Source organism: Affinirhizobium helianthi, from assembly GCF_042680945.1.
Taxonomy (GTDB): domain Bacteria; phylum Pseudomonadota; class Alphaproteobacteria; order Rhizobiales; family Rhizobiaceae; genus Neorhizobium; species Neorhizobium helianthi.
The window spans coordinates 1-41,548 of record NZ_JBHUEQ010000006.1 but is presented as its reverse complement, the minus strand read 5'-3'; the positions used below and the strand labels follow the sequence as shown (position 1 = coordinate 41,548).

Sequence of the window (41,548 nt, the reverse complement as noted above, 5' to 3'; positions counted from 1 at the left end):
TTCCCGTTGCGGGCCTTTTCCGTAAACGAAAGCCAGAAGCTCCTATTCGGGAACCGCAGGCAGAACAGCATCGCGTTTCTTCAATTGCTGCTCGCGGAAGAAGATGAAGAGGCCCGATCCAACAATCAGGGCCGCGCCCAGCACCATGCTCAGGCGTGGGACCTCCCCGAAAAACCACCAGCCAAAGACGAGTGCCCACAAAAGCAGGGTATATTGAAGCGGCGCAACTGTTGCCGCATCGGAAATTTTAAGTGCGCGGTTGACCAGCATATGTGCGCTCATGGCGACGACGCCGAGGAGAGCCAGCAGAAATAGCTCGGTCGCTGAATTAAGCGGTGTCCAATCGAATGGCGCGAATACCAAACCTGCCACTGCAGCGCCGCCGGTCTGGAAGAGCACCAGGGTCTTATCGGGTGTCGAGCGCAAGCTGCGACCGGACAGCATCATGAACGCGAATGCAGCCGTTCCGGCAATTGAGATAACCGCAGGCGCGGTGAACATTGCACTCGATGGTTCAAGCGTGATGATGACACCAACAAAGCCGACCGCAATCGCTGTCCAGCGGCGCCAGCCGACCTTTTCCCCCAGCAGGAAGGGCGCGCATGCAGCGACATAGATGGGTGCGGCCAGCCAGTAGGTCATCACATCTGCCAGCGGCAGATACATGACCGCATAGTAGAAGCAGAAGACCTCCATGGTTGAAAAGATGACGCGCGCCAGCTGCAAGCCGGGGCGTTGCACTTCGACAATGGGTTTTTTACCTGCCATCCAGAGAAATGGAGCAAGGATAAGAAGCGCGGCAAGGCTGCGGATCAGGACAACCTGACCAAGCCCATAGCTGGCAACCAGCCATTTGCCCAAGGCATCGTTAAGGGCAAACATAAGCATGCCGAGCAACATGACGGCAGGGCCGGCAAATGCCGCTGTGTTTCTGATGGATAGGCCGGCGGATGCTTGCGTTGACATTTCTGCTCCGGAATTTCAGGATGCACTGCTCAGATCGATGAGATATTTGACGTGTGAGGCGAGGCTTTGATGCCTATCCAGTCCGGTATCGAGTTCCGTTCCAGGCCTCGTACCTGATGGCGCCGCGCATCCGGTTTTTGGGCGCGTGCACGCTCTTCTGAACCAGTAACTTTGGAGCGTTCAAGGAAAGCAGCTCGGCAATGCGAACGCTCTCTACGTGTGTGATTTGCAATCTTCCCTCCCCGGAAGTTCGCGACATCTGCAATGACCTCCCAGACGTTGCAGTCAGCGCATAGCCAGCCCTCTGCAAGCTGGCACGGTTCAATCGTGCGGTCGATCCGAGTGTAGCACCAGACCGTTATCTAAGAAGTTTGTCATGTTGTCGGACAATGAGCAATATTCAAATAGTACTATTTTACCTCGCGCGCTGTGCTGCACCGCGTGCTCGCATCAACCCGACAGCGAACTCGATCTTCGCAATTGTATAACAATCTAAAATTGAAATTGCCGCTTGCCAGTTTTGATATAACGTTACATAACGCAGCAACTTTCGTAGCAGTTCTTCAGCGCTTTCATTCGATCAGGAACTATTCATATGTTCTTCAATTCGCATACTATTGCCCTTTTGACAGCTTTTTCCCTGACGGGCCTTCTCACATCCGGCACGGCGGCGTTTGCAACCAGCGACACAGGAAGTACAGATACGGTCGTTATTATCGACGGCGACATTCTGGGGCGCTACAATCCGATCCTGGGCCACGGTCGCAATGGCGACTCCCACATTTATCAGGGTCTTTATCGGGTCGAGACAGGCGTTTTCGACCGGCAACCTGCCTTGCTGCCCAAGCTGGCGGCAGGCCCGGCGGTGGCAACAGAGCAGAATCGTGTCTGGACGGTTCCCTTGCGCCAGGGCGTAACCTTCTCGGATGGTACAACCTTTGGACCGGAAGATGTTGTTGCAACCTTCAAGGCGCTTCTGGATCCCCGCTCGGCATCTTCTGAAATCGCAGGTTGGGACAATATCGAAAAGGTGGAAGCAGCTGGAGATTCCGTCCGCTTCACCTTGAAGACACCACTGGCTGAATTCGACCGCCGCTTGCTCAATGTCATCGCTCCGTCGGAAGCGTTCGATTTCGACAAGCTTGGTCCTGCTGAAGATTCTCCGCTGAACAGCAAGCCCGTGGGGACAGGCCCCTATGTCCTTTCCGAACTGCGCTCGGACGAAGCCATTCTTGTTGCACGCGAGGATTATTGGGGACCCCAGCCAGAGGTGCGCAAAATCGTCATACGCCACACAGCCGATGAAAACGCGCGTGCCCAACAGCTCCGCGCCGGTGAAGGGGATGGAACGCTGCTGGTCGCGGAATTGGCTCAAACCTTCAAGGAACCGGAGTTTGCCGTCGTATCGGTTCGGTCTGCGGATTGGCGCGGAATTACGCTTCCCGCCGGCAATCCGGTTACCGCCGACGATGCGGTGCGCCTCGCCGTCAATCTCGCGGTCAATCGCGAGAATATGGTGAAGTATGTGATGAAGGGTCATGCCGTTGCGAACTCCACCTTCCTCGCACCATTTTACGGCGATGCCTATGACCCTTCCCTGGAGTTTCCCTTCGATCCCGGCGCTGCAATCAAAATTCTCGAGGAGGCAGGCTGGAAGCCGGGACCAGATGGGATCCGGACGAAAAACGGGCAGCGTGCATCCTTTCAGGTCATCTATTTCCCGAACCGCGACCGCGCGCGGCGTGATCTCACACTTGCTGCGGCCAGCGATCTCAAGAAAATCGGCGTAGAATTGATCCCCGTCGCCCGGGATTCCAAGGCCGTTACAGCAGATATGTATTCGCACACCCCTGTGATGCTGGGCGGCGGCGGAATTCCCTATTCCCTCGACGGGCAGATATTCCGCATTCTGCACTCCAGCTATGCCGCTCCAGGTGCAGGCGCGAAGTGGGATAACGGCTCGGACTATCGCAACCCGCAGATTGACACGCTTCTGGAGACTGCCCGGCGCACAGCAGATCAAGGCCAGCAGAACGAGCTCTATCGCGCTGTCCAAAGAGAATACCGCACCCGGCCAGCCATGCTGCAACTGGTTTACGTGAACCACGTCTATGTCAAACGCGCTCAAGGCTTCAAAGGCGCCGACGGCATACTGGAACCTCATACGCATGGCGTCAATTTCGGCCCTTGGTATGCGATTGAGGATTGGCGTCGGTAATCGTCATGAACAGTCTGGTTTTACGGATAAAACTGAGACGCCGTGACCTCGCCATCGTGGCGGGAAGGCGTCTGGCATTCCTGCTTCCCTTGCTTGTTCTCGTAACGCTTGGTGTTTTCGGACTCGCGGCGATCAGTCCATTCGATCCGCTCGATGCTTATACGGGAGGTCGCGCTGGAGAACTATCCGTCACGCAGCAGGCGCAGCTCACGGCACAGTTGCGGCTGGATCTACCCTGGTACGAAGCTTGGTTCGAATGGATCCGTGACATTGCCCGCGGCGACCTCGGCATATCCCGGGCTTATCATCAACCTGTCGTGCAGGTGCTGGAAGACCGGTTGCCCTGGACATTGCTTCTCGGCTCGGCTGGCTTTGCGTTGAGTGTCGCCCTGTCGCTTGGCCTTGGTGTCTGGGCAGGGCTTCGTCCACGGGGTGCCGTTGACACTCTGATCAGCACCCTGTCCGTGACAATGCAGGCGACTCCTCCTTTTGTGGTGGCTCTCGCGGCTCTGGCTATTTTTGCACTGACGTTGAACTGGGTTCCAACCGGCGGCTTGACCTATCCCGGGCAGCCGATCACCTTTGCTTCAACCGTCATCCACCTCCTCATGCCCGGTTTCGTGCTGGCGCTAACGCAGATGCCGTGGCTTGTCCTCAGCCTGCGCGAATCTATTGCGGAAGCGATAACCTCTGATGCCGTGCGCGGCGCAAGGCTCAGGGGAATTCCCCCACGGCGGATTGTCTGGCGCCATGTACTCCCGATCGCCTTGCCGCCGTTTGTTGCACTCGTCGGCGCGCGCTTGTCTGAACTGATCGCGGGCTCTGTCCTAATCGAAACCATCTTTGCTTGGCCAGGTCTGGGTACCGCGCTGGTGCGCAGCGCCCAATCGCTCGATTTTCCGCTGCTGACTTTTCTAACCGTTGCCGCAACCGCCCTTGTTCTGATCGGCAATCTCCTTGCGGACCTGGTGTTCGTGATCCTTGATCCGCGGGTGGATGCCGATGCCTGATCTGCGTTCATTCATGCCCTCCAGTTGGGGCATCGCTGTAACGGCGGGCTGGACTGTTTTCCTTGTCATTGTCGGCTATGCGATTTTCATCCCGTTGGTTGCAGATGTGGATCTCTCCTCTGTAGACTTCTCCCGCGCGGGTCTGCCGCCTGGAGAAGGCGGTCCATTCGGCACGGACGCCGCCGGACACGATCTCTTCATCCGCGTTGCCGAGGGTATCCGCATATCCTTGGTGATTTCCCTCGTCACAGCCATCAGCTCCACTCTCCTGGGCATGTCTCTGGGGCTTACGGCAGGCATGCTTGGAGGATGGGTTGATCGAAGCATCATGCGCTTTGTCGACGCTCTCAATGCATTGCCGCACCTGCTTGTGGGGGTGCTGATCGTATCTTTGTTCCGGGGATCGGTGACGGCGATCATCCTGTCGCTGGTGTTGACCCATTGGACATCCATCGCACGGACTGTCAGGGCTCAAGTGCTGGGGTTGAGGCATGCGGAATTTGTTCAGGCCGCCTGGCTTGGAGGCATGTCACACTGGCAGATCATCCGCCATCACATGGCCCCTGCCGCGCTGGGACAGGCCATGGTCGGTCTTATCCTCCTTGTTCCCCATACCATCTGGCATGAATCGACTTTGTCTTTCCTGGGGCTTGGCCTTCCTGCCCATCAGGCTTCTCTCGGCACCCTGTTGGCCGACGCGCAAGGAGCATTGCTCCTGGGCCAGTGGTGGATGCTTCTGTTTCCCAGCCTGTTGCTGATCCTTGTCACACTCGCGGTGGCCATGATCGGCGCTGACCTCAAAGACCGTTTGCTCGGCGCACAGGGGAGCCTGCGATGATCGTGGATCTGGATAGACTGACTGTTCGCATTCCGCTGAAGGGCGGTCATGTGGTGCATGCTGCAACAGATGTTTCACTGTCGCTGGAAAAGGGACGGCTTCATGCCGTTGTCGGTGAGTCCGGTTGCGGTAAGTCCACCATTGCCCAGGCCATGACAGGCTTGCTGCCTCGTACAGCAAACGTAACCGGGAGCGTGCGCTATCGCGGTGAGAGCATCTTTGGCAGAGAACACGTCCTACATGGGAGACATGTCGCGCTCATACCCCAATCCGCCTCAACGTTTTTGACACCGGTCAGAACACTTGGTTCTCAATTGAGGGAAACAGTCGAGGCACTTGGTGGCAGGGTAAAACCTGAAGAGCTTCTAAGTCGGGTAGAACTCGATCCATCCGCCCTCATGCTCTATCCGCATCAGCTTTCAGGGGGCATGGCACAGCGCGCAGCGGTAGCGTTTGCACTTGCCGGTAGCCCCGATGTCATTATCGCAGATGAACCAACCGCCGCCCTTGACCCCCTGCTGACGATCGCTCTGTTGCAATTGCTGCGACACTTGGCCAGTTCGGGTGCAGCAGTCATGCTGATCACACATGACATAGCCGCCTTGATCGATACCGAGGTGGCTGATGACCTCAGTGTCATCTATGCATCGCGCCTTGTCGAACAGGGAAAAGCCGCCAAGCTCCTCGCCGGAGGAGCGCAGCATCTTTACACTAGGGATCTGATCGCGGCTTTGCCTAGAAATGGGCTGAAAAGGATGCCGGGAGCACCTCCCACTTTGACCAACCTGCCGGAAGATTACGGATACACCAAACGGCTGAAACAGGTAGGGGGGCGCTGATGTCTGGCTTGATCGCAAAAGAGGTCACGGTTGATTGTCGCCTACCCGGCGGCAGATCGGTCAGGGTGCTTGATGCGATCGATCTACACGTGCAGCCCGGCAGCATATTTGGCCTTGTTGGACCGTCCGGCAGAGGAAAAACGACACTTGGCCGCGTGCTTGCAGGGTTGGCAAAGCCAACATCGGGTAGCGTCACCTGCGACGGCGTGCCGATCGCGCCAAAACTGAGTCGGATCGGTCGAGGACGGATCGGTATGGTTTTCCAATCGCCACGCCGCTCATGCGATCCGCGTCTCACACTTGGTCGAACAATTGCGCTGACTGCCAAGCGGGACATCAGGCTCGATGATGTTCTTGCAGCCGTTGCGCTCACTCCGGACCTTCTGGGACGATACCCGGTACAGGTTTCCGATGGGCAGCTACAACGCGCAGCCATGGCCCGTGTTCTGGCCACCAAACCGTCCTACCTGATATTGGACGAGCCCACCGCCATGCTGGATCCTGCGACCACGGCAACTCTGATGGACGCGGTGAGGCAATTTGTTGGAGCAGGCGGTGGTGCCCTGTTGATCAGCCACGACCATGAACTGGTCAACGCCATTTCAGACCAAATTCTTAGCCTTTGAGACCATTGCGCAGTTTGCACCCCGGATAGCGTCGGTCGCCGCCGCACAATGGAACGACTCTAAACATGATAAAATTTGTCATGTTATATTGACGGGGGACTCATTTTCCGTATTATCGCGGCCATAATAAAAATATTGAGGGGACGCACTCGTTAAGCCAAAACGTCTAGGAGGCGTCATGTATACGAGAAGTCCAAATTATTTTCTTATTGATCCTATTAAGCTTACACCGACCGAGGAGGTAGACTTAAAACACGTCCAATTTCTAGAACGCGAAATATTGCGCTCTGGCTACTGGACGACACCAGTGAGCATACATCAAAATGCACTTTTCGTCATGGATGGCCATCATCGGCTCGAGGTTGCCAAACGCTTGAACCTTGCGCTCATGCCGGTGGTTCTTCTGGATTACGACCGGGTTGATGTCACGGCATGGCGACCCGGCGAAACGATCACGCCGCATTGCATATTCACCATGGCGCGGAGTGGCAAGAAATTCCCGCATAAAACAACAAGGCATATTTTTCAGGAGCCATTGCCGCGCTGTGCAGTGTCTTTAAGCGAGTTGATGCATCCCAGCATAACCGGATACGCAACTTGCGAGACTGCAGCGCCACGCGTCGAGTTTGCGGTGGGCTAAGGCTTCCACATCAAAGCACACATCAGATGAACAGCGCATCGCCCCAAGTTGTGCGGGTGCTGAGGCTGCTTCTGCATGCCCGTTTAACGACTATTGGAAAGCATAAAACTATGACTTCGTTTCTTCATACACCTGCCATGCACGTATTAAGCAGGACGGACCTTTGCGACATTGAACTGCCGCCGGCCGAGGTTATTCGCCTTGTTGAGGATGCCTATCTCTCTTTCGCCAAGGGCGCATCGCGTTGCCCGACGAAATTGATGATGCCCCTTCCGAAAGAGGAGCGCGATTCAATTTCTTACTCAATGCTGGGTTATGACGGAGCGCTGGAGCAACTTGGCTTCAAGACCTCCTATCGTCAGGGCAATGACAGCGCGGAAAAATACTACACTACCATCAGCCTTTACGATGACACGACGGGCTTCCCGTTTGCCTTCATGGATTGCCACCGGGTCGGCGGCTCACGCACCCCGGCAACGACTGCAATTATCGCCAAGTATTGCGCCAAGGAAAATCCGCAGTCGGCGCTCATGGTTGGCACTGGCGCACAGGGCGTCAACACGCTTCCCTATCTGCTCACGGCGCTGCCTTCTCTAAAGAAGCTACGCCTCTTCGGAACGCATCCGGATGGCATTGCGCTCAGCCTTTCCACGTTCGCGAAATATTTTCCAGACCGTGAAATCGAGCTGGTCAAGGATGTTCCGGAAGCCGTCTCCCAATCCGATATTGTCGTTGCCGCTTCCGGTCGTGCCGCCCACCCGAAGATCCAGACACAATGGCTGCCTGCCGGGGGCTTGCTGATTTCAGTTGCCAGTAAGGGCGTGGAAGCCGGTTCTCTGCGCGAAGCTGATTATGCCATTGCCACCAATGAGGGACAGATGGGCGTCACCGGAAAGCGGCTGGCCGGGGATGGACGCGATGCAAGCATCGACGCCGAATTGCCGGACATCGTTGCAGGTTTGAAACCCGGCCGCCGGTCGCAGCAGGATCGCGTGTTCGCGTTCAGCAGCGGCATGATCATCACCGACATTCCCGTTGCCCACGCGCTTGCCACGCGGGCCATTGCGGCAGGTCGCGGCGCGAGGGTTGAGCTGTGGAAATAACAATTAACGCAATTCGTGCAATCGAGCGAGATTGGGCGCTTGCCGCCCGCGCAAACAGCACCTTGCTGGAGCAGATCGCTCGGGTCGTGAATGGACCTTTCCATCTCATTCATCCACCGACCTTTGCAGACAACCTCTCCAACTTCCAGAACGTTCTGCGACAGCGGGGCGTGCCCGGCAATGTCTACTTTGGCAAGAAGGCCAACAAGGCTGGCGCCTGGTTGCGTGAAGTTTCGCGCCTCGAAGGCGCGGTTGATGTGGCGAGTATCCCCGAATTTGTCCATGCACTCGCAAATGGCGTGCGCGGCGACAATATCGGCGTAACGGGCGCGGCGAAAAGTGATGATCTTCTGTGGCTTTCGGTGAGACACGGCGCGCTGGTTGCAATCGATGCACTCGATGAGCTGGAGCGCTCCCTTGCCATTGCCAGGGAAAATGGGCCGCTGCGTATTCTTCTGCGCATTCTGCCACCCAATGCGCCAAACAGCAGGTTTGGATTAAGTCCGCAGGACCTCGCGGCCGCTTTGACACTCTGCGGAGACAACCGCGACCTGATCGTGATGGATGGATTTTCTTTCCATCTCGATGGTTACGCAGTTCTTCCCCGTGCCGAGCTTGCCGCGCTGCTGATCGACAAATGCACCGAGGCAAAAGCCGCGGGCTTTCCCTGCCGCGGCATTTCGATCGGCGGCGGCTTTGCCTGCGCCTACATTGAAGAAGCCGATTGGCTAGCGTTCAAGGAGGCCCTGTCTCCAGACCAGTTCCATGCGGCCAAGAGCTTCAGCCATTTCTATCCCTATTATCAGTCTCCAACCGGCGCCAGCATGCTGGACGCCATCCTGCAAACGACTTTGGGCAATGCCACACTCGCAGAAAAGCTCATCGCGGCTGGCGTCGAGCTTTATCTGGAGCCAGGACGCGCACTTCTCGATGGTGCAGGCATGACTGTTTTTCCCGTTCAGGGCTTCAAGCAGAATGACGAGCACGGCATTGTCACCGTCGCTGGTTTGAGCATGAGCCTCTCCGAACAATGGAAGAACAGCGAGTTCCTGCCAACGCCTCACCTCGTGCAATGCGGGCCCGAGCGTCCACAGACACCTGTCCACGCGGTCATCGGCGGGTCCAGCTGCATGGAATATGACGTGCTGACCTGGCGGAAGATCGCGTTTCCGGCACGGCCCCGCCACGGTGATTTGCTCGTCTACCCCAATACCGCTGGCTACCAGATGGATAAGAACGAGAGCGAGTTTCACCAGCTTCCTCTGCCCCCAAAAATCATCCTTTCGCGTCATGGTGGGGAAACCACCTGGAGGATCGACGAATGAACATTCTCAACAGCAAGGCCTTCGAAAAGGTCGTCGCCTTCGGCTCAGACCTCATAGGCAACACGCCCATGATCGAATTTGCCCGTACAGGCAGCGGAAGCAGGCTGATCCTCAAACTGGAACAGTTCAATCCCACCGGCTCCTGCAAGGTGCGCATGGCCAGGGAGATGATACTGGCCGCTGAACGAGACGGCAGATTGAAACCCGGCGGCCATATTGTTGAGCCGACATCCGGCAACACGGGCACCGGTTTGGCGCTCGTTGCGCTGGAGCGGGGTTACAGGTTCACGGCAATCGTGGATGGGCACGCCTCCCGGGACAAGCTTCGTGCGATGAAAGCACTGGGCGCTGAACTGGTTTTCGTGGATAGCAAGACAGACGGCCCGAGCACTGTGGCGCGCCGCAAGATGGCAGAGGAAATCGTGGCGCAAACAGGCGCCTTCTGGCCTGATCAACACTATAATCCCAACAATAACCGCGGCTACGCCGGTCTGGCGGCAGAACTGCTGCGCGATCTGCCCAATGGGGTGGACTACCTTGTCGGTGCGGTCGGGACTGGCGGCACCCTATGCGGCACAGTGCGCGAAATGCGGCGCCTGGGTTCAAAGGTGGTCAGTATCGGCGTGGAGCCTACAGGCTCGATCATCTTCGGAGGAAAGCCCGGAAAGTACTGGCAGAGTGGTGCTGGCGCGCCTGCGGGCTTTACCGTCGGGCCCAATGTGGACCATGACCTGATCGATGAGGGTCTGACTGTCGATGATGCCGATGCGTTCAGTGCGGCACGCGTAATTGCAAAGCGGACGGGCCTGCTCGTGGGTGGAACGGCGGGAGCCGCGGTGCACGTCGCGCTGAAGCGTCTGGCCCTTGTAGAGCCCGGCAGTACGATGGTTGTGCTGATATGCGATGCCGGAGAAAAATACCTCGACAGCGTTTACGACGATGACTGGCTTCGAGAACGAAGCCTCCTTGATGTACGGATAGACAATCGCATCAGTGGCCTGTTGGAGGCTTATCGCGATTCCGTTGCGCTGGCTGCAAGCGAGACAGCGATGATGGGGGCCAGATAAACGAAATGAGTGTGAAGCATTATCGTGAAATCATAGCCCTCGCCGCTCCCATTGCCGGTATCCAGTTCGCACAGGTGGCATTGACCAGCACTGACTTGCTGATGATGGGCCTTCTGGGTCTCGAAGCGGTTGCCGCAGGCGGCCTTGCCATGCTGCTTTACAACCAGTTGCGAACCATGTGCGTTGGCATGGTCACAAGCGTCGGAAACATGGTCGCCGCCGCGGTTGGACGCGGCGAGAAGCGGACCGGCTCAACTGCAATTGACGATGTTGCCATCGAAGAGGTGAAAGATCTTCTGAGAGCAGCGATGTTGCTCGCCACAGTGGCCGCTTTGGTCGCAGGTGCTGTACTCGTCCTCTTTGGCCGCTTCCTTGGCAGCCTTGGACAGGCGCAAGCCGTGGTCGATCTTGCCAATCCAATCATGCTTGCGCTCGCACCCGGTCTGCTGCCGATGATCTGGCTGAATGTGCTGCGCCAGTTCGCCGTCGGCATGCGCAGGGCAGGCTCCCTGCTCACGGTAACGATCCTTTCCATTGCTGTGAATGCATTGCTCAACGCAGCCTTTATTTATGGCTGGCTGGGAATGCCAAAGCTCGGCCTTGTGGGCATCGGCCTTTCGACAACGCTCGTGCAAATCTGGACCTTCGCAGTCTATCTGCGCACCGTCAAACGGGATGACAAACTGAATGGATTGCTGGCACTCGATGCCTGGAATGCAAAATGGGCCACTGTCTTGCGGATTGCAAAGATGGGGACGCCGATCTCCCTGACCTACGGCTCAGAAGCGGCCATCACCTCCATTGCCACCGTTCTGATGGGCACATTTGGCCCCGTTGCCCTGGCTGCCTCCAATATCGTCAATCAACTGGCCTATATCGTTTATCAGCTGAACATCGGCCTTTCGCACGGCTCATCTATTCTCGTCAGCCGCACGCTGGGCAAGGGTGATGTTGAGGAAATAGGGTCCGTGGCAGCCAGAACCTTCACGATCAGCTTCGGCGTGATGGCATTGATCGGCATGGCATACATTCTCGTGCCGGAAGTGGTGCTTCGCCCCTTCCTCGCGCAAAATCCGGATCCCGATGTTGTGTCTCTTGCGGCCGTTCTCCTCTGGTTTGCCATTGCACATCAATTCCTGAAGGGCTCGCAGAACATTTGCATCGGGCTGCTGAGAGGGCTGGGCAACACCAAGGCCGGTCTCACCAATACGCTCATCGGCTACTGGGGTGTGGGCATTCCTTGCATGTTTGCATGCTCTTATCTCCTCGGCTGGGAGGGTTACGGTGTCTGGTTTGGTCTGTGCCTCGGCTTTGGCGTCACAAGCCTGCTCTTGTGGTGGCATTTTCTGAACGCACTCCGCGGAACCTCCGCAAAAATCCAGAGTGTGGCCATGTAAGGCCACCGCAAAAGCTAATCTACGCCCGAGCCAAAAAACATGATTGCAGCGATCATGTTTTTACTCTAGTCGTCAATCACCAAACACGAGTGACCAGGCAGAACTCTACTTGAGAGGGAAATAAATCCCTCGACCAGAGATTTACACCTGTGCTCGCGCTGTAATGCATATGTTTATATTTAATGGAGAATAGTCGAATGAAAAAAGCAAATCTGCGGCTTTGCTCGATCGTCAGCTTGGCCGCCCTCTTGGTGGCTCAGCCCTCCTTTGCCAATGACAAGGTTACCGTCAAGGATGACCGTGGCGTCGAAGTGCAGGTCATGGCCAACCCGAAGCGTGTTGCTGCCGTGTCCTATCTCGGTGTTGACGTGGCACTGGCGCTCGGTATCAAGCCCGTCGCGACAACCTATATGACAGCAGGCCGTGAACCAGACTATCTCCTTGGCCTTACAAAGGACATGAAGGCGATTGGACAGCGTGCCAAGCCCAATCTTGAGCTTCTGGCGGAAGCCAAACCCGATGTCATCATCGCCATGAAACGATACACGGTTGGCAACGCAGCCCAATTTGAGAAGATTGGATCTTACCTGGCCTATAAAGGTGAGCTGCTGAGCGAAAGCTACCGCGAAGTCACGGATATCGCAAAAGTTCTGGGCAAGCCCGAGCAAGGCGAAAAGCTGAATGCGGATTTCAAGCGTCACCTTGCGGAATTTGCTGCCAAGGCGCCTAAGGGCTCGCATCCCCGTTTCCAGATCATGTGGGCTGGCGATACGCCTTTCTCCTTCTACACGGAGAATTCGGCGGCATCCATCGTCGCAGCGCTCGGTGGCGACAACATCGTGGGTCCTGCCCCGAAAGAGGGCAAATTCGGCGCGGAGGTCAGCCTCGAGACGATGCTGGAGAAGGACCCTGAGGTCATCTTCGTCTACGATAGCGGGCCGGATCGTCCGCATGAAAACAACCCCATCTGGAACCAGCTTTCCGCCGTGAAGAACAAGCGCGTTCACTATGTCGGCGATCAGTGGGTTGAGACCAACGGACCCATTGCCCGCGAAATCGTGATGCGCGAAGCTGCGCACTACCTTTACCCTGAGGCATTCCCTGTTGTGGACGTCAAGGCGGAAGCCGCGAAGATGATCCCGGCGAATCTCGGCCAGTGAGATTGACCTTGACGGGCTCTCTTTTGGCTCGCGACCTGCGCATGCTGGCGCTGACGATCATACTCGTCAGCGCCAGTGTCATTGCTATTCTGGGCGGTCTTCTCGTCGGCACGCGGCCCGTTCCACCGGCAGAGCTTTGGCAGGTTTTGGTTCATCCGGACGGCAAAATTGATTCCATTCTCGTGTGGACATTGCGGCTGCCAAGAAGTCTGGCAGCTATGCTTGCGGGCGCGGGTCTCGGAATCTCCGGCTATCTGCTCCAGTCCCTCACGCGAAATCCGCTGGCCGGACCGGGTTTGACGGGCGTTACCGCGGGTGCTGTTGCCCCCATTGTCCTCTGCTTCGTTTTTATTCCCTGGTTTTCGTCGGTCTATTATCCCTTTGTCGGCTTGCTCGGGGGGCTATCCGCGGCGGGCGTAACATTCTGGATCGCGCGTGGTGGTTCAGGGCGCCCGCTGCACCTTGCACTTGGCGGTGTAAGCGTTTCCATGTTCCTGGGTGCGGTCAGCACATGGATCATTCTGACCAGCGGGCCGCAGGTTCCATCCCTTTTGTTCTGGCTTTCAGGCGGCTTTCAGGGTCGGTCATGGACACAGCTCGCTTTTTTGGCACCGTGGGTTTGCTTTGGCTGTATCGGCGCATTCTTGTGCCACCGCGTGCTCGGAATGCTATCCTTGAGTGAGCAGGCTGCCGCTGGCATGGGATTGCAGCTGCATCTCTGGAAACCGATGCTGTTATTGCTCGCTGTCCTGCCGGTCGCTGGCATTGTGCCGGTCGCCGGTCCGATTGCCTTTGTTGGCCTTGCATCTCCCCATATAGCGCGACTTCTCAAGCCGAATGGCCCTCTCTGGACCATGGCACTCACCTGCGCCATCGGCGCGTTCATTGTCGTTCTGGGTGATGTTTTTGCAAGAAGCATAGCACCCCCACGTGAGCTACCCGTAGGCATCGTGACAGCACTCATCGGCGGACCGATCTTCATCTGGCTGGTTCAAAGGCGCAGTTCGAATTTGGGGAGCGCGAAATGACTGCTGTCGCCCTTCGTCGAAAGGGGCCGCCTATCGGCACCCTTTTGCTGATCTTTGCCGTGATGCTTACGTCTCCAGTCGTGGCTGTTCTCCTTGGCGTCGTGGATATTCCGCTTGTCGATATCATGGCCGTCTTCGACGGAACCGCCTCGCGGGAAGTCCATTCCATCATCTGGGACATGCGTGTCCCCCGCGTTCTTGTGGGCGGACTGGCTGGCATTCATCTTGCCGTGGCTGGGCTCATTCTCCAGAACGTAACAAAAAATCCGCTGGCAGACCCATCGATCATGGGAATTTCGCAAGGGGCAACGCTCGCCGTGAGCCTCTTCCTGCTCCTGTCGGTCTATATCCAATACACAGGCACGACCACTGTGCCGGAGCTTCCTCTTGAGTGGCTGCCGACCATCGGCGTGCTTGGTGGTGCCGCCGCCGGGGGCCTGATCTATCTTCTCGCCTTCCGCACGGAACTCGGACCGCTTCGGATTACCCTGTGCGGTATAGCGGTTGGCGCTGTGTTTCATGCCGTTGCCATCGGCCTGATTGCGGGCTGGGGCTCCAACAGGCTCGATGTCCTGCTGGAATGGCTGTCGGGCAGCCTCTATGCGCGCAGTTGGGAGCATCTGGTTTTCCTGCTTCCCTACACGGTTATAGGTTTGGCGTTGCTCCCGTTAATCCGGCGGCCGCTGGAATTGCTGAGGCTGGATTCAGCCGTGGCCCAATCCTTCGGTCTTTCCTACCGAAAGCAGTTCACCCTCGCGCTTTTCCTGTCTTGCCTCCTGGCATCCAGCGCCGTGGCAACCGTTGGACCGATCGTCTTTGTCGGCCTCGTGGTTCCACATCTCGCACGATATGCTGCCGGTAACCGGACAACTCTCATCCTGCCGCTCACCATCGCTCTTGGGGCCATCATAGTAACCCTTGGCGATCTTACGGGGCGGGTTCTGGGTCAAGCCGAGGAAATCCCGATCGGCGTCATCACCGCTATCTTTGGCGTACCTGTGCTCATCTTTCTCCTTCGAAAATCTCCATGAGGTCCCCATGCAGCTGTCCTGTTCAAGCTTGTCCGTGCATTATGGAAAACGCAAAGCACTCAACCAGCTGACCCTGTCTTTGCAGCCGGGCGAGGTTCGCGCTCTCATCGGCCCGAACGGCTCCGGCAAAAGCACCGCGCTCCAGGCATTGGCGGGCCTCGCCAAACCAAGCGAGGGCTATTCAGCAATCGACGGCGTTCCGGTATCCTCTCTTTCGAGGCGACAGCTGGCAAAGCGCCTGGCCTTCCTGCCGCAGCAGCCGACAGCTCCGGATGAGATGACGGTTGAGCAACTGGTTCGGCAGGGTAGGTTCGCCCATGTGGGACTGCTGCGCAGCTACGGTCGGCAAGATGAGGCAGCTATTGAGTGGGCATTGGAATGCACGGGTTTGACGAGCCACGCCCAACGCAGCTTGCGAGAGCTTTCGGGTGGAGAAAGACAACGGGCCTGGATTTCCGCAGCGGTCGCGCAGGAAGCACGGATTCTTCTGCTTGATGAACCCACATCCTTCCTCGACATCGGCTATCAGATCGAGGTTCTGGATCTGGTGCATCACCTTAGCCGAGAGCGCGGTGTAACTGTGATCATGGCGATTCACGATCTGAATCAGGCAATGTCTGTTTCCGATCGAATCTCGCTTCTCGCCAAAGGAGAGCATCTCTTCGATGGAAAGCCTGCCGATCTGGCGAAAAGTGGTCTTATCGAGGATGTGTTCCGCGTTAAGGGTCGTTTTGTCGATATTGCACCCGATGCGCCCCCGCATTTCGATGTGGAGCTGGCGCGTCGCACTGCCCTCCGGGCCTGATAGAGCACGTCGCGCAAAGTCCGGCAGCAGTTGCGTCCGGGCTTTGGCGCAATAAGCAGATTGAGTATTGCACGGGTGTCCGTTCGCACCGGAAATCCTCTGGGCAAAAGCGCCTCGGACCCTGCCACCGCCTGGCGGCAGGGAAAGGCCTCAGGATTCAGAATGGCTTGAACAGCCGAAACACCACTTTTGTGGCGGTATAGTAGTCCAATGCGTCCGCGAAGCTGGGCGTCCAGTCACTCTTGGTGAAGGGAATGAAGCCTTCGTATTGCAGCTTCCGCGCCGAAACCTTGAAGCCTGCCGCTTCGAATGCTTCTGCATAATCCGTAACGGAACGATCCTGCACGACCGTATGCGTGCGCTCGGCAACCAGCGTGCGCCACTGCGGCCAAAGCGGATTGTCCGTGTGGCAGCCAGTGATGGCATAATAGATGCCGCCCGGCTTCAAAGCCTGCCAGACCTCAGCCGCATGGCGGTTGATGTCTTCGACCAGGTAGATAACCTCGTGACTGAAGGCGAGATCGAAGGTATCGGCCCAGCCCTCCAGATGGGCTCCGGCCTGATACTGAATGGGAAGGTTTCCCTTCAAGCTATTGGCTTTGGCAATCGATTGTTCTGCGATGTCGATCCCAAGCGCTTTGTGGAAGGGGCGTTGGCCATGCAACAGACGCAAAAAGCCGCCTTGGTTGCAGCCGAAATCCAGAACCGTTTTGCCGGTCAGATCCTGTTCCGGAATGAGGTCGATCAGATGGCGCCATATGGGCGCATGACCGTCTGCCATCGCATCTTCGGCATCGGGGTCAATGTACCAGGTTGAAATGCTTCGGCTGGAGGCCTGTGGGCTTTGAGACATGATAAAGTCCATTGAAAACGGAATGAAATAGCAATGATGCAGCTCGACCGGCCAGTGCGATGCTTTATCGCGAAGGCCCCTGTTCAAAAGGCGAGCCGACGGATGGATAGCCCATCCCAAGCCGCGTTTCACCTGTTTTTACAGGCACGCTTGTTTGCATAATCGAGAGACTAGAAGCAGTCTCATTTCAAACGGAAACATCTGAAATGCGCTGTCTCGTTTTGCTTACGCAGGCCGGATACAAAAGCGGACATATGTTTGCTGCACCTGCCCTCTAGTGGCTACTCATCCAGTCTGACAGCTCCGCCTCCGCACGCTCAAGCGCGGAATAGTTTAGCAACTTCCGCAACAGGGCAATCGAGACTGCCCGGGCGCGGAGATTGAAGCGGTTCTCCTCCTGCGCCCCAGTGCCGGGATGGTGAACGTCAAGCTTTTCATAAAGCCGCTGTAGGCGGTTCTGTACACTGCGCAGAGAGAGGTTGCGCCGGGTGGCGATGGCCCGGTCAGTCAATCCAAGGGCAATATCGACGAGGATCTCGTATTCGCTATCCGTCAGCCCGTTGGATGTGCCAAGGCTTCTTTGCTGCAGGCCCCGCACTTCTCGGTCAATCACACATTGGCTTTCAATGAAGATGCTTCGCAGCGCCAGCTTCAGCCGGTCATCCGATGCCGACTTAAGCACATAACCATAGGCTGCCCCCGCTGGTACAATGCGGGAAACACCGCGCACATAAGCCTCATCGGCATAATTCGACCAGAAGAGAATGCGCGTGTCGGGGCGCTCTTTCCAGATTGTGCGGGCCGCTTCGATGCCATTGCGGGCATTCATCTGGAGGTCCATGACGACATGCGCGAACTTGTTTTCCCGCGCAAGCCGCTCGCCGATCATGCCGTTTTCCGCCTCGATCACATGAAGGCATTCCGGCAAGGCCGACCGCACGGCCTCGCTGAGATAGGAGCGGTGAAGAGGATCGTCCTCGATGATCAGGACTTTCACGAATGGTTCTCCTTGCGTGTCGTCGGCAGGCTTACGCTGACGGTCGTGCCAACGCCCGATGTGCCGCGTCCGACATCGAAACGCGCAGATATCAGGCGGGCTCTCGTGCGCATATTGTCAATTCCGCCGCCAGAACGTTTTGCCGATGGCGCAATTCCCACGCCATCGTCCTGCACTTCCACAGTCAGCGCACGTGATGTCCGCTTCAGCAGCACCTTCAGATGATCTGCCTGTGCATGCCGTATGGCATTGTTGATGGCCTCCTGCGTAATTCTGAAAAGGGCAATGGCGACCGATTGCTCAAGGTGATCGAATGCCCCCGCTGCCTCATCCACAAGCTCCCAGACAAGGGTCGCGCCGCTGTCTCGCAGGGAGCGATCCAGATGCGTTTCCACGGCCTGCGCGAAGCCGAAGAGCTGGAGCACAGTAGGCTGCGCCGTCTCTATGATTTGCCGCAAATCCTGCATGCAATGCTGCAAGCCCCTCAAAAGAGGCTCCAACTCTTCCTCAGCCATGTCCGAACTGCGGCTGAGTTTCTCCATCCGACGCGCAAGCCGTGTCAGATCAGCCAGCGTCTGGTCATGAAGGTCCATGCCAATGCGTTGTCTTTCGCTTTCCAGCGCTTCCGTGAGACGTAAGGCCCCGAGGCGCAGGCCTTCTTCACGCGCACGCGCCTCAGCCTCGATGATTGCAGATCGCTTGCTCTGCTCTGCTGCCCGCAGAGCGAAAAAATAGGGGGCAAGGAGATCGGCAATCGCTCTCGCCCGTTCCACATCGTCGGACCCGTAAAAGCCAACCGTGCGGCTGGAGCAGGAAAAGGCGCCTATCACATCCCCCTGAACCTTCAGTGGCACATGCAAACGCCCGCGAAGCCCCAGCTGAACGATGGGATAGGAATGAGCCCCTTCGAAGTGGAAGCGAGGATCGTTGCAGGCATCGTCGGTGAGCAGCATGTCCACCTCGCCGAAAAGCAGGCTGCGGATAGGGCTGCCGCTGACTGGCAGGGGCGGCAGAAGACTCCAATCCGTTTCCATGCCGCTCTCGTGCGCCGTGTGGAAATTGCCATCAAGCATCTTGATGCACACATCCATATGGTCATGGGGAATAATGTGAGCAATCTCCTGCGCCACCACCTGTATGGCAGAGCGAAAATCCAGCTGCCCGGCCAGAAGCCGTGATATCGCCAGATATTGTTCAAGCAGCGCACCAGAGTGAAGCACCGTCTTTCCTCCCTGCCGCTGCGTGCGGCGGCCCTCATGTCGAATGTGCGTCCCAAGGGGATGTCATGTCTTGCGGGATCCCGCAAATTATATGCGCAGGTTCGCACACACTATGCCGTTTTCGCCCTATGCACGATCAAGGCTATGGCTGAATATGCATGCACTGAGGTCGGAGGCTTCAGCTTTGCATTCATCGGAAGCGGGGAGGACCGCATTCCGAACCCGGTGAGGAGCCGGATTTACAGGGAGAGAGACATGACGTTCAAGACCATTCTGCTGGCAACAGCAGCCGTGCTTTCTGTTGCCGTACTGCCGCAGGCTGCAAATGCGGATACTTCGGGCAAGAAGATCGCCCTTTCCAACAATTATGCTGGAAATTCCTGGCGTCAGGCCATGCTGACCAGCTGGGACAAAGTAACGAAGGAGGCAATTGCAGCCAACAAAGTTGCTGCTGCCGATGCATTCACCACGGCCGAGAACCAGGCGACGGAACAGGCGGCGCAGATTCAGAACATGATCCTGCAAGGCTATGACGCCATTGTCGTCAACGCTGCCTCACCGACTGCCTTGAACGGCGCGGTTAAAGCTGCCTGCGATGCAGGCATCGTCGTCGTATCCTTCGATGGTATTGTGACTGAACCCTGCGCATGGCGCATTGCGGTGGATTTCAAGGAAATGGGCCGCAGCCAGATTGAATATCTTTCCAAGCGCCTGCCGCAGGGAGGAAATCTGCTGGAACTGCGCGGCCTTGCGGGTGTCTTCGTTGACGACGAAATCTCGGCTGGCATCCACGCAGGCGTCAAGCAGTTCCCGCAGTTCAAGATTGTTGGCTCCGTGCATGGTGACTGGGCGCAGGATGTCGCGCAGCGCGCCGTTGCCGGTGTTCTGCCCAGCCTGCCGGAGGTCGCGGCTGTCGTCACGCAAGGCGGAGATGGCTATGGAGCGGCCCAGGCATTCGAGGCGGCCAAGCGCAAGACGCCGATTATCGTGATGGGCAACCGCGAAGACGAGTTGCAATGGTGGAAGAAGCAGAAGGATGCGAATGGCTACGAGACCATGTCTGTCTCCATCGCGCCTGGTGTTTCAACGCTTGCCTTCTGGGTCGCGCAACAAATTCTGGACGGCAAGGACGTCAAGAAGGATCTGACTGTGCCTTTCCTGCGGATCGATCAGGCCAATCTGGATGAGAGCCTGAAGACCACGCAGAAGGGTGGCGTGGCGAATGTCGAATATAGCCAGGCCGATGCCGAGAAGGTGATCGCTGAGGCGAAGTAAGTCCCCTCTCCGGCCAGCCTCGCAATGGCTGGCCGGTAATTTCCAAGACGAATTGAGGACGGACATCAGGCATGAGCACTCCCGTTGTTGCCGTGCGCGGCGCAAGCATCACCTTTGGCGCGGTCCGTGCGCTATCGGGCGTCGATCTGGATATTGCTGCCGGTGAAGCCGTTGGCCTTGTGGGGCATAACGGTGCGGGCAAATCTACCATTGTGAACGTCATCAATGGCGGCCTTACTCCCCATAGCGGCAGTATCGCCTATGGTGGCGCGGAAGCCGGTTTATCCGGCGTTTCTGCTGCCCGTTCAGGCGGCGTTCGGTGCGTTTTTCAGGAACTGTCGCTTTGCCCCAATCTTTCGATTGTTGAAAATGCGCGCCTTATGCATGCGGGCTTGAAGGGCTGGGGCTGGCGCCGGAAGGCCCTGAAACTGGTGAGCGCCAAACTTCAGGAAATCTTTCCCGGCAATCGCATAGAATGTGAGGCTACCGTTGGCACTCTGTCGATTGCCGAACGCCAGATGGTGGAAATCGCACTGAACTTTCTGACGGTGGATATGCCGCCCAGACTGGTTATTCTGGATGAGCCGACCTCCTCCCTCGATTCTGCCCTTGCTGATCAATTGCTGTTGCATGTGCGCAGGTTTGTTGCGGGTGGTGGTTCCGTCCTGCTGATATCCCATATTCTCGGAGAGATTCTCTCAACCTCCACGCGGGTGGTGGTCATGAAGGACGGCGGCGTGGTCGCCGCGCGGCCGGTCGCGGATTTTACGCCCAAAAGCCTGGTTGAGGCCATGGGCAGCGTCATCCGCGAGAAGACGCAGAAAGGAACGCGGAACGGCCTTGCCGCTGCGCCCATCATCATCGATCTGCCTCCCGCACCTGCCGCCAGCCACCGTTTTCGCGCACGCAAGGGGGAGATCATAGGCCTTGCGGGCCTCGGCGGTCATGGCCAGACCGATATGTTGCTCTCTCTGTTTCGCGCGCGCTCCAGCAATTGGCTGCCGCACAAGCCTCAAGACATTGCTTTCGTTGCGGGGGACCGTGCGCTGAATGGGACATTTCCGCTCTGGAGCATTCTTCGCAATCTCTCGATCGGCAATCTCGGCGCGCTGTCTCGACGGTGTGCGGTTGAAGCGGCGCAGGAGGAAAGTGTGGGCGCTGAATGGAAGGCAAGAACAGCCATTCGCACTCCCGATATGAACCTGCCCATCCTGTCGCTCTCCGGCGGCAATCAGCAAAAGGTTCTCTTTGCCCGCGCACTTTCCACCCCTGCCAAAATCGTGCTGATGGACGACCCCATGCGGGGCGTCGATATCGGCACGAAGCAGGATGTCTATTCCATCATCCGTGCGGAAGCCGAAGCTGGCCGCACTTTCATATGGTATTCAACTGAAATGGACGAGATCTGCCTGTGCGACCGGGTTTACGTGTTCCGCGACGGAAGCATTGTTGCTGAATTGACCGACGACGATATAAACGAGCACCATGTGCTGGCCGCATCCTTCTCGGGAGACGCAGCATGAGAATGCGACTCTCGCCAGACTTTATCCGCCTTATCATTCCTGCAGCATCACTCGTCATCCTTCTGGCTGCCGTCTTCTGGCTGCAGCCACGCGCAATGAGCTACATGGGGCTGAACCTCCTGTTTAATCTTGCCGTGCCGATTGCATTGGCAACGATTGCCCAGATGCTCATCATCGCGGTCAACGATCTCGATCTATCTATCGGAACATTCGTGAGCTTCGCCGCCTGCGTGACCGCCGTGTTCATGCCGACGCAGCCACTCCTCGGCATTGTCATTCTGGCGGCAGCCATCGCGGCCTATGCTCTGATCGGTCTCGTCATCCATATTCGCGATCTTCCCTCGATTGTCGTCACCTTGGGCATGAGCTTCGTGTGGGGTGGTCTTGCGGTGCTGATCCTGCCCTCCCCCGGCGGGCAAGCGCCGGTATGGTTGCGGGGATTGATGACGGCATCGTTCCCGGGCATTCCCTTTGCCATCGTGGCAAGCATCGTCATCGGCCTTGTGGCGCATCTTCTGGTTATGAAGTCTACATTGGGCGTCGCCATTCGCGGGGTTGGCGGCAATGCACGGTCTGTTTCCAGGGCAGGCTGGTCCGTTCTCAGAATCAAGGTAGCCGCCTATGCGCTTTCCGGCCTGTTTTCCGTGCTTGCAGGCATGGCGCTGGTGGGTCTTACGACATCGGCAGATGCCAATATCGCGCTACGCTATACGCTTCTTTCGATTGCTGGTGTCATTCTGGGCGGCGGTGATTTTGTCGGCGGACGGGTTTCGCCGCTTGGCGCCGTTGTCGGGGCATTGACGCTGACACTGGCAGGTTCCTTCCTGTCCTTTCTGCGCATTTCACCGGACTGGCAAATCGGCGCGCAGGGTGCGGTGCTGATCGTTGTTCTGGGCCTTCGATTGATCTTCTCGCGACGGGAGGCATAGGTGACATGAGGAAGCTATTGAACTCAACCTTTACCCGGCCGTGGATCTGGTCCTGGCTTGCTGCACTCGTCACATTCGCGCTCACCGTCGTCGTGACAGGCGGGGCCGCCTCCTTCAGCCTCGCCCAGGCAACGCTGACTTTCGCGACCTTCTCCCTGATCGTCGGCCTTGGTCAGATGCTGGTGATCACGCTGGGGCCTGGCAATGTGGATTTGTCCGTACCGGCCACGATCACACTCTCAGGCACGCTGGCCTTGAAGTTCATGGATGCTGACCCATCGCTAATCCTGCCCGGACTGTTCGTCGCCATCGGGATCGGGATTGGTGTCGGTATCGCCAATTATGCATTGATCAAGTTGCTGCGCATCCCGCCGATCATCGCCACGCTTTCCATGAGCTTCCTTGTGCAATCCCTTGCCATCTGGTCCAATCGCGGTCTGCGCATCAAGCCGCCGGAGGAACTGTCAGCCTTCACCACCGGCCTCGTTTTCGGCATTCCCAACATTGCGGTGGTCGGCCTGCTTCTTTCCGCCATTGTGTGGTGGCTGCTGGATCGTTCGATCTATGGCCGCTGGATTTCAGCCATAGGGCAAAGTCCGTTTGCTGCCCGAATGGCAGGCATTCCGGTGGATGGCACGCGCTTCGTTACTTATCTTCTCTGTGCGGTTCTCGCTGCACTGTGCGGATATCTGCTTGCCAGCTTCTCGGGCGGCGCCGCCCTTAATATGGGAGCCGAGTACCTGCTGATGTCCATTGCTGTCGTCGTTATCGGCGGATCGGCGGTAGCTGGGGGCAATTCCAATGTTCCCGGCATATGGGGCGCCTCTCTTTTCATGTTCCTCGTCGTCTCGATGCTGAACACCTACGGTTTTGGTGCGGGCATCCGCTTGATGCTGACAGGTCTCATCATTATTGCCGTCATCATTGCCGCAAGCCGACGGGTCAGCACCCGCTAATCAGGGCCTTTTTCCATGAACGCATCTGTTTTTGTGACTTTCGATCCGCGTTTCCGCCAACTCATTGTTCCAAGTGCCGAACTGGAGGAGCTGTTCGATGGGGGGCGGTGGACAGAAGGCCCGGTCTGGTTCGCCGATCAAAATCTCCTTCTCTTCAGCGACATCCCTAACGAAAGGATGTTACGCTATGTGGAAGGGCAGCCTGTTTCCGTCTTTCGCCAGCCCAGCAATTTCGTCAATGGCAACACCCGTGATCGGCAAGGACGGCTGATCTCCTGCGAGCATGGCGGACGAAGGGTCATTCGGACCGAGATTGACGGCAGCATTTCAGTGCTTGCCGAGACCTATCGCGGTAAACGCCTCAACTCCCCCAATGACGTCGTGGTGAAATCGGATGGAAGCGTCTGGTTTACCGACCCCACTTACGGGATCATGTCGAACTATGAAGGCTATCAGGCCGAACCAGAGCAGACGCATCGAAACGTCTTTCGCCTCGATCCTGTAACAGGTGATCTGGAGGCGGTCGTTGATGACTTCGGCCAACCCAATGGACTGGCCTTCTCCCCGGATGAAACTCGTCTTTACATCGCTGACTCTGCACGCAGCCACGACGATGCAGCCGAACCGATCATCCGCGTTTTCGATGTGGTGGATGGACGAAGGCTGACGAATGGTCGGACATTCTGCGGGTTGGACAACGGAATTCCCGACGGGTTCCGTCTTGATGTCTATGGCAACCTCTGGACCAGCGCCGGGGATGGTGTGCATTGCTTTGCACCGGATGGCACGCTGATCGGCAAGGTGCTGGTGCCGCAGACTGTGGCAAATCTCTGCTTCGGGGGAGCAAGGCGAAACCGGCTCTTCATTACCGCGACACGCTCTCTTTACTCCATCTATCTGGCAACCATCGGGGCTTGAACGCCTGCGAGGATGAGCATGCTGAATGCTCATCCTCGCAAAGCCTGTCAGGTCTCATCCGCCCTTGGGCTCGGAATTATCCCCTTGTCTCACCACTTCCGGTCGGAAGCGCTGTTACAAAGCGGAAGGTTGATAGCGAAGATTACGGAGCCTGCTCGATACTGACGCAGAGATACTTGATCTCCAGATAGTCCTCGATACCGTATTTTGATCCCTCGCGTCCCTGCCCCGACTGCTTGATGCCGCCGAAAGGAGCAACTTCGGTAGAGATAAGGCCGGTGTTCACGCCGACCATCCCGTATTCCAGTGCCTCAGCCACACGGAAGATCTTCGACACATCCTTTGAGTAGAAATAGGAGGCGAGTCCGAACTCGGTATTGTTAGCCAGTTCGATGACCTGCTCTTCCGTTTCAAACTTGAAGAGCGGAGCGACCGGACCGAAGGTTTCCTCACGCGCCACTTTCATTTCCGCCGTGACCCCGGTGAGTACAGTCGGCTGGAAGAAGAGGCCACCGCGTGCATCTCTCTCGCCACCCAATTCCACCTTTGCGCCTTTCGACACCGCATCGGCGATATGCTCTTCGACCTTGTCCAACGCCTTCTGCGTAATCAGGGGTCCGGCATTGACGCCAGCTTCAAACCCATCGCCGACCTTCATGGCAGCAACTTTTTCGCTCAGCTTCTTTGCAAAAGCATCGTAGACACCAGCCTGGACATAAAGCCGGTTTGCGCAAACGCAGGTCTGGCCGTTGTTGCGATACTTTGAAACCATCGCGCCTTCGACAGCAGCATCAAGGTCCGCATCGTCGAACACGATGAAAGGCGCATTGCCGCCAAGCTCAAGCCCAAGCTTCATGATCTGTTCGGCACCCTGACGCATCAGGATCTTGCCGACATTGGTTGAGCCGGTAAAGGTGAGCTTGCGCACCTTGTCGTTCTCCGTGAATTCCTTGCCGATTGAGGCGGAATCCTTGGAAAGAATAACGTTGAAGAGCCCGGCTGGAAGGCCGGCACGCTCGGCCAGAAGCGCTAGAGCAAGGGCCGATAGTGGCGTTTCTGCAGCCGGTTTGGAAACCATGGCGCATCCGGCTGCGATTGCTGGCGCAAATTTACGCGCCAGCATGGCATTGGGGAAATTCCAGGGCGTGATCGATGCGACAACGCCGACCGGCTGTTTGAGGACGATGATGCGCTTGTCCTGTTGATGGCCGGGAATAGTGTCGCCGTAAACGCGCTTCGCTTCTTCGCCAAACCATTCGACATAGGAAGCGCCGTAAAGGATCTCGCCTTTGGCCTCAGCCACTGGCTTGCCCATTTCGGTGGTAAGGATGATCGCCAGATCGTCCGCATTAGCGATCATCAGGTCATAGAGCTTGCGAAGAACTACGGCACGTTCCTTGCCTGTCTTTGCCGCCCACAGTTTTTGGGCCCGATAGGCCGCATCGATGCTACGGGACGTTTCATCGCGCCCCATGTCAGGCAAGGTCGCAATCACTTCACCATTGGAAGGATTGGTCACGTTGAAGGTTTTGCCGCTATCGCTGGCCGCCACCCAAGCTCCGGCAATCAGTGCCTTGTCGGTGACAAGCGAAGGGTCCTTCAGCTTCGCAAGCAGGCTCTCCGAAATAGCCATGGATCAAGCCTCCGATGCGCATTCACGCAGCGTTGTTTCGAGGATCGAAAGTGCTTCATTGAAAACATCGTCTTCAATGGTGATGGGCGCGAGGAAGCGAATGACGTTTCCATAAACGCCGCAGGTCAGCAGGATGAGGCCCTTCTGCAAGGCGCGTTCACGTACCTTGTTGGTAAATTCGGCATTCGGTGTCTTGCTGCCCGGAAGATTGAATTCCACGGCATTCATGAAACCGGGGCCGCGGACATCGGCGATTTGCGGAACCGCTTCGCGCAGACCTTCGAGCTTCTGCTTCAGGCGGTTGCCAAGCGAGACTGCCCGGTCATTCAACTTTTCTTCTTCGATCACGTCCAGAACGGCGTTTCCAGCGGCGATACCAATTGGGTTGCCGCCATAGGTGCCGCCAAGGCCGCCAGGGCCCGGCGCGTCCATGATGTCGGCACGGCCAGTCACTGCCGCAATCGGGAAGCCCCCGCCAAGGCCCTTAGCCATGGTCGTCAGATCTGCAACCACACCGTAATGTTCCATGGCAAACAGCTTTCCGGTACGGGCAAAGCCGGTCTGCACTTCGTCAGCGATCAACAGAATGCCGTGCTTGTCCGCGATCTCACGCAGCTTCTGCATGAAGGCGCGCGGCACTTCGTAGAAGCCGCCTTCGCCCTGGACGGGTTCTACAATAAAGGCCGCAACACGACCGGGATCGACATCTGCCTTGAACATCTTGTCCAGCACGGAGAGCGAATCTTCCATGCTCTGCCCATGCAGATCCACCGGGAATGGAACGTGAAATACGTCTGGCACCATGGGGCCGAAGCCGTTTTTGTAAGGCACCACCTTGCCCGTCAACGTCATGGCCATGAAGGTACGTCCGTGGAAGCCGCCGGTGAATGCAATGACAGCAGAACGGTTGGTCGCGGCCCGCGCGATCTTCACCGCATTTTCAACGGCTTCTGCGCCAGTGGTGACGAAAATTGTCTTTTTCTTGAAACTGCCCGGCACAAGCTGATTGAGCCGCTCGGCCAGACGAACATAATTCTCATAGGGCACGACCTGGTGGCAGGTATGCGTGAAATGATCGAGCTGATCCTTCACCGCCGCGATGACCTTGGGGTGCCGGTGACCTGTGTTCACCACCGCAATGCCAGCGGCGAAGTCGATATAGCGGCGTCCTTCGACATCCCAGATTTCCGCATTCTGCGCCTTGTCTGCGTAAACTTGCGTTGTGACGCCCACCCCCCGCGATATGGCATCTGCACGGCGCGAAGCAATTTCCTGATTCTGCATCATCTTCAATTCCTCAAAATAATTCTGGTCTGCGATCTATCGCTGTAGGGTTCGCGCGGGCATCGCGCCTGGCAGGGCGCGGGCGCCGCCATCTCAATAACCAAGCGCCATGCCGTCTTTTCGGGATTCCGATGCACCGGAAAGTGTACCGTTTTCCCGATCTATACGAATGACCTGCGCACCTCCGATGGGATCTTCCGCCGGCACGATTTCAAAGCCGCGCCGTGTGAGTTCCGCAACCGTTTCAGCAGGCACTGTATGTTCTGCCTCGACGCGTGGTGCTTTGCCACCCACGGGAATGAGGCGCGGAAGATCGATCGCCTCCTGCATATCCATCCCGTAATCCACCACCTTCGATATCAGGTGTGCATGGCCCATTGCCTGATAATAGCCGCCCATCACGCCGAAGGACATTTCCGTCTGCCCGTTGCGGGTGACCATGCCGGGAATGATCGTGTGCAGAGGGCGCTTGCTCGGCGCAATCACATTCGGATGTCCGCGCTTCAGCGAAAAGCTCTGGCCGCGATTATGTAGCACAACGCCGCATTGCGGAGCGACAAGGCCGGTTCCAAAGCAATCGAAAATGGAGTTGATGAAGCTCACCGCGTTACGCTCGTCATCAACCACCGAAATGTAAACCGTATCCTTGTGGAGCGGCATTTCGAAATCCGGCAGCTCAGTCAGGGCGCGGTTAAGGTCGATCATCGAGGCAAGTTTGGCGGCGAATTCTGTGGAGAGCAACTCATCAACCGGCACCTCGGCCTTTGACGGATCTGCAATCCACGCGTCGCGCGCGGCATAGGCAAGACGCGTCGCCTCAATTTCAATGTGCAGACGATCCGGAGATGTCGCTTCGTATTTGCTATCGAAGTGCGACAGGATGTTGAGAATCAGCAGCGCAATAATGCCTTGCCCATTGGGCGGACATTCATGAACCGTATAGCCGCGAAAATCCGTGGTTACCGGAGTGACATATTCACCCTGAGCAGAGGCAAAATCCTCCAGAGTGTGCAAACCGCCAAGCGAGCGCAGATACTCCACCATATCCGCAGCCACCCGACCTTTGTAGAAGCCGTCGCGACCTTCATTGGCAATCAGCCGAAGAGTTGCAGCCAGAAGCGGCTGGCGATGCATTTCCCCGATGCGTGGCGCGCGACCTTTCGGCAGGAATATGTTTGCCGCGTCTTTGTCTGCAGATAGAAGCTTTTCCTCACGCAACCAATCGCGATGAACGCGCGGTGTGATTGCATAGCCTTCCTCCGCATAGGCAATCGCCGGAGCAAGCACCTCGGCAAATGGCAAGCGCCCATGGTCCGTATGCAGCCTCGTCCAGGCATCAATAGCGCCGGGGATCGTTACCGAGGCTGGAGACTGGCGGGGCACTTCGCTCAGTCCGCGCTCTTCGAACCATTCCAGGGTCAGAGCCTTGGGCGTCCGGCCGGAACCGTTGTAGGCCAGAACCTTATCCCCGCCCTTCGGTGCATAAAGAACGAAGCAGTCACCACCAATGCCAGTCGAGCCCGGCTCCACCACGCATTGAACGGCACATGCCGCGATGGCTGCATCCATGGCGTTGCCGCCTGCCTGCAAAATCTTAAGCGCAGTCAATGTTGCATAGGGGTGGGACGTTGCGGCCATGGCCTTCGCCGACACGGCAGTTGACCGTGTGGGTTTTTCGAAGTTGCGCATCTTGGGGCATTCTCCTTGTCAGTGTCGGCAGTGGATCAGGCTGCTGAAGCGTTCAATCTTTGACCATCAGGCAAAGGATTGTATGAAGGACCTGAGCGGCAATCTGTGCCGTATTGGTCGTTGAATCGTATTGAGGTGCGACTTCCACGACATCTCCCCCAACAATATTCAGGCCGGAAAGCCCGCGCAGGATCTGCAACACCTCACGCGGCTGCAAGCCGCCGACTTCTGGCGTTCCGGTTCCCGGCGCGAAACCCGGATCGACACTATCGATGTCGAAGGAAATGTAGGTTGGGCCAGCGCCGACGATTTCGCGCGCTTTCTCGATGATCTTCGGCAGGCTCGTCTCGTTGATCTCCTCTCCATGCACCACGGTCATGCCGCTTTCATAGGAGAACTCCCAGAGATATTCCGCCGGGCCGCGGATGCCGATCTGGATTGTGCGTCGTGGATCGAGCACGCCATCAAGGACAGCCAGACGGAACGGCCCACCGTGCTGGAACTTGGTGCCTTCGTATGGACCGGCCGTATCGCAATGGGCGTCAATGTGGATCAAACCTACGGGCTCTTTCGCACCCACGGCCTTGAGGATTGAGGATGTGATTGAGTGATCGCCGCCAACGCTGAGCGGGCGAACACCGGCTTTGACCAGACGATGATAGAAAGCTTCGATATCCGCATGGCACTGGGCCAGATCGTAGCGGCTCTGCATCGGCACGTCACCGATATCGGCAATCTTGGCCTTGCTCATCGGCGCGACGCGAAGGACATGATCATAAGGGCCTACACGCTCCATGCTGCGAAGCGCACGGGGACCGAAACGGCTGCCGTTACGGTTTGTCACGCCCAGATCCATGGGAACGCCGATCAGCGCAATATCCAGCCCGCCAAAGTCTGCCGATTGCGCTGCATCCGGCATAGACGGCGCATCGAGGAAGGTTGGAATGCCAGCAAACGGCCATTTGCGCTTGTCGCCGCCAGTAAACTGCGCTTCGGCTACCTCACGGAAATGGGGGTCGAAAATATCGCCACCTGAAGCGTTGCCATATTTCTCGCGAAGGGCTTTCAGATGCAACTGGTCGGTCATGGAACACTCTCCTGATAAAACGAGGCAGAGCTTAATGAGCGGATGCGCCAGATTAGTTCTGATTTCTCCGAAGTGATGACGGGCCAATTTCTTATGTATTTCTGAAACGCGATCATTGACCATCCAAGATCAATGGATGCCAAAAATAAAGGGGAGCATCATGACCGACAGCAATCTCATACAATCGCCAATTCGCCGCCGTAGCGTACTGGCGGGACTTTCCGCAGCAGGCGTGGCGTCAGTCGTAACCGGTTTTCCGAACATTGTTCGTGCACAGGAAAAAAAGCTGCGCGTCGGGGTCTATGGAGGCTACTTCAAGGACACTTTCGACACAGCCATCTTTCCTGATTTCAAGGCAGCGACGGGCATCACCATTGAAAGCGTTGCCGAGCCGACGGGCGAAGTCTGGCTGGTTCAGCTGGAACAGGCAGCGAGAGCTGGCAAATCTCCAGTCGATGTTTCCATGATGGCTGGTGTGCCGGTCATTCGGGGCGCCAATTCCGGCCTCTGGGCACCGCTCGACCCGAAGCGTCTGCCCAACCTGAAGAATGTAAAGCCTCACCTGGTTAACAGAAACAAGGCTGGCGAAGTTGTCGCGGTCGGTGCGACAGGCTGGTACATCACTCTTGTCTCCAACACCGACGTTTACAAGGAAGCGCCGACCTCCTGGAAAGATATCTGGGACCCGAAATACAAGGACAGCCTTGGGCTGCTTGCCAATGTCGGCAACTCTTACCTGCTTGAAGTCGCAGCCAAATGCTATTTCGGCGGAATTAAACACCTGGATACCGATGACGGCATTCGCGAAGCTGCTGCAAAGGTGGGCGAATTGAAGCCGAATGTGCGCCTGTGGTATCGCGATGAAGCTCAGTTCGAACAGGCCCTGAAATCCGGCGAAATCCCGATGGGTCAATACTTCCACGACGTGACGCGCCTTGCCGTCAAGGATGGCTTCCCGGTCCGCTCGACGATGCCGATCGAAGGCGGGATCTATGACTATGGCTCCTGGGCCGTTACCAAGGCTGCGGCTCCCGCTCTGGATCTCGCGCATATCTACATCGATTACATGTCGCAGGCTTCCACCCAGGCAACCCTTGCGCGCAAGCTCGGCGCTGCGCCGGTCATAGACCGGTCTCTGACCGATCTCACGGATGAGGAATTCGATTCCGTCTCCTCTGATATCGATCCGGTCACACCGCATTATGAAATGCAGGCATTGAAGACCGATTTCATCAACCAGGTCTGGAGCGAGATGCAACAGGGCTGATCCTGATTTTGCATCGAACAAGCCTACCGGAGCGGGTGAAGTGCAGCCGCTCCCAATGCCTGAAGGAAAGTACATGTCGGGATTGGCGATCCAAAAGCTCAACAAGACCTACGGCCCGGTAAACGCATTGAGCGATATCTCGCTGAAGGTGGAAAATGGGCAGTTCGTATGTCTGCTCGGTCCTTCCGGGTGCGGCAAGTCCACGTTGCTGCGCATTATCGCCGGACTGGAGACCGCATCGACAGGAAAGATCATCCTTGATGATCGCGATATTACCGAAGTACCGGCTCATCTTCGCGATTTCGGAATGGTATTCCAGTCGCTTGCCCTGTTCCCGCATCTTTCGGTTGGCGAAAACATCGCCTATCCGCTACGCATTCGAGGTGTTTCGAAGGATGTTCAGAAGTCGGAAGTGGAAAGACTGCTGAAACTCGTTCACCTGCCGGGTGTTGCCGATCGTGCCATCAACCAGCTTTCAGGCGGTCAGCGCCAACGCATCGCCATTGCGCGCGCGCTTGCCTTGAAACCGAAACTCTTTCTCCTTGATGAGCCAATGTCTGCGCTCGACGCCAAGCTGCGTGAAGCCATGCAGGTGGAGTTGAAGCGCCTGCAACAGGAACTGGGGATTACCACTTTCCTGGTCACGCATGACCAAAGGGAAGCGATGACCACCGCGGACGTCGTCGTGGTCATGTCAGGCGGCGTTATCCAACAGGTTGCCCCACCACTCGAAATCTATCGAAACCCGGCCAACGCCTTCGTTGCGGACTTTATCGGGGTCGCCAACCTGATCGAAGGGCATGTTGAAGCGCCTGGCAAAGTCATCGTCCCCGGCGGAACGGTCAGCATCGGCAATGCGCCCGCATACGGTAAAATAACCTTCTCGGTTCGCCCTGAAGATCTGGAGATTCGCACTCAGCCAAGCGAAAGCAGCGTGGCAGGCAAGGTGGCATTCACCCGTCATCTGGGTTCGGCCATCGAAGTCAATGTTGCGGTCGAAGGACAACCCAGAGATATCATCGTCTCCCTGCCATCGCGGCAGGAGAGCAGCTTGACCGTGGGGCAATCTGTTTACGTTCATGTTCCGGCCTCGGCCTGCGTTGTTCTGAGGTGAACCATGAATGTTCCCAAGCCTCAATCTTTCGCGGTCTATCTGCCGCTTCTGGTGCCCGCTTCCCTTCTGACACTCTTCTTTGTCGTGCCTTTCGGCTCGATGATCCTTGCCTCGTTTCATAAGAATGCCGGTGGGGGCCTGATCGAAAACATTCTCACACTGGAAAACTACGAACGCCTGTTGAGCCCCTTTTTCGGCTGGTTGGTTGTGGCCTCTTTCGGTCTTGCTCTGGGCGTGGCGGCCATCGCCATTGTCATCGCGTTTCCTTTTTCCTATCTGCTCGTCAACGCACCGCGCTCCACGCAGGTCTGCTGGCTGATCTTCCTGCTCTCCATCCTTTCTCTGTCGGAATCCATCATCGGTTTCGCCTGGTCGACGCTCTTGTCCCGGACCGCCGGGATCAGCAATTTTCTCGTCTTTATCGGGTTACTGGACAAGCCGGCCTCCTATGCGCCAGGACTGGCGGCGGTCGTTGCAGGTGTTGTCTATACCGCCTTTCCCTATGCAGTTCTGGTGCTCTTTCCTATTCTCTCGCGGGTCGATCCGCATATCGAGGAAGCGGCCAGAACTCTGGGCACCTCCCCCTTGCGCACGTTCTTCATTGTTGTGCTTCCGATGCAGCGTAATTCCATCGTCACGACCTTCCTGATGATCATGGTCTTTACGCTCGGCACATACTTGATGCCCCAGATTCTCGGTCGGCCGCAGCATTGGACACTGTCTGTCGCCATCAGCGACCAGGCGCTCGTGCAGTCGAATATTCCATTCGCAGCCGCACTGGCAGTGTTTCTGGTGATCGTGACGCTGTTGATCGCGGGAACGGTTGTTCTCTTCGGGCGTAAGGAGCAAACGCAATGAACCAGATCCTTGTGCGCCGCATTTTTTTCACGCTGCTTGGCGCTGTCATGTCCGCTCCACTGATTGTGGTACTGGGCGTTTCCGTGAACGAGAGGAAGTCTCTGACCTTTCCGCCACAGGGCTTTAACCTCAGCTGGTATCTGGATCTGTTTCGCGTGGCCGACTGGTCTGGCGCTGTGGTGAACAGCACGATTATTGCACTGTTATCTGCGAGCTTTGCTGTGCTGATTGCCTTTCCGCTGGCATGGTTCAACTGGCGTTATCGCCTGGGCATCGTCAAAATCGTCGTTGCGATTGGCCTGATGCCGTTCCTTCTGCCGCCGGTCATCACGGCCATGGGCTTTCTGTCATTCTGGACGCAGTCCGGATTTTATGGCCAATCCTGGACGGTTGTCATCAGCCACGGGATATTCCTTGTCTCCTTGCCGCTGGTCTCTCTTTCACTGGGCTTCGGATCTTTGGAAGACAGTCTGCCGGAAGCAGCAGCCACCATGGGGGCAGATAACCTCACCATTCTGCGGACAATCGTTCTGCCGCTGGTGCGTCCCTACCTGATCTCCGGCTTTGCCTTCGCCTTCGTCGTATCGCTTAACGAATATCTTGTGGCTTACATGACGGTGGGTGCCGTTCTGGAAACCTTGCCGATGAAGATCTTCAATTCCTTGCGCTACGGCTATACGCCGGTCATGGCATCGGCCTCGATTTTCTTCGTATTCGTCACCGTCATAATTTTCTCGCTGGTTGCCCGTTTCGGCGATCTGCCGAAACTGCTCGGAGCATATTCAAAATGACCGCAACTCGCAGGTCCTTGGCCGACGCGACACTCTATCCGTTCTGGCTCGATAATCCGCTTGCTCCCTCGAGTGAAGCTCATCTCGTAGGTCAGGCCGATGCCGACCTGCTCATCGTCGGCGGCGGGTTTACCGGCCTTTGGGCATCTATTCTCGCCAAGCAGGCCAATCCGGGGCGCGATGTTGCAATCATTGAAGCTGGAAAAGTAGGGCACGGGGCCTCGGGCCGCCCCGGCGGTATCGTTTCCACCTCGGTCATGCACGGCCTTTCCAATGCAAACCGGATTTTTCCCAAAGATCTCCCCGCGCTGGAGCGGCTCGGCAAGGCCAATCTCGACGGCTGGACGAAGACCATCGAGGACTATGCCATCGATGCGGATCTGGAATGGTCCGGTGAAATGACTGTCGCCATCGGTCACGGGGGCATGGATGAGCTGCGAGAAGAGTTCGAGCTTGCAAAACGATACGGCCACAACGTTGTGCTGCTGGACCGGGAAAAGACACAGGCTGAAGTAGCCTCGCCCCTGTTCGATGGCGGAATGTGGTCGAAGGAGCGCAGCGGCATCGTGCATCCGGCCAAGCTCGCCTGGGGGCTGAAGAGGGTCGCCCTCAGCCTTGGCGTTCGCATTTACGAGCACACACCGATGACCGGGCTTGAAGATAACGGCGGTACCCTGACCATCGTTACCCATGACGGCCGCATTAAAGCCCCGAAGGTCCTGTTTGCGACCAATGCCTGGAATGCGGGCCACAAGGACATCAAGAAACGTATCGTGTCCGTGCGTGACCGCGTGCTTGCCACGGAGCCCCTGACGCAGGAACAGCTGTCAAGACTGGGCTGGAAGAACCGTCAGGGCATCTACGATACGCGGACCCAGTTGAACTATATGCGACTGACGCACGACAACCGCATTATCTTCGGCGGGCGCGTCGGCTATTTCTTCAACAACAACACAGACCCCGCCCAGGATCGGAAGATCGAGACCTACGACAGGCTCGCAGGCTACTTCTTCAACACCTTCCCGCAGCTCGGCGATGTCAAGTTCACGCATGCATGGTCCGGGCCGATCGATCTAACCATGCGGCTGGCCGTCCATTTCCAGCGTTATTACGGCGGCAAGGGCATTTACGCAGGCGGTTATTCTGGTTTTGGTGTCACCGCAACCCGGTTTGGCGCCTCAATCGGTCTCGATATTCTGGACGGCAAGGCCAATCCGGATCTCGACCTCGACTTCGCACGGACGCTGCCAAACTGGATTCCGCCGGAACCTTTCCGCTGGATCGGTGCGAAGACCACGATGTATGCGCTGGATGAGGTGGATCAAAAAGGCGGCTGGCGAAAATTGTGGATTAGCATGGTGCACAAAATGGGGTTCCCACTCTGATGACAACATTCACTCGCCCAATGCACCTTGAGGTGCCGACCGCTCTCCTCGAGCGCAAGCAGACCGTTTTCATTGACGGCCAATGGTTGGATGGCGCAGGCAGCCAGCCAATCCAGGCCATCGATCCATCCACGGGCAAAGCCTTTGCGGAGTTTGCACCTGCCTCGAAGGAACAGGTGGCGCAGGCCGCAGCGGCTGCCGCAAATGCATTTTCCACCTGGCGACAGACCAGCGGAAGCGAGCGCGCAGGCTTCCTGCGTGCCATTGCCAAGGGCCTGCAGGCCCGCAAGCCGCAACTGGTGGCCCTGCAGATGCTGAACAGCGGCAAACCGCGTTTCGAGGCTGAAATCGATGTCGACGACGCAAGCGCGACATTCGACTATTACGCCGAGCTTGCGGAAGGTTTGGACGGTGGACAAGGAAAGCCTGTGGAGCTCCCGCTGGAGGATCTGCAGGGCGCAACCTATTTCGAACCGCTGGGTCCGGTTGCATTGATCGTTCCCTGGAACTTTCCGATGGTCACGACTGCCTGGAAGCTGGCACCCGCGCTCGCTGCGGGCTGCACGGCTGTTTTGAAGCCATCGGAATTCACCACCCTGGCCGAGTTCGTCTATGGCGATCTTGCCATCGAAAGCGGGTTGCCAGCCGGTGTCCTCAACATCGTGCCGGGCCTGGGCGATATTGGTGCCGCATTGTGCGCCGATCGACGTTTTCGCAAGATTTCCTTCACTGGCTCCAACGCCACGGGTGCGCGCGTCATGGCAGCAGCGGCACAGCGCATTGTGCCGGTATCGCTGGAACTGGGCGGCAAGTCCCCCATCGTTATTCTGGAGGACGCGGATATCGACCAGGCGGTGGAGATTGCATCTGCCGGTATTTTCTTCAATTGCGGCCAGATGTGTTCAGCCACGTCGCGCCTCCTGGTGTCCGACAAGATTGCGGAAGAGTTCATCGAAGCACTCGTGGCAAAGGCTGCCAGCCTGAATGTTGGGGGGCACGAGACGGCGGAAGCGGAGATGGGACCGCTGATGAATGGGCCGCAATTTGAAAAGGTAAAGGCAGCGCTCCAGCAGGCGAAGGCAGATGGGCTGAATTGTCTGACGGGCGGTGCGGCAATTGCCGGGCGCGAAGGCTATTTTGTTGCACCCACCATCTATCGGGATGTGCCGATGGATAACTCTGTATGGCGCGATGAGATTTTCGGGCCTGTTCTCGCCGTGCGCAGCTTCTCAAGCGTTGAAGAAGCCATTGCAAATGCCAATGACACCGAATTCGGGCTTGCGGCGACTGTCGTCGGCACAGATCGGGATAAAGCGGATGCGGTAGCAGGTCGTATCGATGCCGGTCATGTCTGGGTCAACAGTGCGCAGATCATTTTCCCGAGCACCGCATGGGGTGGCTTCAAGGCAAGCGGTATTGGACGGGAACTGGGCCCGTGGGGCCTCTCCGCCTACCGGGCGGTGAAGCACGTGACGCGGGCTCGCTGAAAGCCTTCTGTAAAGGAACAAGAAATGTCGAAGCTGATTGCATTGGTACCGAACGGTCCAAATGGCCTGGAATCCTGTCAGGTAGTGCCCGCCGAAAGCCTGCTGACGGCAGCGCCGGCGGAACAGGGAACTGTCATCTTCTCGGAAGAGAAGCAGACCTGCGGAATTTGGGAAGCAACACCCTATGCCGAGCGTATGGACGATTATCCGTTCAACGAGATGGCCCATATCCTCTCCGGCAAGGTGATCATTACCCCCGATGGCGAGCAGCCGCAAAGCTTTGGGGCTGGTGACACCTATGTCATGCGCAAGGGTTTCAACGGGCGTTTCGAGGTCACAGAAACCTGCCGCAAATACTACTTCACTGTTGAATAATGAGTTGGCGGCGTCCTGAACGGGCGCTTGAGGAGAGGAGCACACATGGCCGTTTCAGCGGATATGATCATCACGAACGGCCGGATTATTTCCATGGATCCGGCGAAGCCGCACGCGCAAGCTATAGCCATTGCCAAAGGCCGCATCCTTGCTGTGGGAACCAACAGCGAAATTGCCGCTTACCAAACCAGCGAAACGCAGGTTATCGACGCAGCTGGCGCAACCGTTACCCCGGGCATCAACGAAAGCCATATTCATATCTTTGGTGGCTCTGCCGAACTGGACCAGCTTTCACTGTTTGAGGTGAAGGGCTATGACGCGATGAAATCAGCCATCTTGGCTTATGCGCAATCACGGCCTTCGGATCCTTTGCTGATGGCCAATACCTGTGACTACACAATCCTGGGTGAAGGTCGCGCAATTGACAGGCATGTGCTCGATTCCATTCTGCCAGATCGCCCGCTGGCCCTGATGTCTCCAGATCACCACACGGTCTGGGCCAATACGATCGCACTGACCAAGGCGGGGCTTCTGGGAGGTCGCAAACTTCCGCCAGGTAACGAAATCGTTATGGGGGAGGATGGTCTGGCGCAGGGAGAATTGCGCGAGCATTATGCCTTTGACGATGTTATTGCGTTAGGTCTTAACGCCGGAAGGGACATGCTGGGGCTCAGCACCGGTGATGAGCCGCAGCATGTTTCGGAGGCCGAGCGCGCCTTCGATCGCAACCTGCTGAAACGCGGTCTGCAGCATCTGGCAGCGCATGGCATCACCAGCTTCCAGAACATGGATGGCAATCGCTACCAGCTTGAACTCCTGTCCGAGATCCAGGCTGAGGGAGAGCTGCTTTGCCGAGGTCGGGTGCCATTGCACTATGTCAGCGGCGACATCATCGAACAGATGGACAAGGCGGCCCAGATGCATGCCGAGTTCAGCGGCGAATGGCTGAATTCCGGAACCGTGAAGGTGTTCATGGACGGGGTTCTCGATTCCCATACAGCCCTGATGTATGACGATTACGATGACCGGCCCGGTTGGAAGGGCGAGGCGCGTTTCGATCAGCAAACCTTTGACCGCATCTGCATTGAGGCAGACAAACGCGGACTTCAGATTGCCGTTCACGCCATTGGTGACGGCGCGGTATCCTGCGTTCTCGACGGCTATGCGGCAGCCAGAGCCGCAAACGGCGCGCGCGATAGCAGGCACCGCATCGAACATATCGAAGTGGTACGTTGGGGTGATCTCGACCGTATGCGGGAACTGAAGACTATCGCCTCCATGCAACCCACCGTTCCGCCCGGGCAAATGGGACTTCCACTGGAGCCGACACTGTCACGCATCGGCGCACAGAACTGGGACCGCTCCTATGCCTGGCGGGCCATTCGCGATGCCAAGATTGATCTGATCTTCTCGACCGATTGGCCGGTGTCGCCAGTATCCCCCATCCTGTCCATGCATTCTGCCATGACACGCAAGCCATGGCGGAGCGATCTGCCTGACAATCGTCAGACTCTGATGGAGGCACTCGACGCATACACCGTGCGCGGCGCTTACGCAGAATTTGCCGATGGGTGGAAGGGCACGCTGAAAGCGGGCTTTGCAGCTGACATCGTGGTCTGGGATCAGGATATGGAAAGCCTTGATCCAGATGCGATTGTGGGCGTCGCTCCGCGCTACACTATCTGCGCTGGTCGGATCACCTATGCCGCATGACCTATCTGTCGGTCATTTCGCAAACTAACCTCAGGCGTGGGCTTTCCAGCTCGCGCTTACCTCCCCCAAACTTCAACCGCCATACGTCTTGTTTCCAGACTGGCCAGGCAATATCGTCTGCAGGATCGATTCATGCGGCCTGATCGCTCCGGTTTGGCCCCCGAAGGATGCAAGATGCAAAGATCTGAGGCCAGTTCGCGTAGTCCCATTGCCGTGGACAATGCCGATATTCGCCTCATCCGTATCTTTATTCGAGTTGTTGAAGCGGGCGGTCTTTCCGCCGCCCAGGCAGACCTAAATCTTTCACTCTCCACAATCTCGGAAAAGATATCCGCCCTTGAGCAACGGCTGGGTGTGACGCTTTGCAAACGCGGACGCGGCGGCTTTCAGCTCACGGACAATGGTCGCCTCATTTTCGATGAATGCCAAAGGCTTTTTGGTTCGCTGGATCAATTCAGCCGGAAGGTTGCCGGGCTACGCTCGAACTTGAGCGGCACCCTGTCCGTTGGACTGGTTGACAACACAATTACCGATCCGGTTTCACCAGTCGCGGCAACCATTGCAGAATTGGCGGAAGTTGCCCCTTCGCTTCACCTGTCCATGGAAACCCGTTCACCGGGTGAACTGCTTCGTGATGTGGTGGCGAGAAAACTCGACCTTGCGGTCGGCAGCTTCCCGAGAATGGCACTCGGACTTGCCTATATCGATCTCTACGAGGAGACGCAGAACTTTTATTGTGGGGCGGGACACCCTCTGTTTGCCATGGCCGACGACGAAATTGGCATCGATCAAGTTCGCACACACCGCATTATCGGCCGCAGCTACTGGGCCGCGAGAGACATCAAGATCTTCGCTATTTCAAGTTCGCACGCGACCGTATCGAACATGGAGGCGGAAGCCTATCTGATACTATCGGGATGCTATCTCGGCTATCTTCCCGACCATTATGCGGCTCCCTTCGTCCAGCAGGGACGGATGCGACTGATCCGCCCCAATCTGTTTTCCTACAAGGCGAAGTTTCAGGTCGCGACACTCGAAGACTGGAAAAGCAGGCCGATTGTCAAAACCTTCGTCGATATCATCAGCAAGGCCTGCAAGGACCTTTCTGCAAGAACGAGCTAAAATAGGTCCGCAGAAAACCGGCTGACCTAAAAGTGCTCCATCTATTTGTTTTTGCGCAGGCTGAGCGGAGGAAGGGTTCAGGAACGCCGATCAGACGAAGGTCCAACGGCTGAATGCCGCTGCCTGGCCATGTATCTGACCGCTTTCATCCTGCAATTGCCAAACCGCGCCATCCTCCATCCAGAACCGCTGACCCGTCTTCGTTACCCGCAGGCCGCGATAATTGGTGATGAAGCCCCGTTGCGACACTGCGTCCAGCAGATGTTGACGTTCTGCCCTTTCTGCCATCTCCGCTGATAGCCGGGAGGGGAGCGTGATGAATTCACTCCAGTTGTAGCCGAAGAGGCGCTGGGCCGTCATGTTGGCATACACAAATGTCGGATCAGGCTCGGTGTTATGTGCCAGAACGACAAAAGGTGCCTCTCCATACAGCCATTCCGCGCCCTGCCCATCATCTATCAATCGTTTGCCGATCAACCTGTGATAGCTACCGACCAGCAGGTTAAAAAATGCCGGGGTATTTAAGTTCCCTCCAACTCCATAAACCATGTCATAGCCTTAAATCACTTCTTTGCTGAAAGGCAGTTCTGTAGCACATTCAACATGCGCCACAAAAGTCACGGGCTCCGTTAGAAGGACACCGGATTGAGGCAGATCGCCACACGCGTTTCAGGGGCGGACATTCCCAATTCCTGAAAAGCGAGCGGCGAACCAGAGCGCTCAGACCGTTGGTACAGTGCCGCCGTCGATTGTGAATTCGACACCTGTGATGGATGCCGCAAGATCGGACGACAGAAAAGCAATAAGGTTGGCCACCTCTTCCGGCTTTGCCGGACGTCCGAGTGGAATGCCACCGAGACTGTCCATGATGATCCTCTTGCCGCCTTCATAGTCGGTGTTCGCCTGTGCCGCCAACCGCTCAGCCAGTTGCACCGATCCTTCTGTCTCTATCGGTAATCCTCCCGGCAATTAACGGGCTTCAAAAGTAGAATTTTCTCGGGCTTTATGATCGAGGAGAT

The 41,548-nt window shown here is 57.1% G+C and carries 37 protein-coding genes and 1 pseudogene; 28 read left to right on the top strand and 10 right to left on the bottom strand.

Features of this window, described 5'->3' with window-relative positions; all coding sequences use genetic code 11:
* Positions 1-42: 42 nt before the first annotated feature.
* On the bottom strand, positions 43-966 hold the full coding sequence (locus ACFSE1_RS05320; RefSeq protein ID WP_377397451.1) for a DMT family transporter: 924 nt from the start codon (positions 964-966) through the stop codon (positions 43-45).
* Positions 967-1,561: 595 nt separating this feature from the next.
* Between ACFSE1_RS05320 and ACFSE1_RS05315 the strand changes: the two genes are divergently transcribed.
* From ACFSE1_RS05315 to ACFSE1_RS05250, 14 genes are all read left to right on the top strand, one after another.
* Entirely contained in the window at positions 1,562-3,184 is a 1,623-nt protein-coding gene (locus tag ACFSE1_RS05315; RefSeq protein WP_377397448.1) for an ABC transporter substrate-binding protein, read from the top strand.
* A 5-nt stretch (positions 3,185-3,189) separates the two neighbouring features.
* Positions 3,190-4,194, top strand: coding sequence for an ABC transporter permease (locus ACFSE1_RS05310; RefSeq protein ID WP_377397445.1), 1,005 nt, complete (start codon positions 3,190-3,192; stop codon positions 4,192-4,194).
* Positions 4,187-5,032 (top strand): ABC transporter permease, encoded by an 846-nt coding sequence (locus ACFSE1_RS05305; RefSeq protein ID WP_377397442.1) that lies wholly within the window; start codon positions 4,187-4,189, stop codon positions 5,030-5,032. The genes ACFSE1_RS05310 and ACFSE1_RS05305 overlap by 8 nt, the downstream gene beginning before the upstream one ends.
* Positions 5,029-5,871 (top strand): ATP-binding cassette domain-containing protein, encoded by an 843-nt coding sequence (locus tag ACFSE1_RS05300; RefSeq protein ID WP_377397439.1) that lies wholly within the window; start codon positions 5,029-5,031, stop codon positions 5,869-5,871. Before ACFSE1_RS05305 ends, ACFSE1_RS05300 begins: the two co-directional genes overlap by 4 nt.
* Positions 5,871-6,497: an ABC transporter ATP-binding protein gene (locus ACFSE1_RS05295; RefSeq protein ID WP_377397436.1), complete on the top strand. Its 627-nt coding sequence runs from the start codon at positions 5,871-5,873 to the stop codon at positions 6,495-6,497. Before ACFSE1_RS05300 ends, ACFSE1_RS05295 begins: the two co-directional genes overlap by 1 nt.
* Before the next feature lie 178 nt (positions 6,498-6,675).
* Positions 6,676-7,137, top strand: coding sequence for a ParB N-terminal domain-containing protein (locus ACFSE1_RS05290; protein WP_377397433.1), 462 nt, complete (start codon positions 6,676-6,678; stop codon positions 7,135-7,137).
* A 110-nt stretch (positions 7,138-7,247) separates the two neighbouring features.
* Positions 7,248-8,240, top strand: a complete 993-nt coding sequence (locus ACFSE1_RS05285; RefSeq protein WP_377397430.1) for an ornithine cyclodeaminase — start codon at positions 7,248-7,250, stop codon at positions 8,238-8,240.
* Positions 8,231-9,565, top strand: coding sequence for a type III PLP-dependent enzyme domain-containing protein (locus ACFSE1_RS05280; RefSeq protein ID WP_377397427.1), 1,335 nt, complete (start codon positions 8,231-8,233; stop codon positions 9,563-9,565). The genes ACFSE1_RS05285 and ACFSE1_RS05280 overlap by 10 nt, the downstream gene beginning before the upstream one ends.
* A complete protein-coding gene (locus ACFSE1_RS05275) occupies positions 9,562-10,632 on the top strand; it encodes a PLP-dependent cysteine synthase family protein (RefSeq protein WP_377397424.1) in 1,071 nt (356 codons plus the stop codon). Before ACFSE1_RS05280 ends, ACFSE1_RS05275 begins: the two co-directional genes overlap by 4 nt.
* A gap of 5 nt (positions 10,633-10,637) precedes the next feature.
* Entirely contained in the window at positions 10,638-12,029 is a 1,392-nt protein-coding gene (locus ACFSE1_RS05270) for an MATE family efflux transporter (protein WP_377397421.1), read from the top strand.
* Between the two features lie 197 nt (positions 12,030-12,226).
* Entirely contained in the window at positions 12,227-13,189 is a 963-nt protein-coding gene (locus ACFSE1_RS05265) for an ABC transporter substrate-binding protein (protein ID WP_377397418.1), read from the top strand.
* Between the two features lie 41 nt (positions 13,190-13,230).
* A complete protein-coding gene (locus ACFSE1_RS05260) occupies positions 13,231-14,217 on the top strand; it encodes a FecCD family ABC transporter permease (RefSeq protein ID WP_377397872.1) in 987 nt (328 codons plus the stop codon).
* Complete coding sequence (locus tag ACFSE1_RS05255; protein WP_377397415.1) at positions 14,214-15,248, top strand: FecCD family ABC transporter permease; 1,035 nt, start codon at positions 14,214-14,216, stop codon at positions 15,246-15,248. The genes ACFSE1_RS05260 and ACFSE1_RS05255 overlap by 4 nt, the downstream gene beginning before the upstream one ends.
* Positions 15,249-15,255: 7 nt before the next feature.
* Positions 15,256-16,053 carry an ABC transporter ATP-binding protein gene (locus ACFSE1_RS05250; protein WP_377397412.1) on the top strand — a complete coding sequence of 266 codons (798 nt, stop codon included), beginning with the start codon at positions 15,256-15,258 and terminating at the stop codon, positions 16,051-16,053.
* Positions 16,054-16,210: 157 nt separating this feature from the next.
* Here the strand turns inward: ACFSE1_RS05250 and ACFSE1_RS05245 are convergent, their stop codons facing one another.
* The 3 genes from ACFSE1_RS05245 to ACFSE1_RS05235 all read right to left on the bottom strand — a co-directional run bounded on the left by ACFSE1_RS05245 (position 16,211) and on the right by ACFSE1_RS05235 (position 19,123).
* Positions 16,211-16,906, bottom strand: a complete 696-nt coding sequence (locus ACFSE1_RS05245; RefSeq protein ID WP_377397409.1) for a class I SAM-dependent methyltransferase — start codon at positions 16,904-16,906, stop codon at positions 16,211-16,213.
* Between the two features lie 274 nt (positions 16,907-17,180).
* Positions 17,181-17,903: a response regulator transcription factor gene (locus tag ACFSE1_RS05240; protein WP_377397406.1), complete on the bottom strand. Its 723-nt coding sequence runs from the start codon at positions 17,901-17,903 to the stop codon at positions 17,181-17,183.
* Positions 17,900-19,123 carry a GAF domain-containing sensor histidine kinase gene (locus ACFSE1_RS05235; protein WP_377397403.1) on the bottom strand — a complete coding sequence of 408 codons (1,224 nt, stop codon included), beginning with the start codon at positions 19,121-19,123 and terminating at the stop codon, positions 17,900-17,902. Before ACFSE1_RS05235 ends, ACFSE1_RS05240 begins: the two co-directional genes overlap by 4 nt.
* A 255-nt stretch (positions 19,124-19,378) precedes the next feature.
* On the opposite strand from ACFSE1_RS05235, the gene ACFSE1_RS05230 reads away from it, so the two are divergent.
* From ACFSE1_RS05230 to ACFSE1_RS05210, 5 genes are all read left to right on the top strand, one after another.
* On the top strand, positions 19,379-20,398 hold the full coding sequence (locus ACFSE1_RS05230; RefSeq protein WP_377397399.1) for an ABC transporter substrate-binding protein: 1,020 nt from the start codon (positions 19,379-19,381) through the stop codon (positions 20,396-20,398).
* Between the two features lie 71 nt (positions 20,399-20,469).
* Entirely contained in the window at positions 20,470-21,921 is a 1,452-nt protein-coding gene (locus tag ACFSE1_RS05225) for an ATP-binding cassette domain-containing protein (protein ID WP_377397396.1), read from the top strand.
* Positions 21,918-22,850, top strand: a complete 933-nt coding sequence (locus tag ACFSE1_RS05220) for an ABC transporter permease (protein WP_377397393.1) — start codon at positions 21,918-21,920, stop codon at positions 22,848-22,850. Before ACFSE1_RS05225 ends, ACFSE1_RS05220 begins: the two co-directional genes overlap by 4 nt.
* 5 nt (positions 22,851-22,855) lie before the next feature.
* Positions 22,856-23,806, top strand: a complete 951-nt coding sequence (locus ACFSE1_RS05215) for an ABC transporter permease (protein WP_377397390.1) — start codon at positions 22,856-22,858, stop codon at positions 23,804-23,806.
* A gap of 15 nt (positions 23,807-23,821) precedes the next feature.
* Positions 23,822-24,724, top strand: coding sequence for an SMP-30/gluconolactonase/LRE family protein (locus ACFSE1_RS05210; RefSeq protein ID WP_377397387.1), 903 nt, complete (start codon positions 23,822-23,824; stop codon positions 24,722-24,724).
* A 142-nt stretch (positions 24,725-24,866) separates the two neighbouring features.
* On the opposite strand, the gene ACFSE1_RS05205 is transcribed toward ACFSE1_RS05210, so the two are convergent.
* From ACFSE1_RS05205 to speB, 4 genes are all read right to left on the bottom strand, one after another.
* Positions 24,867-26,357 carry an NAD-dependent succinate-semialdehyde dehydrogenase gene (locus tag ACFSE1_RS05205; RefSeq protein WP_377397384.1) on the bottom strand — a complete coding sequence of 497 codons (1,491 nt, stop codon included), beginning with the start codon at positions 26,355-26,357 and terminating at the stop codon, positions 24,867-24,869.
* A 3-nt stretch (positions 26,358-26,360) separates the two neighbouring features.
* Positions 26,361-27,641 (bottom strand): 4-aminobutyrate--2-oxoglutarate transaminase, encoded by a 1,281-nt coding sequence (locus ACFSE1_RS05200; RefSeq protein ID WP_377397869.1) that lies wholly within the window; start codon positions 27,639-27,641, stop codon positions 26,361-26,363.
* 93 nt (positions 27,642-27,734) lie between these two features.
* Positions 27,735-29,330, bottom strand: coding sequence for a gamma-glutamyltransferase (gene ggt / locus ACFSE1_RS05195; protein WP_377397381.1), 1,596 nt, complete (start codon positions 29,328-29,330; stop codon positions 27,735-27,737).
* A 52-nt stretch (positions 29,331-29,382) separates the two neighbouring features.
* The gene (speB, locus tag ACFSE1_RS05190; protein WP_377397378.1) at positions 29,383-30,417 is read right to left on the bottom strand and encodes an agmatinase; all 1,035 of its coding nucleotides are present in this window, start codon (positions 30,415-30,417) and stop codon (positions 29,383-29,385) included.
* A gap of 160 nt (positions 30,418-30,577) precedes the next feature.
* Between speB and ACFSE1_RS05185 the strand changes: the two genes are divergently transcribed.
* The 9 genes from ACFSE1_RS05185 (at position 30,578) to ACFSE1_RS05145 (ending at position 40,529) form a co-directional block, all read left to right on the top strand.
* Positions 30,578-31,684: an ABC transporter substrate-binding protein gene (locus ACFSE1_RS05185; protein WP_377397375.1), complete on the top strand. Its 1,107-nt coding sequence runs from the start codon at positions 30,578-30,580 to the stop codon at positions 31,682-31,684.
* 73 nt (positions 31,685-31,757) lie between these two features.
* Positions 31,758-32,798: an ABC transporter ATP-binding protein gene (locus ACFSE1_RS05180; RefSeq protein ID WP_377397372.1), complete on the top strand. Its 1,041-nt coding sequence runs from the start codon at positions 31,758-31,760 to the stop codon at positions 32,796-32,798.
* Positions 32,799-32,801: 3 nt separating this feature from the next.
* Positions 32,802-33,656 carry an ABC transporter permease gene (locus ACFSE1_RS05175; RefSeq protein ID WP_377397368.1) on the top strand — a complete coding sequence of 285 codons (855 nt, stop codon included), beginning with the start codon at positions 32,802-32,804 and terminating at the stop codon, positions 33,654-33,656.
* Complete coding sequence (locus ACFSE1_RS05170; RefSeq protein WP_377397365.1) at positions 33,653-34,447, top strand: ABC transporter permease; 795 nt, start codon at positions 33,653-33,655, stop codon at positions 34,445-34,447. Before ACFSE1_RS05175 ends, ACFSE1_RS05170 begins: the two co-directional genes overlap by 4 nt.
* Positions 34,444-35,832: an NAD(P)/FAD-dependent oxidoreductase gene (locus ACFSE1_RS05165; protein WP_377397363.1), complete on the top strand. Its 1,389-nt coding sequence runs from the start codon at positions 34,444-34,446 to the stop codon at positions 35,830-35,832. The genes ACFSE1_RS05170 and ACFSE1_RS05165 overlap by 4 nt, the downstream gene beginning before the upstream one ends.
* A complete protein-coding gene (locus ACFSE1_RS05160) occupies positions 35,832-37,319 on the top strand; it encodes an aldehyde dehydrogenase family protein (RefSeq protein WP_377397360.1) in 1,488 nt (495 codons plus the stop codon). Before ACFSE1_RS05165 ends, ACFSE1_RS05160 begins: the two co-directional genes overlap by 1 nt.
* Before the next feature lie 24 nt (positions 37,320-37,343).
* Positions 37,344-37,694, top strand: coding sequence for a cupin domain-containing protein (locus tag ACFSE1_RS05155; RefSeq protein ID WP_377397357.1), 351 nt, complete (start codon positions 37,344-37,346; stop codon positions 37,692-37,694).
* A 45-nt stretch (positions 37,695-37,739) separates the two neighbouring features.
* Entirely contained in the window at positions 37,740-39,407 is a 1,668-nt protein-coding gene (locus ACFSE1_RS05150) for an amidohydrolase (protein WP_377397353.1), read from the top strand.
* Between the two features lie 174 nt (positions 39,408-39,581).
* The gene (locus ACFSE1_RS05145) at positions 39,582-40,529 is read left to right on the top strand and encodes a LysR family transcriptional regulator (protein WP_377397350.1); all 948 of its coding nucleotides are present in this window, start codon (positions 39,582-39,584) and stop codon (positions 40,527-40,529) included.
* A gap of 90 nt (positions 40,530-40,619) precedes the next feature.
* Here ACFSE1_RS05145 and ACFSE1_RS05140 read toward each other — a convergent pair whose 3' ends face one another.
* Both ACFSE1_RS05140 and ACFSE1_RS05135 read right to left on the bottom strand, forming a co-directional pair.
* Positions 40,620-41,078, bottom strand: a complete 459-nt coding sequence (locus ACFSE1_RS05140; RefSeq protein ID WP_377397347.1) for an MEKHLA domain-containing protein — start codon at positions 41,076-41,078, stop codon at positions 40,620-40,622.
* A gap of 171 nt (positions 41,079-41,249) precedes the next feature.
* A pseudogene (locus tag ACFSE1_RS05135) lies at positions 41,250-41,480 on the bottom strand (SDR family oxidoreductase); the annotation flags it as partial.
* Positions 41,481-41,548: the final 68 nt, after the last annotated feature.

Excerpts from the sequence above, each read along its gene's own strand:
- ACFSE1_RS05255 (WP_377397415.1), top strand. The coding sequence starts at position 14,214 with ATGACTGCTGTCGCCCTTCGTCGAAAGGGGCCGCCTATCGGCACCCTT.
- ACFSE1_RS05305 (WP_377397442.1), top strand. The coding sequence starts at position 4,187 with ATGCCTGATCTGCGTTCATTCATGCCCTCCAGTTGGGGCATCGCTGTA.
- speB (WP_377397378.1), bottom strand. The coding sequence starts at position 30,417 with ATGACCGACCAGTTGCATCTGAAAGCCCTTCGCGAGAAATATGGCAAC.
- ggt (WP_377397381.1), bottom strand. The coding sequence starts at position 29,330 with ATGCGCAACTTCGAAAAACCCACACGGTCAACTGCCGTGTCGGCGAAG.
- ACFSE1_RS05290 (WP_377397433.1), top strand. The coding sequence starts at position 6,676 with ATGTATACGAGAAGTCCAAATTATTTTCTTATTGATCCTATTAAGCTT.
- ACFSE1_RS05150 (WP_377397353.1), top strand. The coding sequence starts at position 37,740 with ATGGCCGTTTCAGCGGATATGATCATCACGAACGGCCGGATTATTTCC.
- ACFSE1_RS05245 (WP_377397409.1), bottom strand. The coding sequence starts at position 16,906 with ATGTCTCAAAGCCCACAGGCCTCCAGCCGAAGCATTTCAACCTGGTAC.
- ACFSE1_RS05250 (WP_377397412.1), top strand. The coding sequence starts at position 15,256 with ATGCAGCTGTCCTGTTCAAGCTTGTCCGTGCATTATGGAAAACGCAAA.
- ACFSE1_RS05165 (WP_377397363.1), top strand. The coding sequence starts at position 34,444 with ATGACCGCAACTCGCAGGTCCTTGGCCGACGCGACACTCTATCCGTTC.
- ACFSE1_RS05270 (WP_377397421.1), top strand. The coding sequence starts at position 10,638 with ATGAGTGTGAAGCATTATCGTGAAATCATAGCCCTCGCCGCTCCCATT.
- ACFSE1_RS05155 (WP_377397357.1), top strand. The coding sequence starts at position 37,344 with ATGTCGAAGCTGATTGCATTGGTACCGAACGGTCCAAATGGCCTGGAA.
- ACFSE1_RS05210 (WP_377397387.1), top strand. The coding sequence starts at position 23,822 with ATGAACGCATCTGTTTTTGTGACTTTCGATCCGCGTTTCCGCCAACTC.
- ACFSE1_RS05170 (WP_377397365.1), top strand. The coding sequence starts at position 33,653 with ATGAACCAGATCCTTGTGCGCCGCATTTTTTTCACGCTGCTTGGCGCT.
- ACFSE1_RS05275 (WP_377397424.1), top strand. The coding sequence starts at position 9,562 with ATGAACATTCTCAACAGCAAGGCCTTCGAAAAGGTCGTCGCCTTCGGC.
- ACFSE1_RS05175 (WP_377397368.1), top strand. The coding sequence starts at position 32,802 with ATGAATGTTCCCAAGCCTCAATCTTTCGCGGTCTATCTGCCGCTTCTG.
- ACFSE1_RS05285 (WP_377397430.1), top strand. The coding sequence starts at position 7,248 with ATGACTTCGTTTCTTCATACACCTGCCATGCACGTATTAAGCAGGACG.
- ACFSE1_RS05205 (WP_377397384.1), bottom strand. The coding sequence starts at position 26,357 with ATGGCTATTTCGGAGAGCCTGCTTGCGAAGCTGAAGGACCCTTCGCTT.
- ACFSE1_RS05160 (WP_377397360.1), top strand. The coding sequence starts at position 35,832 with ATGACAACATTCACTCGCCCAATGCACCTTGAGGTGCCGACCGCTCTC.
- ACFSE1_RS05230 (WP_377397399.1), top strand. The coding sequence starts at position 19,379 with ATGACGTTCAAGACCATTCTGCTGGCAACAGCAGCCGTGCTTTCTGTT.
- ACFSE1_RS05225 (WP_377397396.1), top strand. The coding sequence starts at position 20,470 with ATGAGCACTCCCGTTGTTGCCGTGCGCGGCGCAAGCATCACCTTTGGC.
- ACFSE1_RS05200 (WP_377397869.1), bottom strand. The coding sequence starts at position 27,641 with ATGCAGAATCAGGAAATTGCTTCGCGCCGTGCAGATGCCATATCGCGG.
- ACFSE1_RS05220 (WP_377397393.1), top strand. The coding sequence starts at position 21,918 with ATGAGAATGCGACTCTCGCCAGACTTTATCCGCCTTATCATTCCTGCA.
- ACFSE1_RS05265 (WP_377397418.1), top strand. The coding sequence starts at position 12,227 with ATGAAAAAAGCAAATCTGCGGCTTTGCTCGATCGTCAGCTTGGCCGCC.
- ACFSE1_RS05140 (WP_377397347.1), bottom strand. The coding sequence starts at position 41,078 with ATGGTTTATGGAGTTGGAGGGAACTTAAATACCCCGGCATTTTTTAAC.
- ACFSE1_RS05145 (WP_377397350.1), top strand. The coding sequence starts at position 39,582 with ATGCAAAGATCTGAGGCCAGTTCGCGTAGTCCCATTGCCGTGGACAAT.
- ACFSE1_RS05185 (WP_377397375.1), top strand. The coding sequence starts at position 30,578 with ATGACCGACAGCAATCTCATACAATCGCCAATTCGCCGCCGTAGCGTA.
- ACFSE1_RS05315 (WP_377397448.1), top strand. The coding sequence starts at position 1,562 with ATGTTCTTCAATTCGCATACTATTGCCCTTTTGACAGCTTTTTCCCTG.
- ACFSE1_RS05295 (WP_377397436.1), top strand. The coding sequence starts at position 5,871 with ATGTCTGGCTTGATCGCAAAAGAGGTCACGGTTGATTGTCGCCTACCC.
- ACFSE1_RS05260 (WP_377397872.1), top strand. The coding sequence starts at position 13,231 with ATGCTGGCGCTGACGATCATACTCGTCAGCGCCAGTGTCATTGCTATT.
- ACFSE1_RS05310 (WP_377397445.1), top strand. The coding sequence starts at position 3,190 with ATGAACAGTCTGGTTTTACGGATAAAACTGAGACGCCGTGACCTCGCC.
- ACFSE1_RS05215 (WP_377397390.1), top strand. The coding sequence starts at position 22,856 with ATGAGGAAGCTATTGAACTCAACCTTTACCCGGCCGTGGATCTGGTCC.
- ACFSE1_RS05320 (WP_377397451.1), bottom strand. The coding sequence starts at position 966 with ATGTCAACGCAAGCATCCGCCGGCCTATCCATCAGAAACACAGCGGCA.
- ACFSE1_RS05180 (WP_377397372.1), top strand. The coding sequence starts at position 31,758 with ATGTCGGGATTGGCGATCCAAAAGCTCAACAAGACCTACGGCCCGGTA.
- ACFSE1_RS05300 (WP_377397439.1), top strand. The coding sequence starts at position 5,029 with ATGATCGTGGATCTGGATAGACTGACTGTTCGCATTCCGCTGAAGGGC.